The following is a 49,329-nucleotide window of genomic DNA, read 5'->3' on the forward strand; positions in this document are numbered from 1 at the left end:
TTTTATTCTGTGACTTATAGCTACTTCTTTTGTTGAACAAGCATCAACCGGTCATTAAGGAACATTACAATGAAGGTATTCAAAACGCTGGCTCTCTCGGCCCTACTTGCCACCAGCAGCGCACAAGTATTCGCCGCTGAACAAACACTGTTGAACTCTTCTTATGATATCGCAAGGGAGCTTTTTGCCGACTACAACCCACTATTCGCAGAGCACTGGCAAGAAAAAACCGGCGACTCCGTAACGATTAAGCAATCCCATGGCGGTTCATCGGCGCAAGCGCGCGCAATTATGCAAGGGCTGCAAGCGGATGTCGTCACCTTTAACCAAGTCACTGATGTGCAGGTACTGCACGATCGTGGCAAACTGATCGATGCCAATTGGAAAGACAACTTCCCCAATAACAGCTCGCCCTATTATTCCACCACCGCCTTTTTGGTGCGTAAGGGCAATCCCAAAAATATTGAAAACTGGGACGACCTTGCCAAAGACGATGTCGCATCGGTCTTTCCTAACCCAAAAACCTCAGGCAATGCGCGCTATACCTATTTAGCCGCGCTCGGTTATGCGCAAAAAACGTTTGGCAAAGACAACACCGAACAGCAAGATGCGTTTTTGAAGCAGTTACTCGCCAATGTGGCCGTATTTGATACCGGCGGCCGTGGCGCAACCACCTCATTTGTTGAACGTGGCATTGGCGATGTCTTAGTCACTTTCGAATCAGAGGTAAATAACATCCGCCAACAATATGGCAGTGATGATTACGATATCGTTGTGCCTAAAACCTCGATCCTGGCTGAATTCCCTGTTGCCGTGGTAAAGCGAAATGCTAAACGCAATGGCACTACTGAACTGGCGACAGAGTATTTGTCTTATCTTTACAGTGAAAAAGCGCAGCGCTTACTGGCTAACTTTAATTACCGCGTTCATCACCAAGCCGTCGCAGACGAGTATGCCGATCGCTTCCCTCAGGTTGAATTACTGACGGTAGAAGAGATTTCAGGTAGCTGGGACAAGGCGATGAAAACCCACTTTGCTAGTGGCGGAAAGCTAGACCAGCTCCAGCGCCGTTAATTTCTATTACGACTTAAATCGAGACGTTATGCCATCGTTATCGCATCAACGCCAATCTATGCCACGGGGAGTGCGTCATCAGCGCGTACTCCCAGGGTTTGGTATCAGTCTGGGCGTATCGCTATTGTTTATTAGCCTGATTTTACTACTGCCAGCCAGTGGTTTAATCATGCAAACCAGTCAAATGACTTGGCAAGAATATTGGTTTGCCATCTCAGACCCACGTATTGTCGCCAGTTATAAAGTCACGGCCGGCGCGGCGCTTATCGCTTCCTTATTTAATGGTGCGATTGGACTGCTCTTTGCTTGGGTGTTGGTGCGTTACGATTTTACGGGTAAACGCTTTATTGACGCGTTGGTGGATTTGCCTTTCGCACTGCCCACCGCAGTCGCCGGTGTCACCCTCGCTACCTTGTATGCCGATAATGGCTGGATAGGTAGCGTGCTCGCGAACCTCGGTATACAAGTGGCTTATACGCCGATAGGCATTATGATTGCGATGATGTTTACCAGCTTGCCGTTTGTCGTGCGCACCGTACAGCCCGTACTGGAAGAAATTTCTCAAGAGGAAGAAGAAGCTGGCACCTTATTAGGCGCAAGCGATTTTGCCGTGTTTTGGCGCGTTATCCTACCGACTATCAAACCCGCTTTATTAGTAGGTATCGCCTTATCTTTTACGCGCAGTCTTGGCGAATTTGGGGCCGTGATTTTTATTGCGGGCAATACACCTTACGTCAGCGAGATCACCTCATTGATGATTTTTGTCCGTTTGCAAGAGTTTAATTTCCCAGCGGCAAGCGCCATTGCTTCAGTGATCTTGATGGCATCATTGTCGTTACTGTTTGCGATCAACCTATGGCAAGGTCGCTACTTAAAACGCATTCACGGTCGCTAAGGATAGCTTTATGACTCCCCACACTGCCCGAATCGGTGATTCTGTTTGGATCAAACGTAGTTTGATTGGCTTAATGCTGATACTGGTTGCGCTCGTGTTGGTGCTTCCCTTATTGAGCATTTTTTCTATTGCATTTTCTGACGGTATTGGTACCTATTTTGAGCACCTTCTTGCCCCCGATACACGCCATGCGATTGGGTTAACGCTATTGGTTGCCGTTATCACGGTGCCGGTTAACTTAGTGTTTGGTGTCATGCTCGCATGGGCGGTAACTCGGTTTCAGTTCCCAGGCCGAAAACTGGTCACCACCTTGATTGATATTCCCTTCGCGGTATCACCTGTGGTCGCTGGTCTACTCTATTTGCTGCTGTACGGTAGTAACGGCTGGCTAGGCGCGTGGTGGTTTGAGCATGATTTACAAGTGATGTTTGCTCTGCCTGGCATTGTATTAGTCACCGTTTTTGTCACCTGCCCCTTTGTTGCTCGCGAGCTTATTCCGCTGATGCAACAGCAAGGACACGCCGAAGAAGAAGCGGCGGTGATTTTAGGGGCGTCTTGGTGGCAACTGTTTCGACGCGTCACCTTACCGAACATCAAGTGGGCCCTGATATACGGGGTGATCTTGACCAATGCCCGTGCCATCGGTGAGTTTGGCGCGGTGGCAGTGGTGTCAGGTAGCATTCGTGGCCAAACCAATACCTTGCCTTTGCAAGTGCAGCTTCTGTATGAAGACTATCAAACCCAAGCCGCATTCGCTTGTGCCTCTTTGCTTGCCTTTATGGCATTGGCAACGTTGGCGCTCAAAGCCTTAGTGGAATGGCGTCAGCAACGCGCACAGACAAACGTAACGCCGCTTGATGAGCACAGCGCGTCAACGCCAGCCCAATTTATCCCACAAACGACCCAGAGTGAGCAGTAACATAATGCAAATTCAATTAGACAATATCACCAAACACTTTGGCCAGTTTCAGGCACTTTCGCCGCTATCTCTCACCATAGAAAAGGGTGAAATGATGGGGTTACTTGGACCATCAGGTTCGGGAAAAACCACGTTACTGCGGATTATTGCGGGGTTAGAAAACAGCAATAGTGGCCAAATCCATTTTGGCGAACGCGATGTCACCCAGGTGCATGTTCGCGATCGACGCGTTGGCTTTGTCTTTCAAAACTACGCTTTGTTTAAACACATGACAGTCGCTGAAAACATTGCGTTCGGCTTACAAGTCATGCCGCGGCGCGAGCGCCCTTCAGCGGCCGCCATCACTCAACGAGTTAACGAGCTGCTCGAGGTGGTCCAGCTTGGTCATCTTCGCCAGCGTTATCCCGAACAATTATCGGGCGGACAAAAACAACGTATCGCTCTGGCACGTGCACTCGCGACGCAACCAGAAATTTTACTTTTGGATGAACCGTTTGGGGCATTAGATGCGCAAGTACGTAAAGAACTACGACAATGGTTACGACGCCTACATGATGAAATGGCATTCACTAGCGTGTTCGTCACTCACGATCAAGATGAAGCGCTGGAGCTATCCGATCGGGTGGTGGTGATGAGTAACGGGCAAATTGAACAAGTCGATAGCCCGGTTGATCTGTATGCTTCGCCGAAGAGTCGATTTGTGTTTGATTTTTTGGGGAACGTGAATGTCTTTTCCGGCCAATTTCAGCAAGGGGTATGGAAAAATGGTAACGCCTTTATCGAACCCGCCCTCAATGCGCAGACCAAACAATCCGGCGATTTGTATGTACGCAGCCATGAACTGACCATCACCGATAAACCGAACAGCCAGGTATCGCTGCCCATGCGCGTGGTATCAGTCAACCCTGTCGGCGCCGAGGTACGCGTATCACTGGCACCACAAGGTTGGGAAAGTGATCAATTGTGGGAGGCCACCCTAACTCATCATGCTTGGCAAGCCGCATCGTATCAAAAGGGCGATACCGTTTATGCCATGCCACATATTGGTTATTTCTTTAACCATGACGATACAGCCCCCCACCGCTTACAATGGCCATTCTTGGCGGCAGATAGCTTGGTCTATGATATTTAAATAACATTTTATGTGGCGTTGACCCTATCCTTATCAACGAAAAAAGACAGCAGGTGTCATCACCCAAACACCTGCTAGTTATCGCTTAGCATATAACTGGGTGAGTTCTACCCCGCCGCACCATCCGCGCGTGCTTGACTCAGCATGGGGCCAAATCGTACCGCAAACCAGCCATAGCTTATCGTCCAAAGCAGTGCTGATGCAGCGACCAGCTCTAGGGTATAAACTGGCCAAAACCACATGCCAAACACACGCACTAATGCTGAAATCAACAGAGCATAAAACAACCAAGAAACAGCGGGGCCCTGATAAACATTACGCCCAGTATGCCCAAGCGTGACTCGTGCAATCATGGCCAGGATCACCCCACCTAAAGTGCCTATCGCAAAAAGATGCCAAATGAGGTTTGATGCCCAAGGGTTCATCACCAACGCTTTTAATATCAATCCAAGTGGTAAAAAGACATAAAATAGATGAAGCGAAAACAGCATCGGCACCTTGTATGCTTTCCAGCCTTGCCAGCGATAGAGCCGAACACATTGAGCAATACCCGCTGTGAGCAGCAACCCACGCGCGACTATGTTATCAGTGCCGGACACCAAAGTGACGCCAATCAATAGCACAAACAGAGCGATAATCGCTCGCTCTAGCCACACAGGTGTGCTGGACACCTGTATACCCAACTTCTTCTCCGTAAAAAACGGGATCACACGGCCACCCATTACGCTAATAAGCAGCATGAACCACAACAAGGTACTGTGCCAAACTTGATTAATAGGTAGTGAGACTTCCCCTAGCTGTACGCCGTAAGACAATGCGTTAAGTAAGGCCGCCACCGCTAAAATAGGAATAAATAGGTAATTGCGCTGACGTTTAGTCACTACCACGCGATAACCCAACGACCATGCCACGCAGGCCATAAACAGGGTATCAAGTACAAGGCTCGCCCAAATCGGGACATCCACCCAGAAGCTCAACCGCGCCAACAGCCATAATGAAAAAATGGCGAAAAGCTTCAGTCCTCGGGTTCCGGGCACACCCGTCCAGTTTTGCACCGCCGTCATTAAGAACCCACCGACAATTGCCATCGAAAAGCCAAACAGCATCTCATGAGCGTGCCACCACAGGGAGGGTACGCTCAGCGAAAAAAGGTTAGGATCAGTATAAAGCCCTGCCCAAACGGTAATGACAATGCACGAATAGAGCGCTCCAAAGAGAAAAAACGGCCGAAAACCAAGTCGAAATAGGGGTGGGATCCGATCCTCTTTTTGTTTATCCGTAACGTTTAACAACATAACCAAGCACTCCGTGAGTCAATCAGTTTCTCACCCTAGCACAAAAGAATGCTTCTCAATTGATGTCAAACAAGTCTAAAACAATTTAATGTGCTACAAAAAGTAGGGTTATTTTGATGGTTTATCGACCAAGCTACACATAAGTAAACCAAAGGGCTGGACGTCACCGGTGATAACCACAACAATTTGCTCATCACCTACCCGCGCAATATTTAAGCGGTACAGATACAGCTTAAGGAGGCCCATGACCAACCCATCTAGCACAAAGTTTGCGGTTCTCGGTGCCGCGCTTATCGCCATAAGCTATGGCCTAGCTCGTTTTGCGTTTGGCCTCTTCGTGCCACCCATTCGCGATGACTTAGGGCTTCGCCCAGCGCAGATAGGTATGATTAGTGCCTTACCGCTTATCAGCTTTATTTTTGCCACTGTCATTGCCTCTCTCATCGCCGATAGGATGGGTGCAAGAATTACGGCGATTATCTCCGGCCTTTTTGGCACCGTCGGGTTAGGAGTAATTAGTCAAGCGTCGGGCGCGTTTTCACTCGGTATTGGGGTCGTTTTTTGCGGTATTTGTACGGGCTTAATGATGCCAGCCCTCACCGCAGCCATGCAGGCAATGGTAAACCGTGCTCTTCATGGTCGCGTAAGCTCAGTCATGAATGCGGGTACCAGTATTGGTGTCGTCGTTGCTGTACCTGTGGTTTTGATGCTTGAGTCGGCCTGGCGTATGGCCTATTTATCTTTTGCAGTCATTGCGGGGATCGGCGTTTTAGCGGCGTGGCGAATGCTCCCTTCTGTCTCACCTGTGACGCCAACCGATGCTGCCCCTGCGCCCCCGATCAGCCGATTGCAATGGGCCCGACTTCTTCGCTTATCACTCTTTGCATTTGCAATGGGATTTGTCTCTGCTGCGTATTGGATTTTCGCACCGGATTTGGTCATCACACTGGGAGAGCTTCCTGCCGATGCAACCGGGTGGTTATGGTTTGCCGCAGGTCTTGCCGGTCTCGGCGGCGCGATAGCCGCTGATCTAGCCGATCGCAACAATCCACCCATTACCCACTCGTTAATGTTAATGATGCTAGCCGCGAGTATGGCACTGATTGCAGCGAGCCCTAATAACCTATTGTTAACCGTATTTTCGGCATTAGTCTTTGGCCTAGCCTACATGAGTTTAACCGGATTGTACTTGATGACAGGGATCCGCCTTCTTCCTGGTCGTCTGTCACTGGGGCCAGTATTGCCGTTTTTAGCCGTATCACTTGGCCAGGCGGTTGGATCACCCGTTTTAGGCTTATTAATAGAGCAAACAGGTTACGCGAATGCTTTTTCATTGTTTGCGTCAATCAGTATTGTGGTTGCCATTATCTCCCCACTCTATCCTCGCCAGCTCGAACAGGAATGGGATGAAGAAGTGATCGAGGACACCGGTCTACAAGCGGCGTATGACCACCAACTGCATGATGATGAGGGCGAGCCCTATCGCGGGATAGAAATAGAAGAAAAGACCAAAACAGCCGAAGCAGAGCGGATAGATGAAAACTAATTACAAAAATGTTATTTAGTACAGATATAAAGTTTAAACTTGATCACAATTCAAACACAAACTATGCTTTGTACATACTGATATGTAATTTAGTTACACATAAGGAGCGTGTTATGTTATCAGCCATTAAGGAACTGTTTACCCCTCACAAAGACTATGCAGGTCGACACATTGATGCTGTTATCGACCGGTTAGCGGCGCAAACAGGGACAGAAGCCCATGCTTGGTCTTATCTCCGAGAGCAAGCTGTGTATGAGAATACATTAAACGGCATGCGTATTTACCCGCATGAGCTGAGAAAGTACGCGGCTTAAAACAGACTGCACTCAGGACACCAGCAGATTTTACGTCGTGTGGATGTGGGGTTCGTGCTAGACTCCACGCCATTCAGTGTCTCCACCCTTTTTATGGGTGGGCGCGCGTTCATTGTTTGTTGAGTTTGCCATGCCATTTAAAAAACTGGGGTTAAGCGCCCCGCTTTGCCAAGCCATTGCCCAACGCGGCTATACCATCCCCACGCCAATTCAAGCCAAAGCCATTCCGATCATCCAACAAGGCCATGATCTGATTGCCGCTGCGCAAACAGGTACCGGGAAAACCTCAAGTTTTATCTGGCCCATTATCGATAAGTTGTGTGCCGGTGAAGCGGGACGCAAAAAGCGCGCTCGCGCATTGGTGATTGCTCCAACAAGAGAGTTGGCCTTGCAAGTCGCCGAAAGCGCCCGCCAAGATACGCAGTTTACCGCGCTTAAAACCTTAGCGATGGTTGGCGGCATGGACGAGCAAGCACAAAAGCAAGCCTTGATCGACGGCGTCGACATTTTGGTCGCCACGCCAGGGCGCCTGCGCGATTTACTCAGCCAACGTGCCGTCTATCTAGATGAAGTAGAAGTGCTGGTGCTGGATGAAGCCGATCGTATGCTCGATATGGGCTTTATTGATGCGATTCAGAATATTCTAGATCGATTGCCGGCAAGCACGCAGTGCTTACTGTTTTCGGCCACGCTGTCTAATAAAGTGCGCGATCTAGCTAAAGCTACCATTGGCGATGAAGGCAAAGAAATTAGCATTGCCGCACGAGATGCCTCGAAAGAGAACATTACTCAGTGGTGTATTCCAGTCGATAAAGATAAGAAATCCGCACTACTTAGCCATTTAATTAAAGAGAATGGCTGGACGCAAGCGTTGATTTTTATCGAAACCAAACACGGCGCCGCCAAACTCGCTACCCAGTTGGAAAAACGGGGCATTGCCGCTGAAGCGTTTCACAGTGGACGCAGCCAAGCCGTGCGGACCCAATTGCTAGAAGACTTTAAAAACGGTGACATCCAATTTTTAATTGCCACCGGTGTCGCCGCTCGTGGTATTGACATTGAGTCGCTTGAGCGCGTGGTCAATTACGATCTACCCTTCCCGGCCGACGAGTACGTACACCGGATTGGCCGTACCGGCCGTGCCAGTGCTCAAGGCGAAGCAATTTCATTGGTATCAAAAGACAACACCAAAAACTTGCGCATGATTGAAGCACGTCTCGGGCACCCACTTGAACGTCGCATCATCGAAGGCTTTGAGCCCAAAAAGCCGGTGCCGCTGACTGCACCCAAATAATTGGTACGCATACAATGATTGCAATAAAAACGGCGAGCCTGGTGCTCGCCGTTTTCGTTTGTTTGCTTTATGTCTGAGTTAGCGTTTGCCAGAGTACCTGCCAAGCGTCTGGGCGCCGATAGTACTGGCTCACTGTGATGGCTTGCCATTGGCCGTTTTGCTCCACCAGCATGGATGGAAAACCGCGCAAGCCATGCGCTGCCATCAATTGACGGGTTTGATTCACCGCGGGCATCACGTCATTTTCGGCGCGATTCATCGCCTGTTGCCAAGCCTCTGCCTCTATCCTCATCTCACTGGCAAGCTCTGCGAGCGTGTCAGCATCATAGACGGAGCGACCTTGCTGATAATGGCCACGCTGGATGCGTTTCAGCATCTCTGCGCCCTGACTATCAAGCTGCTGAGCAGCGAGAATAGCTTGCGCGGTAATAAAGGAGTCCAAAATTACCGGCTGGTCGCTTGCTACGCGGTCAAGATAGGCTTGACCAAATGTCTGTCCGGTTTGATCGGCAATGGTTTGATCTGCCCTCAAAATGTGTTGACGAAAGCTGTCTTCAATCGGCGCACGCTCACGCATACCACCTGGATGAAGCTGCAAGTTAATCTCAGGGTTGTTACTCAGGCTTTCAATCAAGGTGGCGGCGCCGAAGCACCAGCCACACATTGGGTCAAATATATAGTGGACGTTTACCATTCCATCTCTCCCATGTGCACTTTCGCACCAATTTCCAAAGCCATCGGCAAACCCGCTTTCGGATATTTCGCTTGCATGGTTTTAATCAGCTCAGCACTGTCTTTGCTGTTGGCTTTCGCCTCGGCAAAGTCTTGCAAATACTGCTGGGCAAAGGTAATAGTGTCAGCGTTTAGTGCCGTGCCTGCTTTCATATGGCCTGGGATCACCATTTCAGGTTTCAGTGCTGCCATTTCTTGTAGTTGTGCGGCCCAACCTTCACGTGCGTGATCAGATTGTGCGTCTGCCATCCACAGGTGAACATTGCCATACACGGCGACGTTACCCAGGATCGCCTTGTTGGCTGGGATCCAAAGATACGGACGGTGAGCCAACTCGCCTTTCGCGCCGCGAATTTCAATCTTACGGCCGTCCAGTGTCAATGATGAACGGGTATAAGCTGCGGGCACCACGGGATTTTGCGGGGCATTGTCACCCATTTTTGGGGTCCAAAATGCCATTTTTCCGTCTAGTTTTTCTGCAATGGTGGCGCGCACAGCCGGTGTGGTGATCACTCTTGCGTCAGGGAACATGCCGTGCAGCACTTCCGCACCAAAGTAGTAATCAGGGTCGGCTTGGCTGATAAAGATGGTGGTCAGCGCTTTGCCGGAGTCCAGTACTTTGGCGGCAATGCGAAGCGCATCTGCTTTAGTAAAGCCAGTATCAACCACCATGGCTTCGGTTTCGCCGTACACCAAGGTTGAGTTTACGTGGAAGCTATTACCATCCGCGTTATACACGTCTAGGTTCAAGGGTTCAGCATTATTTGCTGCCATTGCGCTACCGGTCAGTAATAAAGAGGCGGCTAGGGTTTTTATCAATTTCATCGTCGTGCTCCGTTGTTTTGCATTCGGTGTTGAGATGCTGCGCAGTTTACGGGCTCGACTTGTTCGAATATATAGCTAATAATTTACATCATTATTTCATAATTCGAGCATATAAACTGATCGTACCGTGTTACGAACGGCTAGCTCTTAAGCATAGATGAGATTGACATGGACACACTGACTGCCGCTCGCGTATTGATTGATGTTGGCCTTACGCAAAGTTTTACCGCCACTGCCGAGCGTCTTGAGATGTCGCGCCCCATGGTGACTCGCCATGTCGAAGCGCTGGAAGACTGGTTAGGCGTGCGCTTATTACAGCGCACTACGCGCAAAGTATCGTTAACCTCCGCCGGCGAACAAAGCTTGCCACAACTGGAACAATGGGTTGAGCAAGCCAATGTCCTGACACAGCAATGGCAGCAAGAGGCGGGCTTAACTGGCAAAGTGCGGGTGGCGACCAGTATGTCGTTTGGTTTTGCGCAATTAATCCCCGCGGTAAAGCCCTTTATGGCCGCTCATCCCGGCGTCGATGTGGATATTGAGGTGCAAGATAAAGCGGTCGATTTGATTGCGGAACGGATTGATATTGCCATCCGCATTGCGTCCAACCCCGACCCTTCCTTAATTGGTCGCCCGATCGCCGCGTGTGATTCCGTCTTGGTGGCGGCACCGGATTATTTAGCCGCCCATACACCAATCCGCTCACCAGACGATCTCACCGCGCATAGCTGTCTCAGTTACAAACAATTTGATCGGCCAATTTGGCATTTAGACAAAGGTGAGGAACACGCCGCTGTTGAGGTACAAGGTAAGCTGTCTGCCAACGAGGCGACCACCTTACTCAGTGCCGCCATTCAGGGGATGGGGGTGAGCATGCAGCCAGTGTATTTGGCTCACAGTGCCATTGCGCGAGGTCAGCTGGAAGTCGTGCTCCCCGATTGGCAACCCAAAGCGATGGATATCTACGCCTTGTACCCGTCACGTCGCAACCAACCACCGGCGGTGCGTGCGTTGCTGGATGCGCTGATTGCCCACTTCGCAGATAGCAAGTGGGCACCGGTTGCTATTTAGCCAGCAGAAAAGTTAAGTGAGAAAAGCTATTTAGTAAGAGAATAAGCGCGCCGGCTTAATCAGACGATTTTGCCTGCGCAGCATGATAACGCTGAGCTTTAACCAGCCATTTATCAAGTTGGTTGGCAAAGGCTTGTTTTTGCTGCGGGCCAAGCGGTGCGGGCCCGCCTGTGTGCACGCCGCTACTGCGCATGGTTTCCATAAAGTCTCGGATATTAAGCCGGGCGCGGATGTTTTCTTTGGTCAGCAATTCACCGCGGGTGTTAATCACCGTCACGCCCTTTTCAATCACTTCATCCGCTAAGGGAATATCTTGGGTGATCACCAAATCCCCGGCGACGGCATCGGCAACAATTTGGTTGTCCGCCACATCAAAGCCCTTTTCTACCTGACGTGCGCTGGCATAGGGCGACGGCGGCAAACGAATAAATTGGTTGGCTACAAAGGTGGCTTGAATGTGCGTTCGGTGTGCCGCACGAACAATCATCTCGCGCATCGCGACCGGACAAGCGTCCGCATCTACCCATATTTGCATGCTGGCTCTCTTAGCTTTTGCGTCAATGCCCGCATTAAACCGCAATTCACCACAAATTGAAACGTTAGCCCGGCGTCGTATTCGTGTTTAGCTCGGGCACGCAGATAGTTGTCGGTCTTGGTTGCCCACTCTCAAACTGAGCCAGCCAAGCCGTTAAGCATGGCATCACGCCATCTGCAAACGCTGCATCGCCTTGCCACCAAATTCGGGCCAGTGTTAACCAGCGGTGACGCTCACTGTGCGCGTTGGCGATATTGTCGGTGCGCAGTAGGCTGTGATCGGCATGTTCAAACACACGCACGTGATAAAAAGGCAGCGGCGCGTTAGCAAGCCGTTGATGATAGGTTGAAGCGGTCTTATCCGAATCGACATAAGCATCCTGCGCACCAAATAACGCTAACATGGGCACGTCGAGATCGATTAAATCATTGGTCACATCCGAGGCCCAATTAAGTTGTACAAATTGCCAAAAGGCCTCGCTCATGGGGGCGTTCTCATCCGGGTTTACGTGGTCTAGGTACTGTTGATACGACGCGTCGGATTGGATCAAAGCATCCACTTTCGCCTCCGCGGCTTGCTCAGTCGCACTCTCTGACTCACTGTATCCAGTGGCTAATCGTCGTTGGCGTCCAGAATACTCGGATTGCGCCATCCAGTTGACTGCCCCGCCGACGCTGATCAAAAAGTCGATATCTTCCACTTGGTGCGCTACCTTAGGGATCACCCAACCGGCTTGGCTAAAGCCCATTAACCCCAGCTTGCCATCCTTTAGCCCCAAAGTTTGGCGCAAATAGCGAATCGCCGCCGCGACTTCATCGGCGCGATCTTGCATCGATTGCGACCGCCAATCTCCGCTGGAATCCCCCACGCCCGGTTTATGCCAAGACATTGCACACCACCCATTCGCCGCTAACACTCGCCAAAGTGGCAGGTAATAACCAAACGCATCGATCGGCACATCACCTGAGCCATGCACAAACACCACACACTGATGCGGTGTTTCAGTACTTTCAGGTAAAATTAACTCACCCGTGAGCTGATTATCGCCTGCGTTAAACTGAATGGCTTGACGATACAGCCCCGCGTTTGGATCATCCATGGCTATCACCACAAAAACGCCTATCAGCATCAATGCTATCAAGCCTCGCTTTAGCCACTTCATCCCCTTTCTCCCTCCACCCAATTGCCGCTAAAAGGTGTATAAATAGCCGGTATTGAACGACCAAAGATCATCTCTATCAACAATCGGGCTGTCTGATACTTCATCGCCATAGTGGCGATAGCTCACCCCCAACAACAGATGATGCGCGCGGCCAAGCGTGTAATAGAGATTGAGGTCGGATTGGAATTTGCAGGTTTGATCAGGTTGGTAAGTAGGTCGGCCAGCTTTGGTATCTTGCGCTGACACGCCGACATAATAACGACTCACCGCGCGACCCACACAAGTCAGTGACACTTGAGGGTCAAGCACCCACTGGCCTTGCTCCATCGGCGCGCCATAGCGGGCCACTACCGCGCCGCTATTATGGTTGTTCGAGATATCATGATGATAGCCCAGCTCAAAGTAGCCCACCGATGTTATCCAGCCTGTGGTTAAATTAGCGGTATACACCTTATCAAGGCTTTTCATATCCTTGAGGGTTTTACTGTCACCGCGGGTATGGTCGCCAAACACATCGTCGCCCACACCCGCCGACACATACCAGCTGTCGCCCTCGGCGAGATACACACCTAGGGTATCGTTACGATAAAAAATCCCCTCCCATTGCGCCTCAACCACCAACTCAATGTCTTGGTCATCTTCACCATCTTTATAAATCGACGGCTCGGTATAGCCGACCAGACCGACGGTCAGATAATTATCCCCAGACATACTGTCGGTTTGCGCGTGTCCTACCCAAGGCATCAAGGTTAAAAGTAAACAGATAAGCGTGACAAATGGGTTCACCGGCTGTTCTCCATAATGGCGAAATAGTAACTGAGAGTTCGCCCTTATCTTGAAACAACCAGTATTAAGAAAACCTTAAGCTCGCTCCCTCAAATTGTGCGCCGCTTCCCAATTGATCAGCGCCCTCGCCACCTGAGCGTCGCACTGAAATTCAAAATGCCAGTTAAGCTGTCCGGCAATGCGTTCAACAAGCTGTAGACCTAGGCCAAATCCGATCTGATTCTCGTCCACGCCTGAATCAATAGGGTTGGCAATCGAAAACTGCCCATTGGTGACCTTAATCTCAATCTCGCCGGGCGCACTGTAGGTGAGCGCATTGCGAATCAGGTTGGTACTCGCAATACGAAACAATTCCCTCTCGATACAAATAGGATCACTGTGATTATCGATATGGACAGTCACTGGCTTATGCGCTGCAAGATATGCCAGCTCATCCACGAGGGTTGCGCAAAGCGATCCTAGGTCGACCTTTGATTGACGAACCTTATCCGGATGTTGCCGTGCTAGCCAAAGCAGTGATTCAGACAGCGCCATCATATTAACGTTGGCACGCGAGGCACGCTGCAATGCCGGATAACTGGCATCCTTGTTATCGATACGCAGCGACAAAGTATCCAAGGATGCCTGCATGATCGCCAAGGGCGTGCGCAGTTCATGGCTGGCATGCTTTAAAAACTGCTGCTCCCGTTGGTTATACTCACGCACCTGTTGCAACGAGGCCATCAAGTGGTCGGCGATTTGGTTAACTTCACGTACCGAAAAGCGCACATCGATATCTTGATCCGGGTGTGTTTTTACCCGCGCTGACCATGCCACCAACTCTTTCAGTGGCTTTAATGCGTTGTTGAACAACAGCCCAATCACGGTGACAAGCACCAGCATAAAAGCGGCAATTAACACGCTGGCATCGGCCAAAGAGCGCTCGACAATCATGGCGGCTAATGCTTCGATTTTTTCTGCCGCTTCAAATTCGACTAGGTATAATCCTTGCGATAGATGCTGGTCGGAGTACAACAAATAACCATACTCATGCGCTCCACTAGAATTAATGCGCTGAATTTCAATCGGATCATCGGGTTGTATCGGCTCTGAGGAAAACAAATCACGCACCGATTTTGGGATAGACTGCCAATCTCGATACGCACTGACAGTGTCGCTTTGGGGTAATAGATAGTTAGGATCGGCGGTCAGCTTTTGCTCTAGTTTGATAGCATCGAGCCGCATGTAGTTTTTGCCTGCCTGACTGATTTGATAAAAACTAAACACGGTGACAAGCGCCAATAACCCGATAAAGATCGCCACCGCCATCAACACAAGCTGGCGGCGCGATTGTGCCGCGAGGCTTCGAACAGGACGTTGGCTCATACAGGCGGAGCCTCGGAAAGGGACAAACCAATGCCGACATGGGTGTGGATCAGCGTTTTTGTAAAGGGCTTATCAACTACTTTGCGCAATGGTGAAGATGCACGTTAATGGTCCCTTGCCGGACATCCTCGCTGGCCCAAATCGCCTCTTCAATATCGCTTCTGGACACCACAGTGGGTGAGCGGCGCGCGAGTAGCAACAGAATGTTCCAACCGATAGGGGTCAGTTTAAGCGGCGTGTCACCGCGCGACGCGATATGCTCTTTGGGATAAATCGTCAGATCGGCAATGGTAATACATTCTCGCACCGGGTGATGACGCCGATGCAAGGCTTGTAAACGTGCGAGCAACAAGGGCATGGTGCAAGGTTTGACCACATAGTCATCCACACCAGCACGAAAACCCTCAAGCTGGTCAGTGTCCGCGCCGCACGCGGTCAGCATTAACACCGGGGTATCAACGCCCTGCTCACGCAGCTCACGACAAACCGCCATACCCTGTGTTTTAGGCAGCATGTTATCGAGAATCACACAATCAAACGTCTGCTGGCTGGCAAGCTGAATACCCGTTTCGCCGTTATAGGCAAAATCACAGTCGATATGATGCAGCTCTAAATATTCTGAAATCGCGAGGCTAAGATCGTGGTCATCTTCAACGATGAGTATTTTCATGCGGCGTGCTCTTCTCTCCGTGTCGTTTTTAATCTACACGAATTCATTGGATAAAAAACACCCCTCTTAATGTCTCCCGATACAAAAAAAGCGCCCGCAGGCGCTTTCATCGAAAGACTATCATATGACTTACTTTAACAACGCCAATACCGCATTGACGCACGCTTCAGACGATACTGGGTTTTGCCCAGTGACTAGGTTGCCATCGGTGACCACAAATGAGGTAAAATCATCCGCTTTTTCGTACATACCACCGTTTTCTTTGAGCATATCTTCCACTAAGAAAGGAACGACCTCGGTTAAGCCAACCGCGGCCTCTTCACCGTTGGTAAAGCCGGTGACTCGCTTGCCCTTTACTAACGGCTCGTCGCGATCTGAACGAGTATGGCGGAACACAGCCGGGCCATGACACACCGCACCGACAGGTTTGCCCTGGTAATAGAAGGTTTCGATCAATTGACGCGAGGTTGGATCTTCCGCCAAGTCCCACAATGGACCATGGCCGCCGGGATAGAAAATGGCGTCATATTCGTAAGCATTAATATCACTTAGCTTGACGGTATTATTAACCATGTCTTGTAGCTCAGCGTCCCCGTCAAAACGACGTGTTGAATCAGCCTGCGCATCTTCCGCCTCGCTATTCGGATCAATCGGTGCCTTGCCGCCTTTGGGACTGGCGACAACAATGCTTGCGCCGGCATCTTTAAACGCGTAATAAGGGGTCGTGAACTCTTCAAGCCAAAAGCCTGTCTGGTGACCCGTATCGCCCATGGCATCGTGGGATGTTAGCACCATCAAAATTTTATGTTGTTGCATCATCGCTCCTTCTTGTCACGCGTTTGGATGATATTTCATTCATTTACTCTGTATTGTCATTAGCTAGACTAACAGGCCAAAGAGGTAAACGTAATGGGTACCCGCTTAGATCAATACAATCAATTGACGGTTTATTTACTTTCCTAGTCTAACGCTGACCTAATACTAGCTCAGGAATGACAGCCTAACCTGCGCATTGCCTACAATAGTCTCATCCATTGCAGGCCATCGCCCGCACCGTTTCAGACTTAACATCGATACAATGAGGTCAACATGAAAAAAACATACCTACTCGCCCCTCTCGCACTCGTCGCCGTTTTAGTTGGCTGTGAACAACAAACAAACGACCCTCAAGAGGGAAAGTCGCAAGTCGAATCTAGCGTAGAAAACGCCCAAACTGCAGTAAAAGAAGGCACCGAACAAGCATTAGACAGTGCGGAAACGGCTATCGACAACGCTGAGGATACGGTTTATGAAATGGCCGATCACCACAACGCCAAAACCTCGTTGGACTGGGATGGTACCTACCAAGGCGTGATCCCTTGCGCCGATTGTGAAGGTATTGATACCACACTGACGCTTAACCAAGACAATACCTACGTTCTTAGCAAAACTTACTTGGGTAAACAGGGAGAAGCATTCAAGGAAGAAGGTTCTTTTTCCTGGGATCAAACAGGCAGCGTTGTGGTTCTTGAAGGCTTAACTGATAGCCCGAATCAATTCTTCGTGGCCGAAAACCAAGTTATTATGCAAGACATGAATGGCGAGACCATCAACGGCGATCTCGCTGATATGTACAAATTGAAAAAGCAGTAATGCGTCGAGCGCCTTATCGCTCACAACAAGCGGTAGGGCGTATTTTTTCTCCTTTAGCCCTAGAATGACGCGCTCTCGCTGTTTTTTCTATCTTAATGCCGCGATTCACTCTCTTTTCTCCCCCACTGTTCGCACAATTTGTCACTTTAAGTGACAAATTTGTTGCCAATAAAACTTGACGATATTTCACTCTATGGTTTAACACTTAAATAGAGGCGAAACAAAATCTTATCCGGTTGGTGGTAAAAGCTCATATAAGAGAGCTGGACGCGGCAACCTGACACTACCTAGATTAGGACTGCGCACCAAACGAAAGCCTTCTCCGTTTGTTCGATAACGTGACCGAAAAACGGCACCTTTCTGCACCGGTAATCGTGCTTGAACCAAGTTCGATTACCGGTCAGTAGTACGTTTTATAAGCACCACCGTCGTGGGATTGAACAGGAGTCAGCGTATGAGCGACGTTGTATTGAAGTTTTCATACGAAGAATACAGCGCCCGTTTAGCCAAGGTCCGCTATGCCATGGAAGAGAACGATATCGATACCTTGCTGGTACACGATCCATCGAATATGGCGTGGCTGACAGGCTATGATGGCTGGTCTTTTTATGTGCCCCAGTGTGTCGTGATTGGTTCGACCGGCGATCCGTTATGGTTTGGTCGTATCCAAGACGCCAATGGTGCGCTGCGGACTGTTTATATGAGCGCTGAATGCATCACCTATTACCCTGACCACTATGTCATGAATCCACCGCTCCACCCTATGGAGTACCTTTGCAATTATGTCCTGGCAGAAAACTACTGGGATCGCGGCCGGATTGGGGTAGAAAAAGATAATTATTACTTCAGTGCCACCGCGTTCGAATCTCTCAAAGAAAATCTACCGATGGCAACCCTGGTGGACACCACCGGGCTAGTTAACTGGTGTCGCGCGGTCAAATCTAATCAAGAACTCACGTATATGCACACCGCTGCACGTATTGTGGAGAATATGCACCGCGTGGCCTTTGAGATGATAGAACCCGGCTTGCCCAAACATTTATTGGTAGCCGAAATCAATAAACACGCGGTCGTCGGTCATGATGGTCACTTTGGCGATTACGCCGCCATTGTGCCTATGTTGCCATCTGGCGGCGATGCGGCAGCGCCTCACTTAACCTGGGATGACCGCCCATTTAAGCGTGGTGAGGGGACATTTTTTGAAATCGCTGGCGTGCATCGTCGCTATCACTGCCCGTTGTCACGCACCATCTTTTTGGGTGAACCTGGCGATGAGTTCAAACGCGCCGATGAAGCGCTACAAGCAGGACTTGAAGCTGGTCTCGCGGTTGCCAAACCGGGTAATACCTGTGGCGACATTGCCAATGCCCTTAACGACGCGCTATTGCGGTACGGGTTCGATCGTGAAGGGGCGCGCTGTGGCTACCCTATCGGGCTAAGTTATCCCCCTGACTGGGGCGAGCGCACCATGAGCTTGCGCCCGAGCGATCAAACGATCCTGCGCGAAGGCATGACCTTCCACTTCATGCCTGGGCTTTGGATGAAAGATTGGGGGATAGAAACGACCGAGAGCATCATTATCACTCAAGAAGGGGCACAAACCTTGTGTGACTTGCCACGGCAGCTATTTGTAAAACATTAGTTGTAAAACACTGGCGTTTCGTGGATAGGTGCTACACTCATAACATCATGATTTAAAATCACTCTTATAGGCTTGGCACCTAGGCCGCCAACGGTGAAAAACGTCAATACATACCAAAAGCGGTCGCCACGTCCAAGACTGCAGCGAGAGTGAGAACGGTTATAGCAAGGAGCAGTTATGGAGCCAACAGCCATTGAAGCCACAGTCGATTTTCACGCGGACGGTGTACAACATGGATTTCTCAAACTGCCCCATTCCCACGATCAATCCGCTTGGGGCTGTGTGACGATTCCCATTACCGTGATTAAAAATGGTGAAGGTAAAACCGCGTTGCTCACTGGCGGCAACCACGGGGATGAGTATGAAGGTATTACGGCATTACTCAATACATGCCATCAGCTTATACCAAGCAACATTAAAGGTCGGGTGATTATTTTACCCATGATGAATGCCCCTGCGGTAACAGCAGGCACACGCACCTCACCTTGGGACCAAGGCAACATGAACCGTGCCTTCCCAGGCTCCCCGACCGGCAGTGTCACCGAGCAAATTGCGGACTATTTTACCCGTTATTTGATCCCGCAATGTGATACCGCCTTAGATATTCACTCAGGCGGTAAAACCTTAGATCTTATTCCCTATGCTGCCTCACATCGGTTAGAAAACCTGCAACAAGCCGATGCCTGTGCCGAGGGGGCTCGCCTGTTTGGCGCGCCGTATCAAGTGCAAACCACCGAAATGGACGCCACCAGCATGTATGACACTGCCGTCGAGCAACAAGGCAAAGTGTTTGTTACCACCGAGCTGGGTGGCGGCGGCACCAGTACACCTGAATCGATCGCGATTACCCAACGCGGCATTCATAATTTTTTAGTGTTTTCAGGTATTTTACAAGACGACTATCGCCATCCACCGGCTACGCCCGTCAAGCTCGAACTACCCGATAAACACTGCTATGTACAAAGTGAGCATGCCGGCATTATTGAGTTCTGTGTACACTTGGGCGATACCATCAAGCAAGGGGATTTGATTGGTAAAGTGCATAATATCGAGCGTACTGGCACCGAACCCGTTCCCTACTATGCCGAACGCGATGGCATTTTACTGGCCAAACGCCATCTCGGGCGGATTTATATCGGTGATACCTTTGCAGTCATTGCCGAACCTGTATGACGGAGGTGAGATGAAGCTCGACAAATTTGACATCAAAATCCTACACATACTGCAGCAAGATGGGCGCATCACCAAGTCGAACCTCGCGCACGCCATCAACCTATCCGTAAGCCCTTGTTGGGAAAGAGTAAAACGGCTCGAGCAAGCGGGCGTCATTGAAGGCTACGGCGCGCGTATTAACCCTGATGCCGTGATCAAGCTCAATACCGTATTAGTTGAAATCACCCTCGGCCAACATGATGTGCAGAGCTTTCAACGCTTTGAGCGCGCCATGCAAGCTTGTGACGATGTCAAAGAATGCTGGGCCACAGGCGGCGGGATTGACTATATCGTTCGGCTTGGCGTCACCGATATCGACTACTATCAACGCTTGATTGACCGGTGGCTTACTGATGATCTTGGTATTAAACAGTACTACACCTATATCGTCACCAAACAAGTGAAACGTCCCGCCCTCACGCTCCCGCTCGAGGCTCCTGACACCGCCGCGAATGGATAAGCCTGCAGAAAATTTTATTCGGTAAAAGGTAGGGTTCAGAAAAAAACACCGTTTTATCGTCATCTAACAAAAAACCTCTTTTCGATAAGTTGCATACAGTAAGAGTAAGCAAACGCTGATAGGCAGCGTGGCGATTTTGTCAGAGGAGGGAGTATGACCATATTCCAATCACGTGATCTTCACTACACAGGATCAGCGGCCAATACACTACGTCACGATGCGACCGGTAAAGCAAGCGCCGATGTGCTCGCGTATCTTGACGATCAGCGCTTATTTCGGCAACTGGCGTATTGCAATGGCAAATGGGTCAATGGCGAGTCCGATACGCCAATTTTAAACCCCGCAACCGGCGAAGTGTTGGGCTACACCGCTGCCTTGAGTGCCGCACAAGTGAACCAAACCATTGATGATGCCGAAGCGGCTTTTCACCTGTGGCGCGCCGAGTCAGCTGAGACACGGGCAAAACGGCTAATGCGGTGGCACGATCTGATCATGGAAAATCAACACGATCTTGCTCACCTCATGGTGCTCGAACAAGGCAAAACCTTGCGCGATGCCGAGGGCGAGGTGGAGTACGGGGCCTCATTCATTCACTGGTTTGCTGAAGAGGCTAAGCGGGTATATGGCGACACCATGCCTAGCCACATTCCCAATGCGCACCTAGCGACATTACGTGAACCTATTGGCGTGGCCGCCTTGATCACGCCATGGAATTTTCCCAATGCCATGATCACGCGCAAAGCCGCTGCCGCACTCGCCATTGGCTGCAGCGTGATAGTTAAACCCGCAGAAGAAACGCCCTTCTCTGCACTCGCATTAGCCGAGCTTGCTGAGCGTGCGGGGATCCCTGCCGGCGTGTTTAATGTCATTTTAGGCGATCCTCCCATGGTCTCAGCACAATTGTGTCAAAGTGAAAAAGTCAAAGCGCTCAGCTTTACCGGCTCTACCCGTGTTGGCCGGCTACTGCTAGAACAAAGCGCCCAAACCGTAAAAAAATGCGCCATGGAGCTTGGGGGAAATGCACCTTTTATCGTGCTGCCTGATATGGATATTCAACAAGCCGCGCGCGCCGCTATCGATGCAAAATTCCAAACGTCAGGCCAAGATTGCCTGGCGGCGAATAAAATTTTAGTGCCACATGACAAACATCAAGCATTCGTCGATGCCTTTGCCGCACTGATGGATGAACTTGAAGTAGGCAATGGTCTATTGCCAAGCACAGACATTGGCCCATTAATTTCACGCCGTGCGGTCGAGAAAGCGCAATCGCTCGTCGATGATGCCATTGCCAAAGGGGCAACTGTGATGGGCGGCAAATTAAATCCCAACCTGGGTGAGAACTTCTTTGCGCCTACGCTTATCACCAAGGTGACGCCGGAGATGTTGGTCTATCAAGAAGAAACTTTCTGTCCCGTCGCTGCTGTGATTGCCTACGATGACTTAGACGAAGCCATCGCCATGGGCAACGATACCGAATATGGCTTATCAGCCTATGTGTATGGCCATGATATTCGAGATATTTGGCGCTGTCTGCGCGGCTTAGAAGTCGGGATGGTCAGTGTCAATTCAGTGAAAATGACCGGCCACCCGATTCCATTTGGTGGCGTCAAGCAGTCGGGCTTAGGCCGAGAAGGAAGCCGTTACGGCATCGACGAATTTAGTGAAATCAAATACTACTGTTTAGGTGGCCTGCCCACGGTAAGCGGCAGTTAACAAGGGTTTGCTGACGGATAAGGAGACTGATCATGCGTCCAGAAACAAAAGCGTTGCTAGAAAAAGACAGAAATACCGTGTTCCATCCCTCTACGCACCTCAAGCAGTACGCGCATGGCGAAATGCCTGGCCGAGTGATCGCGTCAGGTAAAGGGATCCGGATCACCGATTCTGAAGGCATTGAGCTGATTGACGGCTTCGCGGGCTTGTATTGCGTGAATATCGGCTATGGCCGTGAAGAAATGGCAGAAGCCATCTACGAGCAAGCGAAAAAGCTCGCCTACTATCATACCTATGTTGGCCACACCAATGAGGCTTTGGTGACCTTATCAGACCGCTTAATCAACATGGCGCCTGGCATGAGTAAGGTGTACTACGGTATGTCGGGGAGTGATGCCAATGAAACCCAGCTTAAAATTGTTTGGTATTACAATAACGCCCGCGGTAAACCCGAGAAAAAGAAAATTATCTCACGCGACCGGGGCTACCATGGCTCTAGTGTGGCGTCCGGCTCACTAACCGGCCTGCCTTTGTTCCATGCGCACTTTGATTTACCGATTGAACGCATCAAACACACGATGGCGCCCTACTACTATCGCCGTGAAGACAGTGGCATGACAGAGCCAGAGTTCGCACAACACTGCGCGGATGAACTGGAAAAAATGATCTTGGCTGAAGGCCCCGATACCGTCGCCGCCATGATTGCCGAACCTGTACTCGGGACAGGCGGTATCGTGCCACCACCAGAAGGCTATTGGGCGGCCATTCGCAAGGTGCTCGATAAGTACGATGTGTTATTGATTGCCGATGAAGTGGTGTGTGGCTTTGGCCGAATTGGCAGTGATTTTGGCTCGATTTATTACGACATGAAACCTGATCTGATCACAGTCGCCAAAGGGCTGACGTCCGCGTATCAGCCACTGTCTGGGGTAATGATCGGGCATCGCGTCTGGGAGGTGCTTGAAGATGGTACCGATACGTGGGGCGCCATTGGTCATGGCTATACCTACTCTGGGCATCCATTGGGCGCCGCGGCAGCACTGTGTAATCTTGATATCATTGAACGCGAGAATCTGACTCAGAACGCCGCAACCACGGGCGAATATCTGCAAATGAAAATGAAAGCCGCCTTTGCCGATCACCCATTAATTGGCGATAGCCGCGGAGTGGGGTTACTGCATGCGCTGGAGTTCTCGCCTGACCGCGCCCATCGCAGTCACTTTGATCCCAGCCTAAAAGTGGGGCCACAAGTGGCGGCTGCGTGTTTAGAGCAAGGGCTAATTGCGCGTGCGATGCCACATGGCGATATTCTCGGCTTTGCGCCCCCACTGGTGGTGACGCCCAATGAAGTGGACGATATCGTCGCAAAAGCCAAAGTGGCGGTCGATAAGGTAATGGATAAACTGGTCACCAGCGGGCAATGGCAACCTAAATAGCACCTCCCGAGGAAGGCCAGATATAAAAAAAGCGCCGACATTCGGCGCTTTTTCTTTAAGCTATGTATAACGCCATTAATTGGCCGTCGCAGGCTCTAGCGCTAGGTTCGCTTCTTTTTCTTTTTGCATCCGCATCACGGCTATCGGGCCGGTGATAAAGGTAAATGCAATCAAGAAAGACACAGGCACTGCAGTGATCACAATGAACGACTGGAGCGCGTTCAAACCACCGTCTCCGGCGAGCAGAAGCACACCAGCGACCACGCCCATCACAATCGCCCAGAACAGGCGATGTTTACGGGTTGGTTGGTTATCACCAGATACAGCCATCGCAATCGAATACGCCATTGAATCGCCAGTGGTTGCCACAAATGTCGTGGTAAGCAACATAAACGCTGGGATCAGAATCACGCTGTAAGGCAGCTGTGACAGTGACGCAATCAAAATCGCGGGTAAGCCGGCATCCGCCATGGGACCAGAAATACTACCGGGTGATTGCAACTCATAGAAGATACCGGTACCGCCCAATACTGAGAACCAGAAGTTAGTGGCAATTGGAGCACAAATCGCAACAGCGAAAATTAGCTCACGAATCGAACGGCCTTTAGAAATGCGCGCAATGAAGATAGCCATCATCGGAGCAAAACCAATAAACCAGCCCCAGAAGAACCAGGTCCACCATGCGTTCCAGCCACCATTATCGGTATTCAGTGCGAGAGTATGCATGTTGTTCAGGTAGTAGCTAAAGCCCGAGCCAAATTGCTCAAAGATAAAGCCGGTAGGACCGAGCACGATAACCGCACCAAGTAACACTGCGGCGCCGATAACGTTCATACGGCTCAGCCATTGCAAACCTTTATCCATACCGGTAAACGCAGAGATGGAATAAATAGCCACGACAGCAGCCAAGATCAGCATTTGCATCGGCATGGTATTTTCAATGCCCACAAAGCTTTCCAAGCTATAACCCAACTGGGTTGCTAAGAAGCCAATTGGACCAATGGTTCCGGCAGCTACGGCAATGATCGAACAAGCGTCGATCACAGAGCCAAGCCAGTGATTTTCTAGCTTGTCACCGAGCAAAGGGTACAAGAGTGCACGAGGACGCAAGCGTACGCCTGCCTGGTGGTGCGCATACATCAGTACAATCGTCGCCAAGGTGCCTAATACCGCCCAGGCTAAGAAGCCCCAGTGGAAAAAGCTTTGGCTTAACGCAGGGGCGACGGTCTCCATCACACCCGCTTCCATCTCACCCAGTGCTGGTGGTGGCGTCATGAAGTGATAGATAGGCTCAGCCGCTGACCAAAAGACACCACCGCCGGCAAGCAGGGTACACATGATCATCGCAACCCAACGAAAACGGCTCATTGAGACGGTATCGGTGGCGCCAAGTTTCAATTTACCAAATTTACTGCCGCCAATAGCTAGCGCCAATACGAAATTGATGACCATTAGCCACTGCCACCAATAACCAAAAAGGTTGGCAGACTCAGAGAATAGAGACTGGATCACAGAGGAAAAGTGTTTTAGGTCAAACAGGGCAAAGGCAAGAAATACAGCGACAAAGCCGATAGTAAATACGGCAACAAGTCGGTCGTTATTTTGTGTAGATTTAAGCATTAGTTCGCTCACAAGGTGTGTGAGGGATGGGACTCTATCAGTGTGGCGAATGAATGACCAGAACAAATTGACTCATAGGGATGGAATAGAAACCGTGACAGACATCACTTATTCAGATTTGGCGGGGGCTGAATAGGTTTATGACATTTTTATTAAATGCACAAAAAGCCACCAGCTTGTGACCTATCAAGCTGGTTCTGCGCTTTTTTGTTTTTTCGTCGTCTTACCTGTCTCTAGGATTTTTTTATGCAACACTATCGTCGCGCGATACAGTTTGGGGTGAACTTGTGCATCGCCTCTTTTAGCACGGTTGCAGGTAGAAATCACCGCAGCAGTAATACAAGCCGCCACTTTTAACTGCCCAAGCTGGTAGGCATAGCTAGCGACTTTAACTGCCATAAAGACGGATTGATCGCTCTGCTTATAGTTACGTACCGCGAACTTCTCAAAGCGGAGAAAATCCTTGTGATAACTTTTGAGGATCCGATTGATGTGGCGATCATAGTAATTTTTGTATTTGGCGTAGCTCCCTTTCGGATTACTCGCCACGATGTCTCTCACCCAGACAGACGCTTGCAGCTGTTCTTTTTCAAATAAGCCACTCAGCCAGGCAAACATATAACCTCCCTACTGCTAGCTTAGCCGCTTTATTCTACTTAATTTGCGCGACTAATCTATCAAAAGAAAGTGCTAAGTGGTTGAGTGGTGGTTATTTAACCAGCAGTAAGAATAGCTGTTCAGGCTTGGGTATTGATGGTGATGGTATACGTCGCATCACCTACAGGTAGCATATGGAGGATCTGCTCTCCTAACTCTGGATGACTGAGCAAATAATTTCCCTGAGGAAAGCGCGTGTCTTCAGGACCTTTTAATACCAAACTAAAATTCTCGACGTAATGGTCGTTTACTTCATCGCCATGACCAGGATGGGTATCAACACGAACAAGCGTCATAGCATATTCAGTATCTGTTCCGTCAATAAGCGTAATCGACTGATCGATCAACTCACTGACATGCTGACAAGATAGTACATTCATCGGCCCTCCCGCGTTCCGTTACTGCGTATTTACGCCTTTTCTCTCTCACCATCAAGATTAGAAGAAAAATCCGACAATGCACAACAGCTTAGTGCTTTTCGGACTTAAAATACGGGAAATATCACTCAGGCTGGGTGATGTTGCGTTAAATCCCCTTGCTGTATCCCCTGATAAAAAAATCACACACAACACTAGACGACCGGTCTAATCTTCATTATGCTACACCACATGAAATCAAGTAGCACATTAGAACACACCAGCCACAACGCTACCCACCAGCATTTGCTGGATACGGGTGTTAATGTAATGGCGCAGTTTGGCTTTAGTGGTGTGGGTCTTAGCGCAATACTAAAAAAAGCCGGCGTCCCGAAAGGGTCGTTTTATCATTATTTTGCTTCAAAAGAGCAATTTGGTCAGGCGGTATTGCAGCACTATTTTTCGCGTTATTTAGCAGAAGTAAACAGTTTGCTGTCAGACACTACGCTGCCGCCTATTACGCGAGTTCATCGCTACTTTACCCTTTGGCAGGCCCAGTACTGCAGTATGGATCCCGTTCAAACTTGCTTGGTCGTTAAGCTAAGCGCTGAGGTGGCAGATCTTTCCGAGCCCATGCGGCTTGCGTTGCGTGATGGCACCGACAAACTGATTGGTAGCTTAGCGAGTACACTCGCGCTCGACGAAAGCAGCTTTAACCATGACAACGCCTTAACCACCGCGACGACGCTTTACCAGCTATGGTTAGGGGCAACACTGTTAACAAAACTGCACCGTAATGACAGCCATCTAGCGCAGGCGATGACCATTACGCAACAAAAACTCGGCTTGGCTGACTAGTATAAAAGTCAAACGAACAAACGCAGCATACGAGGAACAACGAGGAGGTGCTAGTGAGCATTTCAGTTCCAGTTTTTCGATAAAACAAGCATTTCAATAAGACCCGCCAAGGCGGGTTTTAAATAAACGCTAACTAGACGACCGGTCTAATCAAACGAGAAGACTGATTGACTGACAACAATGAAAAGGAAGGATGAGCAATGAACAACTTTGAGTTCTACAATCCCACACGTATCGTTTTTGGCGAAGGTAAAATTGCCGAGCTGGATCGGCTCATCCCAGCCGCAGCAAAAGTTTTGGTTCTTTTCGGTGGCCAGAGTGCACGCAAAACCGGCACCTTAGGTGAAGTTGAACAAGCACTTGGCGAGCGTCAATTTGGCCTGTTCAGTGGTATTGAGCCCAACCCACGCTACGATACGCTAATGAAAGCGGTCGAAAAAGTGCGTGAAGAAGGTTACGACTATCTGCTCGCTGTCGGCGGTGGATCGGTGATCGACGGCACCAAATTTGTTGCAGCAGCAGCGAAATACGATGGTGATGCATGGGACATTCTCACCAGCATGGGCAGCAAAATCGAAGCCGCGCTGCCATTTGGCACCGTGCTCACCTTGCCTGCTACTGGCTCAGAAATGAACAAGGGCTCGGTGGTCAATCGCGAGTCAATGCAAGCGAAATTGCCGTTTATGAGCGAATTGGTATTTCCACAATTCTCAGTGTTGGATCCGGTAAAAACCTATACCTTACCTATCCGTCAAGTCGGCAACGGTGCCGTTGATGCGTTTGTTCACGTGGTTGAGCAATACCTCACTTATCCAGCTAACGCGCCAGTACAAGACAGATTCGCTGAAGGCCTGCTACAAACCTTGATCGAGCTTGGCCCACAAGCTCTGGAAACCCCGGAAGATTACAACATCCGTGCCAGCTTGATGTGGACCGCGACTCTCGCGCTGAATGGTTTGATTGGCGTGGGTGTACCACAAGATTGGTCAACCCATATGCTTGGTCACGAGCTGACTGCCCAACATGGTTTGGACCATGCACAAACCCTCGCGGTTGTGTTGCCGGCAATGTTGAATGAGAAGTTTGAGCAAAAACAAGCCAAGCTCGCACAATTTGCTGAGCGTGTCTGGCATATTGAGCAAGGCAGCGAAGCAGAAAAGGCTCAACAAGCGATTGAGAAAACCCGCGATTTCTTTGAGCGCATGAACGTGAAAACACGCATGAGCGACTATGACTTGGACGAAAGCGCGATTGAACCATTGATTGAAAGCTTAACTCAGCACGGCATGACTCAGCTCGGTGAGCACGGCGATGTGACCCCGGATGTTTGCCGCCGCGTGCTGCAAGCCGCGCTTTAATTCCCGTACTGAATAAGGGAGGACACACATGTCATCACCAATGAACCAACGTTTTGTTCTTGCATCGCGCCCCGTAGGGGCGCCTACTGCAGAGAACTTTCGCTTAGAAGAAGTGGATATTCCTGCTCTCGGCAACCATGACGTTTTAATTGAAAACCACCACTTATCTATCGACCCATACATGCGCGGTCGTATGAGTGATGCAAAATCGTACGCCGAGCCAGTGGCAATTGATGGCCTAATGGTCGGTGCCACCGTGGGTAAAGTGCTGGAGTCTAACCATGCCGATTACCAATCGGGTGATTGGGTACTCGCTTACAAAGGTTGGGAAACGCATTCAGTTGTAAACGGCGATACGCTGATCAAACTCAATCCGGATCTGGCGCCGGCTTCTTACGCGCTCGGCATCTTAGGGATGCCAGGCTTTACCGCTTACATGGGCTTACTGGATATTGGCCAACCCAAAGAAGGTGAAACCCTCGTGGTAGCAGCGGCAACCGGTCCCGTCGGCGCAACTGTTGCGCAAATTGGTAAGCTAAAAGGTTGCCACGTAGTAGCGATTGCCGGTGGCGAAGAAAAATGCCAATACGCACGTGAAAACCTCAACGTTGACGCGTGTATCGACCACAAAGCAGACAACTTTGCCGAGCAGCTCGCTGAAGCCTGTCCACAAGGCATTGATATCTACTTTGAAAACGTCGGGGGCAAAGTGTTTGATGGTGTAATGCCACTGCTCAACACCGGTGCTCGCATTCCAGTGTGTGGATTGGTATCACAGTACAACAACACTGCCTTGCCCGATGGCCCAGATCGCCTCTCACAGTTGATGGGCACCATCTTGGTTAAGCGCTTAACCATCAAAGGTTTTATTATCTTTGATGACTATGCGCACCGCTACCCTGAGTTCGCGCATGATATGGCCAAATGGGTCGGCGAAGGCCAAATCCATTACCGTGAACACGCGGTGGATGGCTTTGAGCAAGCGCCGCAAGCACTGATTGATGTGCTAGAAGGCCGTAACTTCGGCAAGATGGTCGTCAATATCAAATAAAGCTCGCACGCTTTATTTCGCAATACCGAAAACCCTGCCTCCCCCTTAGCGATGGATAGCTAAGGGGGTTTTTATATGCTTATTACGTGTACTTTTTCACATATGCTTTTTCTCACCACATAAATGCACACTGAGGGCTACACTGATGAGAGATGGCTTAATCATCATTGCTGAGCTTAGATTAATACTGGCAGTAATAGGCGATCTGTGCGCACGGCAGCCAATCGAGAAGAAAGGATGTATCTCCAATGCCCACTCCTACCCCAACAATCCGTCACCAAATTGCTTTCGGTCTCGCGCTTGTTCTCGTCATGGCGCTACTCACAATCTTTGCCGTGGTCGAATGGAAAGTAAAGCCCGATTTGATTGACCAGCGACACCAAAAAATCGCCATAAGCCAGCATGGCCTCTTGGACTTGCTCGATGCCAAACTCGGACAGATCGAACTGTTAACCAGTACGATCGCCTTAAAGGGCACCAACCTTCCTAAAGACGAAGCGCTATTCCGCAGCCTCTTTCCCCCGATCTTTAACAATCATGGCGATCCCACGATTGCCGGTGGGGGGATCTGGCCGGAGCCCAACACCTTCACACCGGGCGTAGAACGACGTAGTTTTTTTTGGGGCCGCACAGGACCCGATATGGAATACTATGATGATTACAACAACCCTGATGGCAAGGGTTACCATAATGAACGCTGGTACCTAGCAGGAAAACAAGCACCTATCGATCGCTGCCGTTGGTCCAACGCTTATATCGACCCGTTTACCAAAGAATCCATGATTACCTGTACCGTGCCTATGAAAGAAAACGATCGCTTTGTTGGGGTGGCAACGGTCGACATGAAGCTGAGCGGCATTGCCGACATTCTGTCTCGTTATGGCAAAGAAAACGATGGCTATGTGTTCGCCTTGGACGCTGATAACAAAGCGATAAGCTTCCCCGAAGTAGCGGTAAGATTTAATCCTTATCGAAATACGCTGCGAACGGTTACCGAGTTAGAGCAAGCGCTCCCTTGGCTACAAGAAGCGTTGCAGGCAAGTCAATCTCTCCAAGATAGTCAACTGATCACGATAAAGAACGACGGCGTGCTAAACGAAGCCGCTTACGTTCATATTATTAAATACCCTCAAACCGATTGGGTGATCGGTCTCGTCGTGCCCAAAAGCAAAATGACAGCGGCTGCCGATAGCATGGGACTGTTCCTGATGTTCGCCATTGGCGGGCTGTTGCTCGTTGTGGGAATTATCGCCGCGATTACCGCTCGCAACCTATTAGGTAAAATTCAACAGACCACCCAGCAAATCCGAGAGCTCATTGAAGGTGAAACCACCCAAGAGTTGGCGGTAGGTAAGATGAACGAGGTAGGCGAATTGCGCCAAGCCGTTAACGCGTACGGTGAAAAACTTAAGTCACTACTTAGACGACTCGAAGCGATTCAAGAGGAATTGGTTCAGAATGAAAAGTTGGCATCACTCGGCTCGTTGGTCTCTGGCGTGGCGCATGAGTTGAATACACCCATCGGTAACGCCCGGATGTCTTCCACCTCGATACTCGATACCAAACACGAATTCGTTCACAAACTCGAGCAGCCAATCACCCGCGACGACCTCGATCAGTTTCTCAACCATGTTGAAGACGGGACACGTATTATTGAACGTAATATGTTACGGGCCTCCGAATTAATTCGTGCCTTTAAGCAACTCGCGGTGGATCAAACCAGTGACCACAGACGCGACTTTGAACTACATCTGTTGATGAACGAAGTCCTTCTCTCGATGCGACCGACACTTCAGCGCGCGCCGCACCAGCTCGAAGTCGCTATTCCAGCGGGTATTCTGCTTAACAGCTACCCGGGTGCACTCACCCAAACGTTGATCAACTTAATTAATAATGCGTTAATTCATGCGTTTATCGGGCGTGACACTGGGCACATACACATCATAGCCACCATGGCGACAACCGAGAGTGTGAGTATCCGCATACATGATGATGGCGCAGGGATGACGCCCGAAGTACAAAAACGTATTTTTGATCCCTTTTACACCACCCGACTCGGGCAAGGTGGTTCGGGGCTTGGTTTGCATATCACCTTCAACCTCGTCACCGGCATCCTCGGTGGTCGCATTGAGGTACAAAGTGAGCCCGAACACGGTAGCTGCTTCACCATTACCCTGCCGCTTATCGCCCCCGAACGCGCCCTACCCAACAGTGAGGGCGCGTCGTGAATTGCGCGGATATGGCGCTATTCAATGCTGAGCTGATCCGCTGTGGGTAATGCAGTCATTGCCCCTTTTTCTGTTGTAGCCAGCGCGCCACAACGGTTGCCTTGGCGCACTGCCTTGGTGACTGCTTCTGGTGTCTGCCACTCAGGCAACTGGGCGAGCGCAGCAAGCAAACCGCCCATAAACGCATCACCTGCGCCTGTGGTGTCCACCACGTTTGCCGGTGTGGTCGGCACCTGCCAAACAGTATGGTTGAACGCGACGCGGGCACCTTCACTGCCCTGTGTCACCACCCACAAAGACACATTCGGTGCGCGCTCAGATAATGCGGCTAACCCTGCTTTCACAGAGTTATTTTCAGTGCGTAGGTGCTTAGTGAGTAAGACAAGCTCATCATCAGACACCTTAACCACATCCGCCAACGGCAAGGCTTGCCACACAATCTCTAACATCTGTGATTCACTTTGCCAAAGATCATCACGCAAATTAGGATCAAAGCTGACAAAGCCACCATTATCACGACATGCCTGCATCGCGCCGAGTGTAGCAGAGCGTGATGGCTCGTTCGCAAGGGCAATGGAGCAAGCATGCAACCACTGCCCTTCTTCGAACAATGGGAAGTCGTACGGCTGAACAAACTGGTCGGCACTGGGCTTAACCATAAAGGTGAAGCTTCGTTCACCATGATCATCCAACTCGACCAATACAGTTGAAGTACGTTGCGCCTCGTCGCGATGCATAAACGCAATGTCCACACCTTCATTCGCTAAGGTAGTCTGCATAAAACGACCAAGCGGATCGCCACCAACACGGCCAATAAAGCCTGTTTGTCCACCAAGTCGACTGACTGCCACGGCGACGTTAGCCGGGGCACCACCTGGACATTTCAGGTAGTGATGCTCGCCATCAGGGATCAAATCCACCACGGCATCACCGGTAACCCATACCTTGCTCATTACGCTTGCTCCTCGTTCAAGACTCGATTACGCCGCCGCAGCTTGTGCGTATTTTTTACGGGCGCCCAATACATAAGTTACGGAAAACGCTACAATAAAGGCAATCGCCATACCAATGATATAAGGCACCACACCGTCAGGGCGAATGGAGATGATCCCTGGCAAACCCGCTGCGCCCAACGCTTGTGCTTTCACTTTAAAGAAGGTGACAAAAGCCCCGGCACAGGTCGCACCTGCAAGCGCACCAATAAACGGATAACGGTATTTAAGGTTAATACCAAACATCGCAGGCTCAGTGATCCCGAGCAGTGCTGTCACCCCTGCAGGCATCGCAATCCCTTTCGCTTTGACATCCGCGGTTTTTAGCCCAAACGCTAAACAGGCTGCACCTTGCGCCACATTTGACATCGCCGCGATAGGGAAAATAAAGGTACCGCCAGTGACTGCAATATCGGCCAATAATTGGGTTTCAATCGCGATAAAGCTGTGGTGCATCCCGGTGATCACAAAAGGTGCATACACAAAGCCAAACAAAGCACCGCCAATCATCCCTGCGGATTCATAGACCCAGTTCAGACCATCGCCGAGCAAAAAGCCGAGCTCTCGTGTAAACGGGCCTACCAAGGTAAAGGTGATCAGTCCGGTAATAAAAATCGCCAGCAAGGGGGTCAGCAAGTTATCCAACACTGAGGGAATAATGCGACGTAACCCTTGCTCCACTTGTGCGAGAATATAGGTGGCAACCAGCACCGGCAGCACCGACCCTTGATAACCGACTTTTTCGATCTCAAAGCCAAAGATTTCCCACACCGGGATATCTCCAGACACTGCCGCACCACCAAAGCCCCAGCCATTAAGCAAGTCTGGGTGAACCATTAACATGCCTAACGCGGCCCCCAAAAAGGGGTTAGCACCAAACTTTTTACTCGCAGAAAACGCAAGCAGTACAGGTAAGAACACAAATGGCGCATTGGCGAACGTATTGATCATACTGGCCAGATCACCCATTTGTGGGTAGGCCTCAATCAAGGACTTGCCATCGATAATCAAACCTGGCGCGGTGAGGATGTTGAAAATCCCCATCAACAGACCACCGGCGACAATGGCTGGAATAATGGGAACAAAAATGTCTGACAGCCCTTTTACCGCACGTTGTAGCCAATTTTGTTTCTCGGCACCGGCGGCAGCGACGTCTTTCGACGACATATCTGACTGACCCGTCAATTTGCTGAACTCAGCATAAACATTATTGACAATGCCCGAGCCGAAAATGATCTGTAACTGACCACTGACTTGGAACTGCCCTTTCACACCTTCAATTGATTCAATCGCGCTTAAATCCGCGAGGCTATCATCATGAAGTGCGAGTCTTAGCCGCGTGGCACAATGTGCCGCCGCTGCGATATTTTCTTTTCCACCCAGTTTATCGAGTAGTTGTTGTGCTATTTTTTGGTAGTTCATGGCTACTTCCCCTGCACGCTCTCACTGTCTTTGCCACCGTCGCTATTTTTTCTAATGTGGCCGTCACACGTTCCACACTTTCGGGAACGATCCCGAAAATAATGAGCTGAATCCTTTAATCCATCAAGTATCAGGGATTATGGCTGTGATACCGATCAGTAAATCATGGTGCACTCCCTGCCATATATGTGATATCAATCACTAAAAAAAGGGAGTTTGGATAGGTTTGTTTGCAAAGGAGCACTAAATGCACCGATGATGATGCGCTAAGCAAAGGAGAACTCATGGCTAGCTTGAATGATGTCGCCCGTTTGGCGGGTGTTTCCAAATCAACCGTGTCACGCGTAATTAACCAAGAATATGGCGTGAAACCAGCGACCATTGAAAAAGTGAACCGCGCCATCGAGCAATGCGGCTATGTCGTTAACCAAATCGCTAAGGATTTAAAATCCAATAAAACTAACCTTATCGGTGTCATTGTCCCACGAGTGTCATCCCACGCCATGTCAGCCAGTGTCGATGGCCTGAGTCATGTGTTTGATCAAAAAGGGAAACAAGTGCTTTTGGCTAACACTCGCCAGGACGATCAGCGTATTTGTCATTATCTCGATTTATTCAACCAAAAACGCGTAGAAGGGATCCTACTGTTTGCATCGACACTCAACCCCGCCTTGGTCCAAGCAATTAAGCGCTCGAGTGCACCAGTCGTGGTGATTGGTCAAGATGGCTCTCCTTACAGCATCCCCAGCGTGATTCATGATGATTACCGGGTTGGCTTTTGCGCCGGCGAGCAACTGATTAAAGCCGGTTGTCAACGTATCGGATTCCTAGGTGTGCAAGCCGCAGACATCGCGGTTGATCAGCAGCGCTATCAAGGACTTGAGAATGCGTTGACCACACTCAGTCAAACCGAACCTTTATTCCATTATCAAGGGCAATTCTCGATTCAATCTGGCCATGTCGCGATGACCGCTATGCTCGATCAATATCCAGAGACAGACGGCGTTTTTTGCGCCACCGACCGTATTGCTATTGGTGCCATCCAAGCCCTACAAACACATGGGATCACACCGGGTCACACTGTGAAGCTGATTGGTGTGGGTGATGATGAGCTTGCACACGTAGTATCACCGAGCCTATCCACCTTTAACTATGCCTTTGATGCGGCAGGTGAAAGCGGCGCAAAAATGTTGCTTGAATTACTGGAAACGGGACAAAGCCATGTCTCTAAATTAGTGATGGGATTTAACTACGTTAGCCGTGACACCTGCCCCTAAAAAGGCGATATGTTAAGCAGAAGAGGTAAATTCCACTTGCACTCTTACCCTCTTATTCGCTATTTTTGGAACGTTCCCGAAAATAGCATTGGTACGGATAGATGGAAATAACCCCAGCAAGCTTGGTTGATGCGTGCGGTGGCGCAGATAATCTGCGCCGCGTATTGCGTCATCAAGGCAAAATAATCATTGAGCTCATTGAGCTTGAGCGCGTAAACCAAGAAGCCCTTTCAATCAATACGATTGACCATTCGCTGCGCCAAATCACACTTGCTCACCCCGTGAATCAGAACACACTGACGGCTCTGGGACGCCTTATCGATTACAACCTGCGTGAGCAAGCCGCGCCCTGCTACGCTTCAATCAGCAAGACAGACTTCCATCGTCCAACTTGGCATATCAGTCCCCCTCAAGGGCTGCTCAATGACCCCAATGGTTTTATCTATTTTCAAGGGCACTATCACCTTTTCTATCAGTGGTATCCTTTTGCCTGCGAGCACAAAGACAAATTTTGGGTGCATTTAATCAGCCCTGATGGGGTGCAATGGCGTAGCGCGCCCCTTGGTCTTACCCCCAGCGATTGGTATGACAGTCACGGGGTGTTTTCGGGTCACGCCATGGTAATAAACGACGCCTTATGGCTTTATTACACCGGCAACACCCGTATTGGCCCTGAGCGCCTACGCCAAACCACCCAGTGTGTGGCTCGGTCAACCGATGGCATTCACTTTGAAAAGCTTGGGCCAGTGATTGATGCCCCACCTGCTGGCGTCACCGAACATATTCGCGATCCCAAAGTCATTGATGATGGCGAACACTACCGGATGTTACTTGGCGCACAGCGTGAAGACAAAATAGGTCGCCTGGCGCAGTATTCCTCCATTGATGGCCTGCATTGGCGCTACGACGGATTGAGTGGCGACAGCCTCGGCGACCATGGCTATATGTGGGAATGTCCCGATCTGTTCCCATTAAACGACCAATGGCTGTGTATCCTCTGCCCACAAGGCAGCACAGCGCCAACGCCCGATCACCACGTGCCTCACCACAATGGTTACGCCAAAGCCACACTAGAAGCAGACGGCATCAAACTTGATGACTGGCAGATACTGGATCATGGGTTTGATTTTTATGCGCCACAGACAGCTCAGACCCCTGACAATAAGCGCATGCTAATAGCTTGGATGGGTCTCCCAGACGAGGTGGATCAACCCAGTCAAAGTGCGGGCTGGTTGCATCAGTTAACCTGTCCACGTGAGTTACGCTGGGAAAATGGGCAAATTTATCAGCGTCCAGCGACCGCACTGCAACGCCTCAGAGGTCCTCAGCAACTTTTAGTGATTCGCACCGGGAGCGACGCGACCACCGTGGATTTGGGCACTAAGCAATTTGAGCTCAGTACCAATCTACCCATTCCAAACAGCGGCCAATACACCCTGTATTTTCACAGTCGCAGTGGCATTGCTCCTCATGCGACATCGACGGAGCCGTCTGGTTGTGCCCTCACCATTGACGGCAACAATCGCACCCTAACGCTTGATAGAAGTACAAGCCTCGCCACGGAAGGAGACACCCGTCGCTGTATTCACTTGCCTGAGCAGTTGGAAGAGTTACCGCTACAAGTCCTCGCCGATACCAGCTCATTAGAGTTTTTTATCAGTAATGGCCAATGGACAATGACTAGTCGTTATTTCAGCGCTACCGACGCGACCTTTCTTGCTGTGACACGCGATCATCACGATGTCCCCCTACCAAAGGAGATTGATTGGTATGCGTTAAAGAAGGCGAGTGTGGGTTAAATCGATAAGAGAAAATAGAAAATGAACCCCCTAACTAAACAGGTTAGGCGACTTGGTTGAAGAGGCGCTTGTCACGATCAACGAATATGTTCCAAGTAAAAGCTGATTTAGCAATTTCAATTAATCCAACGCAATATCGACAGGGATGTTTTTTGTTGTATTGGTTACACTGTTACAACTGATTGTTCAGCTAAGCATGATATGGAAATAGAAGAAATTTATCGTCGAGATTTAAATTTGCTCGTCGCGTTGCGTATTTTAATTGAAGAGCTCAGCGTAAGCCGAGCAGCGGCGCGTTTAAACGTAAGTCAATCCGCAATGAGCCGCGTATTAGGGCGATTACGAGAGTTACTCGCAGATCCCTTGTTTACCCGCCAAGGGCAACATCTTATCCCAACAGAAAAAGCCCTATCCGTAAATCGTGCACTGGATCAACCACTCGCATCTTTTCAGCAGTTGTTATCACCACTTGATTTTAATCCTATGTGTTGCGAGCAGACGTTTACGATTGCAACAACCGATTATGCGATGCAAACCATCTTGCCATTTGCGCTTCCACGTCTCTATCAAGAAGCCCCGAATATCGCATTTGAGTTTTTGCCGCTTCAAAATGAACGACTAAAAGAGCAACTCACCTATGGCCGGGCAGATCTCGCGATATGTCGGCCTAGTCATCCCGAGGCCTTGTTACAGCATGAAACACTCGGGCGAGTAGGTGTGCTATGCCTTTTATCAAAACAGCATCCACTTGCCGATCAGCGTATGACGCTGGATGACTATCTGCAATTTCCTCATGCGATGATCGCAATCAGTGATGGTGTAAAAGCGCTAATTGAAAGCGCATTAGAGGATAAACCCGCACGAAGAATGGTACTTAGGGCGTATCATTTAGAGGCCGCCTTGGCGATTATCGACACCGTACCACTCATTATCACAGTACCGGCCGACTTAGCCTTCTTGGTGTCCGATCGTTACGATCTGGTGGTGAAATCACTCCCCTTTCATTTTACACCGTTCGATTACTCGATGATTTGGCACCCACGCTGTGAACATTCACCCGCACAGGAGTGGTTGCGAGGTATCCTCAAAGAAGAGTGTGGGAAACTGATTGCTAAACGTGTTAAAGACATTAAATTGGACGAGGTAAGGCCCTAGTGGACCTTACCTCTTTTTTAACGCGCTTGATTAAAGCTTGATGACAGTACGGCCAGATACTTGGCCATTAATGATTTTCTCGGCAAAATCAGGCGTTTCGTTTAGGGTAATTTCATTGCACGCTTGTTCAAAGTAACTCGCCGGTAATAGCGACGCGAGTTGCTCCCACGCAGCAATACGTTTTTCACGCGGGCAGCTAACGGAATCAATTCCTTGCAAGCACACATTTCGTAGAATAAATGGCATGACAGTGGTTGGCAGATCAAAGCCACCCGCTAATCCACAGGCAGCCACTGTGCCACCGTAATTCATTTGGCTGAGGACTTTCGCCAAAACCTGGCTACCCACGGTATCAATAGCGCCGGCCCAGCATTGTTTTTCTAACGGTCGAGGCGGCTCTTCCATAGAACTACGCTCAATGATTTGACTGGCACCCAGTGTTTTCAGTAACGACTCATTTTGTTCCACGCGACCTGTCACCGCTGCAACTTCGAAGCCTAATTGCGCTAATAAGGTCACAGCGACCGAGCCGACACCACCACTGGCGCCGGTCACGAGAACAGGGCCATTACCAGGCTGGACCCCCGCATCAAGCAAAGCTTGAACACAGAGCATGGCGGTTAATCCGGCGGTACCCACCATCATGGATTGTTTTGGAGTTAGCTTCTCGCAAAGGGGAACAAGCCAATCTGCCTTTAGCCTTGCTTTCTGCGCCATCCCTCCCCAGTGGTTTTCGCCAACGCCCCAACCCGTGAGTACCACAGCATCGCCCGCTTGGTAGCGAACGTCGTCAGACGCCAGTACCCGTCCAACAAGATCAACGCCCGGTACCATCGGAAAGTGCCGGATGATCTTGCCTTTACCAGTAATCGCTAAGCCGTCTTTATAATTGAGCGACGAGTAATCAACAGCAACAAGCACCTCTCCGTTAGGAAGTTGTGACTCATCGAGTTGCTCGATATGTGAAATAGTTTGCTTGTTTTCTTGCTTGAGGACGAGGGCTTCAAACATATCAGTCTCCTAGACGATACCAATGGTTAATGACTCCCAGTCTAGCGCTGACTTGCCCATGATCTAAATGAAACTTTATCATGATGTCTATGCGCTTAAGTCATAATACGTTTACTTTACGATCAGCCTAAATTTCTGTTGAAGCTTCCTCTCAATAGGCTACTATCACGACGTCACTATCTACCGATATTCATTTTCTCGTATTAATGAAGGGGAACCTATGCTGCTAGCAACACTTGCGATTATCGCTGGATTTGCGTTGTTGGTATGGAGTGCCGACAGATTTGTCGACGGCGCGGCTGCGAGTGCTCAGTACGCCAACGTGCCTCCTTTATTAATCGGCATGTTGGTGGTCGGGTTTGGCACATCCGCGCCAGAAATGGTGGTTTCGGCGATGGCCGCGATGGATGGCAACCCGGCGTTAGCGCTGGGCAATGCGATAGGCTCTAACATCGTCAATATTACCTTAATACTCGGGGTCACCACGCTGATCGCCCCGATTGCGGTGCATTCCACCATTGTCCGTAAAGAATTACCGATTCTTCTCGTCGTCACTTTGGCGGTTGGCGCCATGCTATGGAATTATGCCATTAGCTTTACCGAAGCCTTGATCTTAATCGGTGGATTTTTACTGCTGGTTGGGTGGTCCATCAAGCATGCTATGCAAACCAACGACGATCCGCTCGCGCAGGAGGTGAATGCCGAGCTAACCAATCAACCACTTTCTCGAAAACAGGCGTTGACATGGCTGGTGATTGGCCTAGTGCTGCTGATTATTAGCTCGCGGATTTTGGTATGGGGCGCGGTTGAAATCGCGCAACAACTTGGCGTGAGTGATTTGATTGTTGGCCTAACCATCGTCGCCCTCGGCACTTCCCTCCCTGAATTGGCAGCGTCTATCATCGCCGCCCGCAAAGGCGAACACGATATCGCCGTGGGCAATGTGGTCGGCTCGAACATGTTCAATGCGCTGGCCGTGATTGGTATCGCCGGCCTTATCGAGCCCATCAACGAGATTGGTAGAGAAGTCTTCTGGCGAGATTGGATGGTGATGCTGGCTGTGACCGTATTGCTGATTTTGGTCTCTGTTCGCTTTGGCAAGACACGCGAAATTAACCGCGCGGAAGGGGTATTACTGCTCGCCTGCTATGTGGGTTACACCAGCATGCTGGTTTATGCGACGTGGTAGGAAATAGATGAGGTTTCGCAAACGTTTAACACACCGAGCTTGATATAGCTCCTACCGAAACGAAAGTCAGTCCAATAAGTAAAACAATTTATTCGATACTACTCCAATAAATTGATCTACCTTCCCATCCGGTTCAAATTAGGCCGAGCATTTGTATCGAACTTTGCTAGCATTAGGCACTAAAAAACAGGCACAATAACCTTTATGGGGGTTAGCGCGCACGCAATACATCTGTTATGTCGCTCGTTTGTGATAACGCTCAGTTGGCTCAGAGAAAAACTCAATGAATTACTTCACATCTAAACAGTCTTATCGTTGTCCATTTTTCAAAAGTCCAGAAACATGTAACTGTGCATCCTGTGTTAACCATAGATTGATGCAGGAAAGCAAGGAAGCAATCAAACGTGCAGAAGCAAAGAACTTTGCAGGCGGTGGATCGATACCAAGTGTCAGCACAGTGCCGGAACCAACACCGATTCAAGAAACCACACAGCAAAAAGTAGCACGTCAACGTAAAAATCGAATTGAGGAAACCGAAAAAGGCTGGGAGAAGATACAGGCAGCAATGTTTGACTTAGCTTGGATGCAGTCGCCCAAAACTCAATCTCAAAGTGCGCTATGGAAAGCGCTATTTACCGACGACACATCTAAGGAAAAACAACAACTTATAAAGAAAGCGAACACTCACCTCAACGAGCCTGTTAGAGAAGGAGAAATCGTTGTTATTCCAACCGCAGAGCCAAGGAATACCAAAGAGAAAGAGGCTCTAAGCACGCTCCAAGAAGAGGCGGCAATAGGTAGCCTAGAGCTGGGAAAACTGAGCGATGATTCTCTTTCATTGGTTAATCGTCATTTGGAGCTACTTGACTATTTTGCTGACGACGCCTTGTGTACCATCGATGAAAGCGAGTCCGGTAAGTATTATGATTATGCCTCTATCGGAGTGGGTATTGCCGCCGGATTTGTTCAAAAACATCTCGAGAACATTCAAGGCATCTTGTCAGAGCTCAATGAGCTCTATGTCGACGATTTGGCCAAGAACGGTAAACCCAGTGCCACGTTTTTTGCTCAACGCGCAAGCTTGTTCAAAAAGCTTGATGACTCATTCGCGCGTTTGTCCAAGCGCAGCGTAAAACTCCCCTTATATACCCAAGTTAGGCGTAACCTAAAGCTTTCAACTAAATCCGTCATTCATCACGCTGACGAAATTATTAGCAAAGGCTATGTTAGTAATCTCGGAAAGCGCATCGCGAATATCTCTATTGGGGTAGATGCATCACGCGCTGGTGGTTACGTTGGATTAATGCTAGGTGGTGCAAGTGTCGCAGATAGCATTTATGAAGCCTGTAATGTTGATAGTTATGGTGAATGTGGGAGAACGACTACACGTAAAACTGTAGGATTTATAAGTTCAATCCCCGCAGGCACAGTTGGTGGTCAACTTGCTGCAGCCGGAACAGTATTACTATTGGGAGCCGTGGGGATCGCTTCGGCACCAGTAATTGCAGTCGCCGCGCCAGCAGCTTTTATAGTAGGCGGCTTTACTGGCGGCCACTATGGTGGCCAAGCTGGTGAGTTCGCTGGCGATAAGCTCTACCAAGTCTACGAGTACATTATGGAGTAATTACATGCATGCACCTGATTTTTTGGATCTTTTAATAATGGGCTCAATACTTATTTTTGGAGGATACGCCTTTTTGTGGGCTGTACCAGCCGTCTTTATACTCGCAATCTTGGCGCTTAATGACATCAAACGCATTGAATTTATAGACCAACAACTTGCTAAAGATGTAAAACAACTTCACAGCAGGCTTGATTATCAATTATCTTATAAGATCGTGAACCGCTTTACTCTTTACTGCGTTTCCTATCCGCTTATTCGATATCGCCAAACGTCCCATTCCTGGAAGTTCAAATCCTTTATGTGGTTAAACTTTTTAGGGTTTTGGAGCTTAATTTTAGCGATTATATTTTCTTACCTATCCGAATATTTAAATATACCAATCTAATCTTCGTATCTATTTCACACATAGTTACACAACGGTGCGCTTTTGCGCTTTACATCAATCGCGACTAGATGAACACTGCGTGGCACAGTACAATGGCAGCTCATGTCGCGTAGAGTCAGTAAAATACTATGAGTAACACGACGGCGAAGAAGCCGAGTCCCCTGTTTGAAATCCTGTTCAACGTTTTTATCCCCTCGATCATCTTGATGAAGTTGAGCGGGGATGAATACCTAGGCACAGCCATGGCATTGGTCGTCGCTTTGGCGTTTCCTCTCATATACGGCGGGATGGATCTGGTCCGCAACCAGAAATTCAATTTTATCGCTGCACTTGGCTTTATCAGCGTGTTACTGACAGGCGGGATTGGCTTGTTGGAGCTAGATACGCGTTGGTTAGCCTTGAAAGAGGCGCTGATCCCGGGCCTCATCGGTTTAACCGTACTGGGCTCAACCTTTACCCGCTACCCACTGATGCAAAAGTTAATATTGAATGACACCGTGCTCAACCTCTCGTTGATTAATCAGCGTTTAAAAGAGAATGGTCAATCCTCAGCCTTTGAACGTTGTCTGATGCGGTCTAACTATCTATTCGCCAGCACCTTTGCGTTTTCATCAGCGATGAATTACTTCCTGGCGACTTGGATCGTGACCAGCCCTGCGGGCACGCCCTCCTTTAATGAAGAGCTGGGTAAGATGACGCTATACAGTTATCCGATGATTGCTATCCCTAGCATGTTGATGATGTTCGGTATTTTCTATTACATTTGGCGTCAGGTACGCGCGATGACATCGCTAGAAACAGAGCAAATCTTCCACCTCAAATAACAACCCTGACACGCCTTACTTTGCCCCCGGCGCTGAGCGTTTCGGCTTTGTTTGAAACTGCTTAATGCTCTTTTTCGCATTCGTGCGTCGGTTGGCTTTCTTGTCGCGAGGAGCGCGTTTGCTTTCCCCTATCGATGGTTTGTCTGTCACCGGAAAACCGTCCAGCTCTTGCACCGGCAATGCTCTTTGCGTGAGTTGACGAATGGCGTTCAGTGCGTCCATTTCACCATGACACACCAAAGACATAGCCACACCTTGTTCACCAGCACGAGCAGTGCGCCCCACGCGGTGAATATAGGTCTCGGCGTGCATGGGCAATTCAACATTAATCACCACCGGTAAGTGTTCAATGTGAATGCCACGCGCTAATAGATCGGTGGCGATCAACACGTTGATTTGGCCAGATTTGAATTGCGCCAGGGCTTGCTCTCGCTCGGTTTGAACTTTATTGCCATGCAGTGCACTGGCCGAGATGCCCGCTTTGTTGAGCTTTTTCGCCAAGCCATCGGCATTTTCTTTCGCTCCCACAAACACCAACACCTGCGGCCAAGCATGCTGCTTGATGCATTCAATCAAGGCTTTCGCTTTGCTGCCTTTGTTGACCAAGTAAAGTGTTTCTGTGACCTCTTGGTGGGTGCTGTTTTCTTGATGCGCGGCGAGCTGTTTTGGCGCAATCATTAGCTGGTTGGCTTTTTGCTTGAGCGCATCGGAAAACGTCGCTGAAAACATCGCGGTTTGGCGTTTACGTGCAGTTTGCATCACAATATTTTGCACATCCGGCCAAAACCCCATATCGAGCAAACGATCCGCTTCATCCAAAATAAGATAATGTACCGTGCTCAAGTCCAAGCCGTTGTTGGCTAAATCTACCAAGCGCCCTGTCGTCGCCACAAGAATGTTGGGATTGTCCGCCAGTGCTTGTTGTTGCGCCGCTTTATCAACACCGCCACACAAGCAAATGGCACTGAGATCTAAGGCGCTACCCACTTGGTTGATCGCGTCACTGACCTGCATCGCCAGCTCACGCGTTGGCACTAAAATCAGCGCTTGATGCTGAGGGTTTGCGTTTAACGCTTCCAGCAAAGGCAAACCGTACGCAAGCGTTTTTCCGTTGCCGGTATTTGCCAATGCCAAGACATCGTTACCCGCTAACAGCTCTGGGATCGCCAACGCTTGAATGGCCGTTGGTTGTTTAAACGTGTTGGGCAGCGCGTGAAGCAATTCAGAACACAATGAGAGAGTAGAAAACGGCATGAACGAGACCTTTATTTAGCGGCAGCCAACATCACAAAGATGCGTGGAGACAGGGCGCGGACTTTACCACACTCTGCTCGATAACCCCGCCTATTTTAGACGCTCACACCGTACGTGTTACTTCCATCCTTGACGCCACTTCTCATCATTTTTGAGCTCACGCCAGTCCCGTAGTAAATGATTTTATCGGACTGATAAGTATTATTTCGCGCGTCGACTTATCAGCCCTTAGTCAGCGGGCATGTATTGGGGATGGCTGCTGTTATTGACTGATTTTTGTCAGACGCTCAGACCGTTCTAGCGAATCAGCACTCATTACTTTAAGTTCAGACGCACCTTCAGCATTCTTCTCAGATAACATTCTGATTCGATCCGCGAGTTGGCTGATCTCTTCTGTTACGTGCGCTTGCTGCCCAGATGCCGCAGCAATGCTTACCGTGCGCTCTTTGATATTATCAAACGCTGTGACAATTTCTTCAAAGTGCTCACGTACCACACCCGCTCGCTCAACCGAAGATTGAGACAACTGATAACTTGATTCAATCACCTCCACACCTTGGCTAGCCGCCGAATGGAGCTGCTGAATAATGCCATCAATTTCGGCTGCCGATTCCTGCGTTTTGGCGGCTAATGAGCGCACTTCATCGGCAACGACTGCAAACCCGCGTCCTTGCTCTCCTGCTCTCGCTGCTTCGATTGCCGCATTCAATGCCAGTAGATTGGTTTGCTCTGAGATCTTTTTGATGACCTCAAGCACTGTGCCAACTTGTTGTGAGTCGGAGGCCAGTTTATCAATTACAGAGGAGGCTTCTTTCAGTGTGGTGGCAAGTTTTGCAATAGCATCACTATTCTCATCCACGGCTAGCTGTCCTTTTGCAACCAATTTCGACGCATCCTCGGCAGTGTCTGCGGCAGTCGCGGTATTGCTGGACACATCAGTGGCACTCGCTGACATTTGGTTGATCGATGCCGCCAATGTAATATTTTCATTCATTTGCGCAGACGCTTGATCACTCAAATCTTGGCTCAGCGCCTGTAAGCTGTTTGCGCTGGTTTTGACGCCAACGGCTTCTTTCGCGACATCTTCGAGGATTTTTTCAAGATGAGAGCCATATTCGTTGACTGAACGCCGTAACTCACCCATTTCATCAGCGCGAACAATCTCAAGCTTACTCCCTTTGTCGCCTTTAGATAGGCTGTCAACTTGCTGAGTCGTTTCTTTAATACTGCGAACTAGCCTCTGGCCGAGTAGGACCACGACTAGCGCAAAGACAGTCACCAACGGTAACAATATTATATATAAGCCCGAGCTTACTCGATTTAATGCGGCTAAAGCTTTTGGTTCAGGCAATAACATGCCCACTGTCCAGCCCTGTTCCGACAAAGGAACTTGTACGAGGAGCGAGCGGCTCTCGCCAACCACCCCTTCAGGCAGATAAACCGGCTCGCCGACATCTAGTGCTGATACAAGCGGGGATAGAAGCGGATATTGTCTACTTGCGTCGCTCAGGCTTTGCATACTAAGGCTTGAAGAACGCACACCTGGAAACGACAGAATGCGATCGGTTTGATCGAGCACAAACGCATAGCCTCCAGTTGTCTCGTTTTGGCTAATCAATAAGTCTGACAGGCCGGAGAGCATCAAATCGACTGTCGCAACACCCCAAAACTGTCCATCTCGACGAATTGCCACGGTACAGGTGACCATTGGAGTGCCAGAAATAGCATCTTCATAGGCAGCAGACCAGGCGCATTGCCCAGCTGGTAGGCCACGCCCGGCTTGATACCAGCTTTCGTTATGGTAACCACTGCCAGCAGGATCATTGTAATCATCTAATAGATCAAGCGAGCCTTGCTCATTACGCGCCCAAAATAAAGAATCACGCGTTTTTCCCGGCGTGAGCTTATCGGGTTCAGGCCAAACACCACCGCCCGCAATCGCGACGTTACCGTAATGATCGACCACAGGCTCGAGGCGTTCAATAAACTGTGCGCGATCTAACGGCAATGTTTCCGATAGCGCCGCGAGTGTGTCGGTCAAAACCGCCCCTTCATTCAGTACTGTTGCAATACGTCCTTCAATATTGGTGACGGTCTGTCGAGCGCCAGCCACAACCTGTTCTTGCAACACGGGCTTCGCTACCCACTCCATAACCAGATAAATGGTAAGAAATGACCCCAACAAAAGGGCAAGCGCCATGGCTTTAATCTTACGGCTGATTGTCATGGCAAAGTCCTCTACACTGCTATTTGCTTTAAGCGTAGCAGCAGGTAACTCAATTACCATGAAGGTGGATCTTTTCTAACAAAAAACACAAAACGCCCGATGGTGAATGTGATTTACATGGCTGATATTTACGATATCCAGTTCTTTAACGGCCATGTTATCCACCGGCTTCAACTCCCCCAACAACGTCATCAAGGCCATTTACACGAATACGGTCGAGGCTGCTTACCGCCAGTTCCAAATCCTGACATTGCGCTCGGTTCATGGGCGACCTTATCTCCATCCTTGACGCCACTTCTCATCATTTTTGAGCTCTCGCCAGTCAATCGAATATTCTTTTTTCGATAGCACTGACTCGAGCACGCATAACACCACCACACCGTCTTCATCATACTCAACGTCAGAGACCAAAAAGTGCTTCTCGCGATGGATGGGTTTTACCGCCGTCCACTTGCTATTACGTAACTTGGCTGGATTGATTTGATTCACGCTCACCCCGTTAGATATTGATTCGGTTAAAAATAACGATACCCAGTACGAACGTGGTTCGGTTTGGTTCAGTGGTTGGGGTTGGTGCGGCCTCTCATGGGTACAACTTTGATAACTCGTTCCCACGCTCCTGCGTGGGAATGTATATAGATTTTGAATCATAGGCAGGATTCGCCACAAGATCACCAAACTGCACCAGATTTATGTTCTAACGATAACGGACAGCGTCAATATCTTTAGCGAACAAGCCGGTTCAATACTCTAGGCAGCTTAATGTTACACTGGCCGTGGTGCTGATTGTGTTGGAATGATAGCTAGAGCTAGATAGGCATTCCCACGCGGGAGCGTGGGAACGAGAAAATAAAGCGAACCCGCGCATTGCCATTGATAGCTACACCTTGCGCCGCTCCATCAAAACACGACGCCGCAACAGCCAAGAAAGCCAAGAAAGCCAAAACGGCGTGAATGTGAAGAAGAGCTTGCGCTACCTGAATGACCAGGTAGGGTGGTAGATCTAGCGATTATCGATTTGCCTTTTTATCTCTGATGCAAGCGCGTTCGCAAATGCGGAGTCAGTAACGTTGACCATGCCTTGACCCTTAGTTGAGGCATCAATTCTCATTGCAATTTCACTGGCGTCTACATTCCACACGTCAACATAATAACGCTCGACACGAGAAAAGGCCGTCATTGAGACTGACGTAGCGCTAGCGTTGAAGGTGTTCGCAGTACTTGATCCTGATAAAAAGGCGAGTGAGCCAGCATCTCTTTCTTTGTAGCTAGCCCTTGTTGCGCCCACTCTTATCACGGAATCGATATTTTCTCTCGCGAGAACACCCACCACCTCTTCAGACTGGTAGCGCCTGGTTGGTGGGAAAAGTTGATTTTTAAGGACGCACTGCCGAATCGAGTCATCATCGCAAAAGCTATCAATAAATGCCTCTTCGAAATCAAAGCTAAACCCATTCATGTTTATCATGACGTTTTTCAACGGTGGCATTTCAGTGTCGGGGCTCTTATAGGCTCTACTCTTGGACCCTGCACACCCAGCTAAAAATAGGCAGGCTAATGCTGCCACTATCACTTTTCCTTTCACAGTCACTCCTTAATGCGGTTTAACTTTTCTATGATCGCGCTATCCGGCAGATCATTAAGCGCTGACAAAGCGACTCGAATCACTTACGAACGGCTGGCAGACGGCGCAACAAGTACGCGCAAACGCTCAATGATTTCATCGTCATTGTCATAGAGCATAAATTGCTTGCGGCTAGCGACCTGACGCGGCACATCACTGAATTGACTTGCGGACAAAGGCGAACTAGATAATGCCGAGGCAATGCGCTTTTCATCGTTGTGCATGGCTTACCTCCAATTTGTCGAGTAAGTGGTCGGCCAACAAAACAAAGTCGCTTTGTGCCTTCACTGCGCTATCGTCATCAATCTCGAAAATAGTCAGTCCTTTGACCAGGCCAGAGTAGGGCTTATCCCGATTAACAAGGCGCGCTGGCGCGACCTCAAAGAAATCGGCTATCGCTTGTTGTGCGCTGTCTGCATAATGCGACATGGATGGTAACACCGGCACCTTATTCAAGTAACTGATAACACTCAGCGATTTGTTAAAATCTTGAACAAAATCGAGCGCGCCAATATAACTCGTTCCCACGCTCCTGCGTGGGAACGAGAAAAACAAACAAGCGGCATTACTCATGGGTGTTGCTCTCGTGACAAAAGAAAGTGGGCGATATAAATGCAAACGGGTGATCCAAGGTGGACGTACTCAAGTTCGTACCGTGTTGTATATGGCGATGATGTCTGCGATGCAATGTAATCCTGTTTTTAAAGC

Annotated in this window: 46 protein-coding genes and 1 pseudogene; 26 read left to right on the top strand and 21 right to left on the bottom strand. The window is 49.6% G+C overall.

Annotated elements, in window-relative coordinates; translation table 11 throughout:
* The first annotated feature begins 69 nt into the window (after positions 1 to 69).
* The 4 genes from cysP to HLG76_RS06130 are packed head-to-tail and all read left to right on the top strand — an operon-like array spanning position 70 to position 4,020.
* A complete protein-coding gene (gene cysP / locus HLG76_RS06115; RefSeq protein WP_175993279.1) occupies positions 70 to 1,074 on the top strand; it encodes a thiosulfate ABC transporter substrate-binding protein CysP in 1,005 nt (334 codons plus the stop codon).
* A gap of 58 nt (positions 1,075 to 1,132) precedes the next feature.
* Positions 1,133 to 1,969, top strand: coding sequence for a sulfate ABC transporter permease subunit CysT (gene cysT / locus HLG76_RS06120; RefSeq protein ID WP_108742907.1), 837 nt, complete (start codon positions 1,133 to 1,135; stop codon positions 1,967 to 1,969).
* 10 nt (positions 1,970 to 1,979) lie between these two features.
* Entirely contained in the window at positions 1,980 to 2,888 is a 909-nt protein-coding gene (cysW, locus tag HLG76_RS06125; protein ID WP_175993280.1) for a sulfate ABC transporter permease subunit CysW, read from the top strand.
* 4 nt (positions 2,889 to 2,892) lie between these two features.
* Entirely contained in the window at positions 2,893 to 4,020 is a 1,128-nt protein-coding gene (locus HLG76_RS06130; protein WP_077669829.1) for a sulfate/molybdate ABC transporter ATP-binding protein, read from the top strand.
* Between the two features lie 107 nt (positions 4,021 to 4,127).
* On the opposite strand, the gene HLG76_RS06135 is transcribed toward HLG76_RS06130, so the two are convergent.
* A complete protein-coding gene (locus HLG76_RS06135) occupies positions 4,128 to 5,315 on the bottom strand; it encodes an NnrS family protein (protein ID WP_175993281.1) in 1,188 nt (395 codons plus the stop codon).
* Between the two features lie 244 nt (positions 5,316 to 5,559).
* Here HLG76_RS06135 and HLG76_RS06140 point away from each other — a divergent pair, with 244 nt between their 5' ends.
* The 3 genes from HLG76_RS06140 (at position 5,560) to HLG76_RS06150 (ending at position 8,469) form a co-directional block, all read left to right on the top strand.
* On the top strand, positions 5,560 to 6,861 hold the full coding sequence (locus HLG76_RS06140; RefSeq protein WP_175993282.1) for a nitrate/nitrite transporter: 1,302 nt from the start codon (positions 5,560 to 5,562) through the stop codon (positions 6,859 to 6,861).
* A gap of 113 nt (positions 6,862 to 6,974) precedes the next feature.
* Entirely contained in the window at positions 6,975 to 7,175 is a 201-nt protein-coding gene (locus HLG76_RS06145) for a hypothetical protein (protein ID WP_021023438.1), read from the top strand.
* Positions 7,176 to 7,305: 130 nt separating this feature from the next.
* The gene (locus tag HLG76_RS06150) at positions 7,306 to 8,469 is read left to right on the top strand and encodes a DEAD/DEAH box helicase (RefSeq protein ID WP_175993283.1); all 1,164 of its coding nucleotides are present in this window, start codon (positions 7,306 to 7,308) and stop codon (positions 8,467 to 8,469) included.
* Between the two features lie 67 nt (positions 8,470 to 8,536).
* Here HLG76_RS06150 and HLG76_RS06155 read toward each other — a convergent pair whose 3' ends face one another.
* Positions 8,537 to 9,163: a DsbA family protein gene (locus HLG76_RS06155; RefSeq protein ID WP_175993284.1), complete on the bottom strand. Its 627-nt coding sequence runs from the start codon at positions 9,161 to 9,163 to the stop codon at positions 8,537 to 8,539.
* Positions 9,157 to 10,026: an MBL fold metallo-hydrolase gene (locus HLG76_RS06160; protein WP_077660831.1), complete on the bottom strand. Its 870-nt coding sequence runs from the start codon at positions 10,024 to 10,026 to the stop codon at positions 9,157 to 9,159. The genes HLG76_RS06155 and HLG76_RS06160 overlap by 7 nt, the downstream gene beginning before the upstream one ends.
* Positions 10,027 to 10,194: 168 nt before the next feature.
* Between HLG76_RS06160 and HLG76_RS06165 the strand changes: the two genes are divergently transcribed.
* On the top strand, positions 10,195 to 11,097 hold the full coding sequence (locus HLG76_RS06165; RefSeq protein WP_175993285.1) for a LysR family transcriptional regulator: 903 nt from the start codon (positions 10,195 to 10,197) through the stop codon (positions 11,095 to 11,097).
* Positions 11,098 to 11,152: 55 nt separating this feature from the next.
* On the opposite strand, the gene HLG76_RS06170 is transcribed toward HLG76_RS06165, so the two are convergent.
* The 6 genes from HLG76_RS06170 to HLG76_RS06195 form a co-directional block, all read right to left on the bottom strand.
* A complete protein-coding gene (locus HLG76_RS06170; RefSeq protein WP_077460683.1) occupies positions 11,153 to 11,632 on the bottom strand; it encodes a YaiI/YqxD family protein in 480 nt (159 codons plus the stop codon).
* A 64-nt stretch (positions 11,633 to 11,696) separates the two neighbouring features.
* Positions 11,697 to 12,794, bottom strand: a complete 1,098-nt coding sequence (locus tag HLG76_RS06175) for a S9 family peptidase (protein ID WP_175993286.1) — start codon at positions 12,792 to 12,794, stop codon at positions 11,697 to 11,699.
* 27 nt (positions 12,795 to 12,821) lie between these two features.
* Positions 12,822 to 13,580, bottom strand: a complete 759-nt coding sequence (locus HLG76_RS06180) for a MipA/OmpV family protein (protein WP_175993287.1) — start codon at positions 13,578 to 13,580, stop codon at positions 12,822 to 12,824.
* A gap of 75 nt (positions 13,581 to 13,655) precedes the next feature.
* The gene (locus tag HLG76_RS06185; RefSeq protein ID WP_175993288.1) at positions 13,656 to 14,945 is read right to left on the bottom strand and encodes a HAMP domain-containing sensor histidine kinase; all 1,290 of its coding nucleotides are present in this window, start codon (positions 14,943 to 14,945) and stop codon (positions 13,656 to 13,658) included.
* A 76-nt stretch (positions 14,946 to 15,021) separates the two neighbouring features.
* On the bottom strand, positions 15,022 to 15,615 hold the full coding sequence (locus HLG76_RS06190; RefSeq protein WP_175993289.1) for a response regulator transcription factor: 594 nt from the start codon (positions 15,613 to 15,615) through the stop codon (positions 15,022 to 15,024).
* A 129-nt stretch (positions 15,616 to 15,744) separates the two neighbouring features.
* Complete coding sequence (locus HLG76_RS06195) at positions 15,745 to 16,431, bottom strand: type 1 glutamine amidotransferase domain-containing protein (protein ID WP_077460678.1); 687 nt, start codon at positions 16,429 to 16,431, stop codon at positions 15,745 to 15,747.
* Positions 16,432 to 16,704: 273 nt separating this feature from the next.
* Here HLG76_RS06195 and HLG76_RS06200 point away from each other — a divergent pair, with 273 nt between their 5' ends.
* From HLG76_RS06200 to HLG76_RS06225, 6 genes are all read left to right on the top strand, one after another.
* Positions 16,705 to 17,247 (top strand): copper resistance protein NlpE, encoded by a 543-nt coding sequence (locus tag HLG76_RS06200; protein ID WP_077576749.1) that lies wholly within the window; start codon positions 16,705 to 16,707, stop codon positions 17,245 to 17,247.
* Positions 17,248 to 17,701: 454 nt separating this feature from the next.
* Positions 17,702 to 18,889: a M24 family metallopeptidase gene (locus HLG76_RS06205; protein WP_021023431.1), complete on the top strand. Its 1,188-nt coding sequence runs from the start codon at positions 17,702 to 17,704 to the stop codon at positions 18,887 to 18,889.
* A 177-nt stretch (positions 18,890 to 19,066) separates the two neighbouring features.
* Positions 19,067 to 20,062 (top strand): N(2)-acetyl-L-2,4-diaminobutanoate deacetylase DoeB, encoded by a 996-nt coding sequence (gene doeB, locus HLG76_RS06210; RefSeq protein ID WP_021023430.1) that lies wholly within the window; start codon positions 19,067 to 19,069, stop codon positions 20,060 to 20,062.
* 10 nt (positions 20,063 to 20,072) lie between these two features.
* Positions 20,073 to 20,561 carry an Lrp/AsnC family transcriptional regulator gene (locus HLG76_RS06215; protein WP_021023429.1) on the top strand — a complete coding sequence of 163 codons (489 nt, stop codon included), beginning with the start codon at positions 20,073 to 20,075 and terminating at the stop codon, positions 20,559 to 20,561.
* Between the two features lie 153 nt (positions 20,562 to 20,714).
* A complete protein-coding gene (locus HLG76_RS06220) occupies positions 20,715 to 22,274 on the top strand; it encodes an NAD-dependent succinate-semialdehyde dehydrogenase (RefSeq protein ID WP_175993290.1) in 1,560 nt (519 codons plus the stop codon).
* A gap of 32 nt (positions 22,275 to 22,306) precedes the next feature.
* A complete protein-coding gene (locus tag HLG76_RS06225) occupies positions 22,307 to 23,710 on the top strand; it encodes an aspartate aminotransferase family protein (RefSeq protein ID WP_175993291.1) in 1,404 nt (467 codons plus the stop codon).
* A gap of 75 nt (positions 23,711 to 23,785) precedes the next feature.
* Here HLG76_RS06225 and HLG76_RS06230 read toward each other — a convergent pair whose 3' ends face one another.
* From HLG76_RS06230 to HLG76_RS06240, 3 genes are all read right to left on the bottom strand, one after another.
* Positions 23,786 to 25,330, bottom strand: a complete 1,545-nt coding sequence (locus HLG76_RS06230; protein ID WP_021023426.1) for a BCCT family transporter — start codon at positions 25,328 to 25,330, stop codon at positions 23,786 to 23,788.
* Positions 25,331 to 25,516: 186 nt separating this feature from the next.
* Positions 25,517 to 25,948 (bottom strand): hypothetical protein, encoded by a 432-nt coding sequence (locus HLG76_RS06235; RefSeq protein WP_175993292.1) that lies wholly within the window; start codon positions 25,946 to 25,948, stop codon positions 25,517 to 25,519.
* 119 nt (positions 25,949 to 26,067) lie between these two features.
* The gene (locus HLG76_RS06240) at positions 26,068 to 26,367 is read right to left on the bottom strand and encodes a hypothetical protein (protein WP_021023424.1); all 300 of its coding nucleotides are present in this window, start codon (positions 26,365 to 26,367) and stop codon (positions 26,068 to 26,070) included.
* A gap of 228 nt (positions 26,368 to 26,595) precedes the next feature.
* Between HLG76_RS06240 and HLG76_RS06245 the strand changes: the two genes are divergently transcribed.
* The 4 genes from HLG76_RS06245 to HLG76_RS06260 all read left to right on the top strand — a co-directional run bounded on the left by HLG76_RS06245 (position 26,596) and on the right by HLG76_RS06260 (position 31,838).
* Positions 26,596 to 27,201 carry a TetR/AcrR family transcriptional regulator gene (locus tag HLG76_RS06245; protein ID WP_175993293.1) on the top strand — a complete coding sequence of 202 codons (606 nt, stop codon included), beginning with the start codon at positions 26,596 to 26,598 and terminating at the stop codon, positions 27,199 to 27,201.
* A 200-nt stretch (positions 27,202 to 27,401) separates the two neighbouring features.
* Positions 27,402 to 28,559, top strand: coding sequence for an iron-containing alcohol dehydrogenase (locus tag HLG76_RS06250; protein ID WP_021023422.1), 1,158 nt, complete (start codon positions 27,402 to 27,404; stop codon positions 28,557 to 28,559).
* 28 nt (positions 28,560 to 28,587) lie between these two features.
* Positions 28,588 to 29,610, top strand: a complete 1,023-nt coding sequence (locus tag HLG76_RS06255) for an NADP-dependent oxidoreductase (protein WP_175993294.1) — start codon at positions 28,588 to 28,590, stop codon at positions 29,608 to 29,610.
* Positions 29,611 to 29,858: 248 nt separating this feature from the next.
* Complete coding sequence (locus HLG76_RS06260; RefSeq protein ID WP_175993295.1) at positions 29,859 to 31,838, top strand: sensor histidine kinase; 1,980 nt, start codon at positions 29,859 to 29,861, stop codon at positions 31,836 to 31,838.
* Positions 31,839 to 31,855: 17 nt separating this feature from the next.
* Here the strand turns inward: HLG76_RS06260 and HLG76_RS06265 are convergent, their stop codons facing one another.
* Positions 31,856 to 32,791 carry an aminoimidazole riboside kinase gene (locus tag HLG76_RS06265; protein WP_175993296.1) on the bottom strand — a complete coding sequence of 312 codons (936 nt, stop codon included), beginning with the start codon at positions 32,789 to 32,791 and terminating at the stop codon, positions 31,856 to 31,858.
* 27 nt (positions 32,792 to 32,818) lie between these two features.
* Entirely contained in the window at positions 32,819 to 34,252 is a 1,434-nt protein-coding gene (locus tag HLG76_RS06270; RefSeq protein WP_175993297.1) for a sucrose-specific PTS transporter subunit IIBC, read from the bottom strand.
* Between the two features lie 284 nt (positions 34,253 to 34,536).
* Here HLG76_RS06270 and HLG76_RS06275 point away from each other — a divergent pair, with 284 nt between their 5' ends.
* The 3 genes from HLG76_RS06275 to HLG76_RS06285 all read left to right on the top strand — a co-directional run bounded on the left by HLG76_RS06275 (position 34,537) and on the right by HLG76_RS06285 (position 38,483).
* Positions 34,537 to 35,529, top strand: a complete 993-nt coding sequence (locus tag HLG76_RS06275) for a LacI family DNA-binding transcriptional regulator (protein WP_077460941.1) — start codon at positions 34,537 to 34,539, stop codon at positions 35,527 to 35,529.
* 101 nt (positions 35,530 to 35,630) lie between these two features.
* The gene (locus tag HLG76_RS06280) at positions 35,631 to 37,328 is read left to right on the top strand and encodes a glycoside hydrolase family 32 protein (RefSeq protein WP_217706500.1); all 1,698 of its coding nucleotides are present in this window, start codon (positions 35,631 to 35,633) and stop codon (positions 37,326 to 37,328) included.
* A 201-nt stretch (positions 37,329 to 37,529) separates the two neighbouring features.
* On the top strand, positions 37,530 to 38,483 hold the full coding sequence (locus HLG76_RS06285) for a LysR family transcriptional regulator (protein ID WP_077679469.1): 954 nt from the start codon (positions 37,530 to 37,532) through the stop codon (positions 38,481 to 38,483).
* Between the two features lie 30 nt (positions 38,484 to 38,513).
* On the opposite strand, the gene HLG76_RS06290 is transcribed toward HLG76_RS06285, so the two are convergent.
* On the bottom strand, positions 38,514 to 39,494 hold the full coding sequence (locus tag HLG76_RS06290) for an MDR family oxidoreductase (protein ID WP_175993298.1): 981 nt from the start codon (positions 39,492 to 39,494) through the stop codon (positions 38,514 to 38,516).
* Between the two features lie 220 nt (positions 39,495 to 39,714).
* Here HLG76_RS06290 and HLG76_RS06295 point away from each other — a divergent pair, with 220 nt between their 5' ends.
* The 4 genes from HLG76_RS06295 (at position 39,715) to HLG76_RS06310 (ending at position 43,516) form a co-directional block, all read left to right on the top strand.
* Positions 39,715 to 40,683 carry a calcium/sodium antiporter gene (locus HLG76_RS06295; RefSeq protein ID WP_175993299.1) on the top strand — a complete coding sequence of 323 codons (969 nt, stop codon included), beginning with the start codon at positions 39,715 to 39,717 and terminating at the stop codon, positions 40,681 to 40,683.
* A gap of 376 nt (positions 40,684 to 41,059) precedes the next feature.
* Positions 41,060 to 42,307, top strand: coding sequence for a hypothetical protein (locus HLG76_RS06300; RefSeq protein ID WP_175993300.1), 1,248 nt, complete (start codon positions 41,060 to 41,062; stop codon positions 42,305 to 42,307).
* 4 nt (positions 42,308 to 42,311) lie between these two features.
* A complete protein-coding gene (locus tag HLG76_RS06305) occupies positions 42,312 to 42,692 on the top strand; it encodes a hypothetical protein (RefSeq protein WP_175993301.1) in 381 nt (126 codons plus the stop codon).
* 128 nt (positions 42,693 to 42,820) lie between these two features.
* The gene (locus HLG76_RS06310) at positions 42,821 to 43,516 is read left to right on the top strand and encodes a VC0807 family protein (protein ID WP_175993302.1); all 696 of its coding nucleotides are present in this window, start codon (positions 42,821 to 42,823) and stop codon (positions 43,514 to 43,516) included.
* Positions 43,517 to 43,531: 15 nt separating this feature from the next.
* Here HLG76_RS06310 and HLG76_RS06315 read toward each other — a convergent pair whose 3' ends face one another.
* The 6 genes from HLG76_RS06315 to HLG76_RS06340 form a co-directional block, all read right to left on the bottom strand.
* Positions 43,532 to 44,770 carry a DEAD/DEAH box helicase gene (locus tag HLG76_RS06315; RefSeq protein ID WP_175993303.1) on the bottom strand — a complete coding sequence of 413 codons (1,239 nt, stop codon included), beginning with the start codon at positions 44,768 to 44,770 and terminating at the stop codon, positions 43,532 to 43,534.
* A gap of 262 nt (positions 44,771 to 45,032) precedes the next feature.
* The gene (locus tag HLG76_RS06320; protein WP_175993304.1) at positions 45,033 to 47,057 is read right to left on the bottom strand and encodes a methyl-accepting chemotaxis protein; all 2,025 of its coding nucleotides are present in this window, start codon (positions 47,055 to 47,057) and stop codon (positions 45,033 to 45,035) included.
* A gap of 213 nt (positions 47,058 to 47,270) precedes the next feature.
* Entirely contained in the window at positions 47,271 to 47,486 is a 216-nt protein-coding gene (locus tag HLG76_RS14980; protein ID WP_175993305.1) for a TIGR02450 family Trp-rich protein, read from the bottom strand.
* A gap of 514 nt (positions 47,487 to 48,000) precedes the next feature.
* The gene (locus HLG76_RS06330) at positions 48,001 to 48,582 is read right to left on the bottom strand and encodes a hypothetical protein (protein WP_175993306.1); all 582 of its coding nucleotides are present in this window, start codon (positions 48,580 to 48,582) and stop codon (positions 48,001 to 48,003) included.
* Positions 48,583 to 48,665: 83 nt separating this feature from the next.
* Positions 48,666 to 48,845, bottom strand: a complete 180-nt coding sequence (locus tag HLG76_RS06335) for a hypothetical protein (protein ID WP_175993307.1) — start codon at positions 48,843 to 48,845, stop codon at positions 48,666 to 48,668.
* Positions 48,832 to 49,149: a hypothetical protein gene (locus tag HLG76_RS06340; RefSeq protein WP_175993308.1), complete on the bottom strand. Its 318-nt coding sequence runs from the start codon at positions 49,147 to 49,149 to the stop codon at positions 48,832 to 48,834. Before HLG76_RS06340 ends, HLG76_RS06335 begins: the two co-directional genes overlap by 14 nt.
* 22 nt (positions 49,150 to 49,171) lie before the next feature.
* Here HLG76_RS06340 and HLG76_RS06345 point away from each other — a divergent pair.
* Positions 49,172 to 49,329: pseudogene (locus tag HLG76_RS06345) on the top strand (transposase); the annotation flags it as partial.

Origin of the sequence: Salinivibrio sp. EAGSL (genome assembly GCF_013366455.1) — a bacterium.
Taxonomy (GTDB): Bacteria; Pseudomonadota; Gammaproteobacteria; order Enterobacterales; family Vibrionaceae; genus Salinivibrio; species Salinivibrio costicola.

Bases quoted from the DNA above. Each gene is read 5' to 3' on its own strand.
- HLG76_RS06225 (WP_175993291.1), top strand. From the start codon at position 22,307: ATGCGTCCAGAAACAAAAGCGTTGCTAGAAAAAGACAGAAATACCGTG.
- HLG76_RS06165 (WP_175993285.1), top strand. From the start codon at position 10,195: ATGGACACACTGACTGCCGCTCGCGTATTGATTGATGTTGGCCTTACG.
- HLG76_RS06200 (WP_077576749.1), top strand. From the start codon at position 16,705: ATGAAAAAAACATACCTACTCGCCCCTCTCGCACTCGTCGCCGTTTTA.
- cysT (WP_108742907.1), top strand. From the start codon at position 1,133: ATGCCACGGGGAGTGCGTCATCAGCGCGTACTCCCAGGGTTTGGTATC.
- HLG76_RS06260 (WP_175993295.1), top strand. From the start codon at position 29,859: ATGCCCACTCCTACCCCAACAATCCGTCACCAAATTGCTTTCGGTCTC.
- HLG76_RS06315 (WP_175993303.1), bottom strand. From the start codon at position 44,770: ATGCCGTTTTCTACTCTCTCATTGTGTTCTGAATTGCTTCACGCGCTG.
- HLG76_RS06175 (WP_175993286.1), bottom strand. From the start codon at position 12,794: ATGAAGTGGCTAAAGCGAGGCTTGATAGCATTGATGCTGATAGGCGTT.
- HLG76_RS06245 (WP_175993293.1), top strand. From the start codon at position 26,596: ATGAAATCAAGTAGCACATTAGAACACACCAGCCACAACGCTACCCAC.
- HLG76_RS06135 (WP_175993281.1), bottom strand. From the start codon at position 5,315: ATGTTGTTAAACGTTACGGATAAACAAAAAGAGGATCGGATCCCACCC.
- HLG76_RS06275 (WP_077460941.1), top strand. From the start codon at position 34,537: ATGGCTAGCTTGAATGATGTCGCCCGTTTGGCGGGTGTTTCCAAATCA.
- HLG76_RS06185 (WP_175993288.1), bottom strand. From the start codon at position 14,945: ATGAGCCAACGTCCTGTTCGAAGCCTCGCGGCACAATCGCGCCGCCAG.
- HLG76_RS06215 (WP_021023429.1), top strand. From the start codon at position 20,073: ATGAAGCTCGACAAATTTGACATCAAAATCCTACACATACTGCAGCAA.
- cysW (WP_175993280.1), top strand. From the start codon at position 1,980: ATGACTCCCCACACTGCCCGAATCGGTGATTCTGTTTGGATCAAACGT.
- HLG76_RS06195 (WP_077460678.1), bottom strand. From the start codon at position 16,431: ATGCAACAACATAAAATTTTGATGGTGCTAACATCCCACGATGCCATG.
- HLG76_RS06170 (WP_077460683.1), bottom strand. From the start codon at position 11,632: ATGCAAATATGGGTAGATGCGGACGCTTGTCCGGTCGCGATGCGCGAG.
- HLG76_RS06285 (WP_077679469.1), top strand. From the start codon at position 37,530: ATGGAAATAGAAGAAATTTATCGTCGAGATTTAAATTTGCTCGTCGCG.
- HLG76_RS06205 (WP_021023431.1), top strand. From the start codon at position 17,702: ATGAGCGACGTTGTATTGAAGTTTTCATACGAAGAATACAGCGCCCGT.
- HLG76_RS06240 (WP_021023424.1), bottom strand. From the start codon at position 26,367: ATGAATGTACTATCTTGTCAGCATGTCAGTGAGTTGATCGATCAGTCG.
- HLG76_RS06335 (WP_175993307.1), bottom strand. From the start codon at position 48,845: ATGCACAACGATGAAAAGCGCATTGCCTCGGCATTATCTAGTTCGCCT.
- HLG76_RS06235 (WP_175993292.1), bottom strand. From the start codon at position 25,948: ATGTTTGCCTGGCTGAGTGGCTTATTTGAAAAAGAACAGCTGCAAGCG.
- HLG76_RS06130 (WP_077669829.1), top strand. From the start codon at position 2,893: ATGCAAATTCAATTAGACAATATCACCAAACACTTTGGCCAGTTTCAG.
- HLG76_RS06270 (WP_175993297.1), bottom strand. From the start codon at position 34,252: ATGAACTACCAAAAAATAGCACAACAACTACTCGATAAACTGGGTGGA.
- HLG76_RS06230 (WP_021023426.1), bottom strand. From the start codon at position 25,330: ATGCTTAAATCTACACAAAATAACGACCGACTTGTTGCCGTATTTACT.
- HLG76_RS06320 (WP_175993304.1), bottom strand. From the start codon at position 47,057: ATGGTAATTGAGTTACCTGCTGCTACGCTTAAAGCAAATAGCAGTGTA.
- HLG76_RS06220 (WP_175993290.1), top strand. From the start codon at position 20,715: ATGACCATATTCCAATCACGTGATCTTCACTACACAGGATCAGCGGCC.
- HLG76_RS06155 (WP_175993284.1), bottom strand. From the start codon at position 9,163: ATGGTAAACGTCCACTATATATTTGACCCAATGTGTGGCTGGTGCTTC.
- HLG76_RS06305 (WP_175993301.1), top strand. From the start codon at position 42,312: ATGCATGCACCTGATTTTTTGGATCTTTTAATAATGGGCTCAATACTT.
- cysP (WP_175993279.1), top strand. From the start codon at position 70: ATGAAGGTATTCAAAACGCTGGCTCTCTCGGCCCTACTTGCCACCAGC.
- HLG76_RS06290 (WP_175993298.1), bottom strand. From the start codon at position 39,494: ATGTTTGAAGCCCTCGTCCTCAAGCAAGAAAACAAGCAAACTATTTCA.
- HLG76_RS06160 (WP_077660831.1), bottom strand. From the start codon at position 10,026: ATGAAATTGATAAAAACCCTAGCCGCCTCTTTATTACTGACCGGTAGC.
- HLG76_RS06250 (WP_021023422.1), top strand. From the start codon at position 27,402: ATGAACAACTTTGAGTTCTACAATCCCACACGTATCGTTTTTGGCGAA.
- HLG76_RS06300 (WP_175993300.1), top strand. From the start codon at position 41,060: ATGCAGGAAAGCAAGGAAGCAATCAAACGTGCAGAAGCAAAGAACTTT.
- HLG76_RS06145 (WP_021023438.1), top strand. From the start codon at position 6,975: ATGTTATCAGCCATTAAGGAACTGTTTACCCCTCACAAAGACTATGCA.
- doeB (WP_021023430.1), top strand. From the start codon at position 19,067: ATGGAGCCAACAGCCATTGAAGCCACAGTCGATTTTCACGCGGACGGT.
- HLG76_RS06190 (WP_175993289.1), bottom strand. From the start codon at position 15,615: ATGAAAATACTCATCGTTGAAGATGACCACGATCTTAGCCTCGCGATT.
- HLG76_RS06310 (WP_175993302.1), top strand. From the start codon at position 42,821: ATGAGTAACACGACGGCGAAGAAGCCGAGTCCCCTGTTTGAAATCCTG.
- HLG76_RS06280 (WP_217706500.1), top strand. From the start codon at position 35,631: ATGGAAATAACCCCAGCAAGCTTGGTTGATGCGTGCGGTGGCGCAGAT.
- HLG76_RS06255 (WP_175993294.1), top strand. From the start codon at position 28,588: ATGTCATCACCAATGAACCAACGTTTTGTTCTTGCATCGCGCCCCGTA.
- HLG76_RS06150 (WP_175993283.1), top strand. From the start codon at position 7,306: ATGCCATTTAAAAAACTGGGGTTAAGCGCCCCGCTTTGCCAAGCCATT.
- HLG76_RS06295 (WP_175993299.1), top strand. From the start codon at position 39,715: ATGCTGCTAGCAACACTTGCGATTATCGCTGGATTTGCGTTGTTGGTA.
- HLG76_RS06140 (WP_175993282.1), top strand. From the start codon at position 5,560: ATGACCAACCCATCTAGCACAAAGTTTGCGGTTCTCGGTGCCGCGCTT.
- HLG76_RS06265 (WP_175993296.1), bottom strand. From the start codon at position 32,791: ATGAGCAAGGTATGGGTTACCGGTGATGCCGTGGTGGATTTGATCCCT.